The following is a 57,671-nucleotide window of genomic DNA, read 5'->3' on the forward strand; positions in this document are numbered from 1 at the left end:
ATGCCTAGTGCAGCAAGCTGCATACCCATCCGGCAGGCCTCACGTGCAACCCACTTGCCGATAGGAATGATTAATCCGGTTTCTTCGGCAACGCTGATGAACTGGTCCGGGCATATCATGCCCTTTTCCGGATGATTCCAACGCAGGAGTGCCTCTAGCCCCTGCAATCGGCCGGTGCGCAGGCAGAGCTTTGGCTGATAGAACACTTCGAGCTCGTTCTGCACCAGCGCACGGCGCAGGTTGTTCTCCACGAACAGTTTGTAGTTGGCCTCGGCGTGCAGCGCTTCGGTGAAGACCTGGACCTGATTCTTGCCGTTGGCCTTGGCTTTGTGCAGCGCCTGGCCGGCGTGCTTCATCAGCGTCTCCGGGTCGCGGCCGTGTAGTGGTGCGCAGGCCAAGCCCAGGGACCCGCTTACGCTGATCAGCTGCTTATCGACGAACAGCGGTTTGTCGAGGATGCGCAGCACCTGATTCGCCAAACGCAGGCCTTCTTCGAGGTCCATGTCATCAAGCAGTAGGGCGAATTCATTACTGGCGAAGCGGGCCAACACGCTGTCACGGTTCAAACTGTTACGCAGACGTCGTGCGAGGCTGGTCAGCAACTTGTCGCCGGTCTGATGACCCAGGCTGTCGTTGATGCGCTTGAAATTATCAATATCAACCAGCAACAGGCACAGCTGCGGATCCTTGTTGTGGGCGAAACGCTCTTCGATGCTGCGGATGAAGAACGGGCGATTGCCGAGGTTGGTCAGGTTGTCCGTGTAGGCAAGGCGCTCGATATGCTGCTGCGCCAGCTTGCTGTGCGTTACGTCTTCGTAAATGCCGATGTAATGCGTTAGCTCACCGTTTTCGCCGAACACCTTGGATATCGACAGCTGTCCCCAGTACGGCTCCATGTTCTTGCGCCGACTACGAAACTCGCCCTGCCAGCTGTTGTTCTGCGCCAGGTTGGATGACGTATCGAAAAGAAGATCGCTGAGATTCTCCAGCGTCGTCAATTCGGTGAGGCGACGCCCTCGTACTTCGTCGGCGGAATACTGAGTGATGGCGGTGAAGCTCGGATTGACGTAATCGACCACGCCGTTCCTGTCGACCAGAATGAAGGCGCTCGCGCTCTGCTCGACCGCACGCTGGAACAAGTGCAACGTATGTGTGGCGCTGAGTCTCTGCTGGTTGGCCAACACCTGCGCGTACTGGTCGGCGAGTTCGCCCACGAATGCCACTTCGTCGACATGCCAAGTACGTGCGCAACCGGAATGCTCCAGACAGAGTACGCCGATTACCTCACCGCCGACGCGAATGGTCGCATCCAGGATCGAGGTGATTCCGCGCGGCTTGAAGAAACTATCGGCTAGCTCTTGGGTGCGTGGGTCTTCCAGAACGTTCGACGCGTCAATGGCACGGCCGCTGTGCAGCGCGTCCATGTACCGGGGGCAGGTCGATATGTCCAATGCCGACGGGTATTCGTGGCTATCGTTGTCGCGCCGGTACGCAGCAACGGCTTCCAGCTGGTTGCCGTTCAGGTGCCAGATAGCGGCTCGTGAAATTCCGTAGGCTTCGCTGGCGGCCTGGGTGATCAGCTTGGCTGCTTCAAGCTGGGGGTTGGCCGAGCTGTAGCGGTGCCTGGCTAGGCGTACGATCAAGCTCTGCTGAGCTCGTGAACGAATCAAGTGTTCGAGATGTACGTCTTGGGCTTGCTGATATAAATCCGCTGACGGCTTGAGCATTGAGTCCGGTAATTCCGGTGCCGCGGTTGTTCCAATCGAATACGGTTCGACGACCAGGTAGCCGCGGACCAATTCTCGCCCATACTGCTGACACGTTTCCCCAATCTCCAGCAAATCCAGCGGGCCATCGATCGCGTGCAGGCAATAACGGACAGAATAATGGCCCTGAATGGCCAGTTGCGCCTGGATTACATCGTGCATCTGCAGGCGCACCTGCGGTTCCATCAAGCTGGCATAGGGCGAATCGATCAACGAGCAGAGCTCATGAGCCGGTTGGCCCAGGTATCGTTCACAAACGGGGTCCAGGTAAAGCAATGCCCAGCTGGACTCATTCAAACGCTCGAAACGCAGCATCCCGAGCCTTGAAGGCACTGGCAACTGCGTCACAACCTCGGTCGCCAAACGGCTGGCGGCATCGGTATGTATTTTCATCGAGCGGTTTGCTTCCAGTATGCTGCGTGAATCGCTTCGTTAGCCCAGTTTAGGCGCCTTTGATGGCGAAGCGATGGCTAAATAATATTAATCATGGCAAGGGTGCATCATGCAGCAGGGACTGACAAGTCGGCTTTCGAAGTTACTGTTGATCTCGGTTTTTCTAATTGCCAGCTTGCCGCTGCAAGCTGATGAATCGAACACCTTGGGCTCCGACGAACCGGCGAGATATCTGGCCGAACTCAAGGCGCTTTATCTTACCTCGGATGAGCGAAAAGCCCTGCTTGCCCACAGTAACGCTCTGCTTGAATCCTATGGGCTGCGAGCGGCCTACCAAGTCGGTCAGGCCAATCCGCAGGATCTCGATTATCGCCTGAGCGTGGGTGCGCCCGGTGAACTGCGTATCCGCGAAGAACGGCGCGACGCGCACGGCAATATCGCCGTGCGCAACCGCAGTCTTTCGGTTTTCGGTATGGATCCCTATCTTCAATATCAATGTCCGTCTGATGGCGTCGTCTGCGTCTTCACCAGCCCGACAGACGGTGATCCCTGGTTAACTATTCTGCGCGATCCCGAAGGCGCCGAAGCGCTGGCAAAAGCGTTGTCGTTCCTGTTTAGAAATCTGCAGAAAGGGTAGGCAGGTCTCTCATCTGCAAATAAAAGCGAAAAGCCCCAAGCTTTGAGGCTTGAGGCTTGAGGCTTGAGGCTTGAGGCTTGAGGCTTGAGGCTTGAGGCTTGAGGCTTGAGGCTTGAGGCTTGAGGCTTGAGGCTTGAGGCTTGAGGCTTGAGGTAAATAGCCCTGCCGGATGGCAGGGCTATTTAGCATCAAACTACAGCAGCATCGTGCGGATATCTGCCAGCAGCTCAGACAAACGCTTGGTGAAGCGCGCTGCCGCGGCGCCATTGATAACGCGGTGATCGTAGGACAGCGACAGCGGCAGCATCAGGCGAGGCTGGAAGGCCTTGCCATCCCATACCGGCTGCATGGTTGCCTTGGAAACACCCAGAATCGCCACTTCCGGTGCATTGACGATCGGCGTGAACCCAGTACCGCCAATGTGACCGAGGCTGGAGATGGTGAAGCAGGCACCCTGCATGGCATCTGGCGAAAGCTTCTTGGTGCGCGCCTTTTCGGCGAGCTCCGCCGCTTCGCCTGCAAGCTGCAACAAGCTCTTCTGATCGACGTTCTTGATTACCGGTACCAGCAGGCCGTCCGGCGTATCCACCGCAAAGCCGATGTGCACGTATTTCTTGCGGATGACCGCCTTGCCGCTCGGAGCCAGCGAGGCATTGAACTCCGGCAGTTCCTTGAGCAGGTGTGCACAGGCCTTGAGCAATAGCGGCAGCACGGTCAGCTTGACGCCGGCCTTCTCTGCGACAGCCTTTTGCGAAACGCGGAAAGCTTCCAGCTCAGTGATGTCGGAAGACTCAAACTGGGTGACATGCGGAACATTCAGCCAGCTTCGATGCAGGTTGGCGGCGCCGACTTGCATCAGGCGAGTCATCGGGACTTCCTCGACTTCGCCAAACTTGCTGAAGTCCACCTCCGGGATCGATGGGATGCCCGCGCCGCCGGTAGCACCCGCCGCAGCCGGCGATTGCTTGGCTTTGTTCATCATGCTCTTGACGTAGGCCTGGACATCTTCTTTGAGGATGCGCCCCTTCGGGCCGGTGCCTTGAACGTCAGCCAGTTCGACACCGAACTCGCGTGCAGTCATGCGTACCGCCGGGCCGGCGTGTACCTTGGAGCCAGCCTTGCTTGGACCACTCACTGCCGGAGCTGGAGTGGCGGCCGCCTTGGCTTCTGGTACGCCCTGCTTGTTCGGCGCGACCGCTTGCTGCTGCGGTGCGGCTTCCTGAGGCTTTGCCTCGGCTTTCTTTGCCGGGGCCGCGCCTTTCACCTTCAGCGTCAGGATCAGGTCGCCGGTCTTGGCTTCGTCGCCCACCTTGATCGATAGCGACTCCACGACACCAGCCTTCGGCGCAGGAATCTCCATGCTGGCCTTGTCGGACTCGAGGGTAATCAGCGACTGATCCGCTTCTACGGTGTCGCCAGCCTTGACCATTACCTCGATGACGCTGGCGCTGCCGCTGGAGCCGATATCCGGGATGCGAACTTCTTCCACAGACTCGCCAGCGGGTTCTTCAGCCGCCTGCTCGGTCAGCTTTTCCTCAGGGACGCTCTGCGTCTGGCTTGCCGGTGCGCTGCTGGCCTCTGCCGGCTTGCTTGCTGCCGCGCCCTTGAGAATCAGGATCAGATCGCCGGTACCGAGTTCGTCGCCCACTTTGACCGAGATGCTCTCGACTACGCCAGCCGCGGGAGACGGAATCTCCATGCTGGCCTTGTCCGATTCGAGCGTGATCAGCGCTTGTTCGGCCTCGATGGTGTCGCCGGCCTTGACCGAGATCTCGATGACACTGGCTTTACCGGAAGAACCAATATCCGGAACCTTGATCTCTTGCGATTCGCCTTCATCGGCCGAAGCCGAAGGATTTTCATCGCCCAGAGGGGTCGGTGCTTCAGCTTCATCGGCGGGGCCGCCACTGCTCGCGCCGGCCTGCTCGGCGGCGGCTTGCGCCGGCGCCTCGCTGCTTTGTCCGTCTTCGCTTTCCAACTCGAGCAATTCGTCGCCTTCTTTCAGGCGGTCGCCGAGCTTGACCTTCAGGCTCTTCACCACGCCCGCCTTGGGCGCAGGGATTTCCATGCTGGCCTTGTCGGACTCGAGCGTCAGGATGCTCTGGTCGGCTTCGATACGGTCGCCGACCTTGACGAACAACTCGATTACTTCACCCTCACCGCTGCCGATGTCGGGTACGCGTATGGTTTCACTCACAATAGGTTCTCCTGTGCGCACGCAGCATCAGCAATCCAGCGGATTGCGCTTCTCGGGGTCGATACCGAACTCGGTGATGGCCTTGGCCACGACTTTGCGTTCGATGGCGCCGCGATCGGCGAGTGCCTGCAGCGCGGCGACGGCGACCCAGCGACGGTCGACTTCGAAGAAGTCACGCAGCTTGGCGCGCGAGTCGCTGCGGCCGAAGCCGTCGGTGCCCAGTACCTGATACTCACGGGACGGCACCCACTGACGGATCTGATCGGCGAACAGCTTCATGTAGTCAGTGGAAGCAATGACAGGACCTTCGCGGCCTGCCAGGCACTGCTCGACGTAGCTCTTGCGTGGCTCCTCGGTCGGATGCAAGCGGTTCCAGTGGCCTACCGCCAGGCCATCGCGGCGCAGCTCGTTGAAGCTGGTGACGCTCCAGACGTCGGCGCCCACGCCCATCTTGGCGAGAATCTCCACTGCGGCACGTACTTCGCGCAGGATGGTGCCGGAGCCCAACAGCTGCACACGGTGCTTGAAGTCGCCCTTGGCTTCTTCGAGCAGATACATGCCTTTGATGATGCCATCCTCAACGCCCTGCGGCATCGCTGGCTGCTGGTAGTTCTCGTTCATCACGGTGATGTAGTAGTAGACGTTCTTCTGCTGCTCCATCATCTCGTGCATGCCGTGATGCATGATCACCGCCAGCTCGTAGCCGTAGGTGGGGTCATAGCTGCGGCAGTTGGGGATGGTGCTGGCCAGGATGTGGCTGTGACCGTCCTCGTGCTGCAGGCCTTCACCGTTCAGCGTGGTGCGTCCAGCGGTGCCGCCCAGCAGGAAACCGCGAGTCTGGGCATCGCCAGCGGCCCAGGCCAGGTCACCAATGCGCTGGAAGCCGAACATCGAATAGAAGATGTAGACCGGCAGCATCGGCTGGTTGTAGTTGCTGTAGGCGGTACCCGCGGCCATGAAGGACGAGAATGCGCCGGCCTCGTTAAGGCCTTCCTGCAGAATCTGGCCGTCCTTCTCTTCGCGGTAGTACATCACCTGGTCGCGGTCTACCGGCTCGTACAGCTGCCCTACCGGGGAGTAGATACCCAACTGGCGGAACATGCCTTCCATACCGAAAGTACGCGCTTCGTCGGCAAGGATCGGCACGATGCGCTTGCCCAGGTCCTTGTCCTTAACCAGTTGCGAAAGGATCCGGCCGAAGGCCATGGTCGTGGAAATCTCGCGATCGCCGGAGCCGTCGAGTACGGCTTTGAGTGTTTCCAGCGGCGGTGTCGGGATGCTGAAGCTCTTCGGCCGGCGCTGTGGCAGCGAGCCACCGAGCTTTTCACGGCATTTGCGCAGGTACTTCATCTCCGCGCTGTCTTCGGCCGGACGGTAGAACGGCAGCTCTTCGAGCTGCGAATCGTTGACCGGGATATCGAAGCGATCGCGGAATTTCTTCAGGCTGTCGATATCGACTTTCTTGGTGTTGTGGGCGATGTTCTTCGCCTCACCGGCACCGGTGCCGTAGCCCTTGATGGTCTTGGCAAGGATGACCGTCGGCTGGCCCTTGTGATTGACCGCCTGGTGATAGGCCGCATAAACCTTGTACGGGTCGTGGCCGCCGCGGTTGAGCTTCCAGACTTCCTCGTCGGATAGCTTCTCGACGCGCTTGAGCAGCTCAGGATCGGCACCAAAGAAATGCTTGCGCACGTAGGCGCCGTCTTTGGCCTTGTAGTTCTGGTATTCGCCGTCGATCGCCTCATCCATGCGGCGCTGCATGCGGCCGTCATCGTCGACTGCGAACAGCGGGTCCCACATACGGCCCCAGATGACCTTGTTGACATTCCAGTTGGCGCCTTTGAACACGCCTTCCAGTTCTTGGATGATCTTGCTATTGCCGCGAACCGGGCCGTCCAGACGCTGCAGGTTGCAGTTGATGACGAAGACCAGGTTGTCGAGATTCTCGCGACCGGCGAGCGAGATGGCGCCGAGGGTTTCCGGCTCGTCGCACTCGCCGTCGCCGATGAAGCACCAGACGCGCTGCTTGCCTTTGGGGATGAAGCCGCGGTTTTCCAGGTACTTCATGAAGCGTGCCTGGTAGATCGCGGTGATCGGGCCCAGGCCCATGGAAACGGTCGGGAACTGCCAGAAGTCCGGCATCAGGTGCGGGTGCGGGTAGCTCGAGAGTCCCTGGCCATCGACTTCTTGGCGGAAGTTGAGCATCTGGTCTTCGGTCAGGCGACCTTCAAGGAAGGCGCGCGAGTAGATGCCCGGCGAGGCGTGGCCCTGATAGTAGATCAGGTCGCCGCCGTGCTCCTCGGTAGGTGCCTGGAAAAAGTAGTTGAAACCTATGTCGTATAGCGTCGCGCTGGAGGCGAAGGTGGAGATGTGTCCACCTAGATCCGGGTCCTTCATGTTCGCGCGCATCACCATCGCCAGCGCGTTCCAGCGGACCAGAGAGCGAATGCGGCGCTCCATGAACAGATCGCCGGGCATCTTGGCTTCGCGGGTGACAGGAATGGTGTTGCGGTACGGCGTGGTGATGCCGTAAGGAAGTGGCGTGCCGCTACGGGTGGCCAGTTCCCCCATCCGGGTCATCAGATAGTGGGCGCGGTCTTCACCTTCACGGTCGAGTACTGACTCGAGGGCGTCCAGCCATTCCTGGGTTTCGACGGGATCGAGATCTTGCATGGCTTGCTCCAGGGCGGAAAGGCTTCCAGAATCGGTTGCCTGCTTCGCTGCCGGCTTTGTGGGCCGGTGCGTCTATATGTTCTTGGATGTTGCCGGGGGTAGAACCGGGCTCTGTAGTTTTACTACAAAACGACGGCTGATTCAGCCCCCTGTGACATTCTTTCGTAGTAAAACTACAGCCGCAGCGAGTCGGCCTAGCTCGCTGTTTTTTACTTCGTGGGCTCTAGCTCGGGGTCTTCAGCTGTCCCGTAACCACCATCGGCACAAGGAACTTTATATGACTTTGCCATCACTGGTTGCATTACCGATGTCATTATTGCCATTGGTCAGCCGTGCCGAGGAGTCGTTCCTCAGTACGATACGCGACTCGTCGGAGCATGCGGCCAAGTGCTTCGGCGCATGGCCGGCTGAGCGCCGCGATGCGTTCAGCCGTGTCTGTGCATCCAGTGATTTTGTCACTGAGCAGGTTAGCCGAGATCCCGAGATGCTGCTGCAGCTGGCTGAAGTCGGGCTGCTGGAGTGTTCGCTACAGGCTGGCGAAATGCGCTCAATGCTCGCTGAAGCGCTGATCGACTGCAGCGATGAAGACAGCCTGTCGAGCATGCTGAGGCGTTTTCGCAACCGCCAGCAGGTTCGAATCATTTGGCGCGATCTGACCCGCCAGGCAGACCTCGCCGAAACCTGCGGCGACTTGACCGACATGGCCGATGCCTGCATCGATCTTGCCTATCAATGGCTTTATACACGGCACTGCGAGCAGTTCGGCGTCCCGACCGGTCGGCGCAGTGGTCGGGCGCAGCATATGGTCATCCTTGGCATGGGCAAGTTGGGCGCACGCGAGCTCAACCTTTCTTCCGACATCGACCTGATCTTCGGCTACCCGGAGGGTGGCGAAACCGTCGGCGCCAAGCGTTCGCTGGATAATCAGGAATTTTTTGTGCGCCTCGGGCAACGGCTGATCAAGGCGCTCGATGCGCCGACTCTCGACGGCTTCGTCTTCCGCGTGGACATGCGTCTGCGGCCCTATGGCTCATCCGGCTCGCTGGTGCTGAGCTTCAATGCGCTGGAGCAGTATTATCAGGACCAAGGGCGCGACTGGGAGCGCTACGCCATGATCAAGGCGCGCGTGGTCGCCGGCGATCAGGATGCGGGCAAGGAGCTGCTCGACATGCTGCGGCCGTTCGTCTATCGCCGTTATCTGGATTTCTCTGCCATCGATGCGCTGCGGACCATGAAGCAGCTGATCCAGCAGGAGGTGCGGCGCAAGGGCGTGGCGGCGAATATCAAGCTCGGCTCTGGCGGTATTCGCGAAGTGGAATTCATCGCCCAGGCATTTCAGCTGATTCACGGCGGGCGCGATCTGAGTTTGCAGCAGCGACCCCTGCTGAAAGTGCTGGCAACGCTCGCCGCGCAGGGCTACCTGCCGCCTGCTGCAGTTGAGGAGCTACGCGAGGGGTATGAATTTCTGCGTTACACCGAACATGCATTGCAGGCCATCGACGATCGTCAGACGCAAATGTTGCCAGACAACCAGATCGATCGTGACCGCGTCGCCTTCATGCTCGGCTTCGACAATTGGGAAACCTTTCATGCGCGCCTGCTGCATTGGCGCGATCGGGTCGATTGGCATTTTCGGCAGGTCATTGCCGATCCCGATGAAGACGAAAACGCCGAAGGCGAGTCGTTGGTCGGCGGCGAATGGTTACCCTTGTGGGAGCAGGACTGGGACGAAGAATTCGCCAGTCGACAACTGGCTGATGCCGGCTTTAGAGACGGCCAAGCGGCATGTCAGCGTCTCGCTACTCTGCGCAGCGGCAATCAGGTCCGAACCATGCAGCGCCTCGGGCGCGAGCGGCTCGATGCCTTCATCCCTCGGCTTCTGGCGCAGGCTGTCGAACAGGACGATCCCGATCTGGTCCTGGAGCGAGTGCTACCGCTAGTCGAGGCGGTCGCGCGTCGCTCGGCCTATCTGGTGCTGCTGACGGAAAACCCCGGTGCGCTGCAGCGGCTGCTGGAGCTTTGTGCAGGCAGCCCCTGGATTGCCGAGCAGATTGCCCGTTTTCCCTTGTTGCTGGACGAGCTCCTCAACGCCGGGCGACTATTCAGTCCACCACAGGCGCCGGAACTCGCCGCGGAATTGTGTGAGCGGCTGGCGCGCATTCCAGAGGATGACCTGGAGCAGCAGATGGAAGCGCTGCGGCATTTCAAGCTGGCGCATCGGCTGCGTGTGGCTGCCTCGGAAATCGCCGGAACCTTGCCGCTGATGAAAGTCAGCGATTACCTGACCTGGCTCGCTGAAGCGATTCTCGAACAGGTGCTGGCGCTGGCCTGGCGGCATACGGTGGCTCGCCATGGTCAGCCACGGCGGGTTGATGGTGCGCTTTGCGACCCGGCTTTCATCATCCTCGGCTATGGCAAAGTCGGGGGGCTCGAGCTAGGTCACGGCTCAGACCTGGATCTGGTGTTCATTCACGACGGCGATCCGGGTGCCGAAACCGACGGCGCCAAGCCGATCGACGGCGCTCAGTTCTTCACTCGCCTGGGGCAGCGCATTATTCATTTGCTGACGACCCAAACCACTTCCGGCCAGCTCTATGAAGTCGATATGCGTCTACGGCCGTCGGGCGTTTCCGGGTTGCTGGTCAGCTCGCTGAGCGCTTTCGAGCGCTATCAGGGCCAGGAAGCCTGGACTTGGGAACATCAGGCTCTGGTACGAGCGCGGGTGCTGGTTGGCTGCCCACAATTGGCTGCGAACTTCGAGAACGTGCGCGCCGCGGTGCTCGGGCGCTCGCGTGATCTCGAACAGCTGCGCCGCGAAGTTAGCGAGATGCGCACCAAGATGCGCGACAACCTCGGCACCCGCACCACCCAGGCCGGCGCGGCAGACAAGGCCTTCCAGGCCGACGGTGAGTTCAATCTCAAGCAGGATGCCGGTGGTATCGTGGATATCGAATTTATGGTGCAATACGCGGCTTTGGCGTGGTCGCACCAGCATCCGCAACTGCTGCGCTATACCGATAACATCCGCATTCTCGATGGGTTGGAGCAGGCCGGGCTGATGACCGGCGATGAGGTTCGGCTGCTGCAGGATGCCTACAAGGCATACCGCGCCGCAGCCCACCGGCAATCACTGCAGAAACTGCCCGGGGTCGTGAGTGGGGACCAATTTCATGACGAGCGTCGCGCGGTAATGCGCATCTGGCGTGAGCTGGGGCTCAGCTGATCTCGTCTGCAAACACAGCATTTATCGAATTCCGAGGTGGCAACAATGTCGATGGCCGATCGTGATGGTGTGATCTGGTATGACGGTGAGCTGGTTCAGTGGCGCGACGCGACCACCCATGTCCTGACTCACACCCTGCATTACGGCATGGGCGTTTTCGAAGGTGTGCGCGCCTATAACACTCCAGCCGGCACCGCGATCTTCCGCCTGCAGGCGCATACGGATCGTTTGTTCGATTCGGCGCACATCATGAACATGCAGATGCCGTACTCGAAGGAAGAAATCAACGAGGCGACCCGCGCCGCCGTTCGCGAGAACAATCTGGAAAGCGCCTACATTCGCCCGATGGTCTTCTACGGATCCGAAGGCATGGGGCTGCGTGCCAGTGGTCTGAAGGTCCACGTGATCGTAGCCGCCTGGCATTGGGGCGCCTACATGGGGGACGAGGCGCTGGAGATGGGCATCAAGGTGCGCACCAGTTCCTTTACTCGCCACCACGTCAACATCAGCATGACCCGGGCGAAATCCAACGGTGCGTACATCAACTCGATGCTGGCCCTACAGGAAGCCATTTCCGGCGGTGCCGACGAAGCGTTGATGCTGGATCCGGAAGGCTATGTTGCTGAGGGCTCGGGCGAGAACATCTTCATTATCAAAGACGGTGTGATCTACACCCCGGAAGTCACGGCCTGTCTCAATGGCATCACCCGTGGCACCGTACTGACTCTGGCCGATGAGCTGGGTATCAAGGTCGTGGAAAAGCGCATCACGCGCGACGAGGTCTACATCGCCGATGAAGCCTTCTTCACCGGCACTGCCGCTGAAGTCACGCCGATCCGCGAAGTCGATGGTCGCAATATCGGCATCGGGCGCCGCGGCCCGGTCACCGAGCGTGTGCAGAAAGCCTATTTCGATCTGGTGTCGGGCAAAACCGACGCTCATCCCGAGTGGCGTACGCTGGTCAAGTAAGCGCGGGGTCCGCTGCAAGCACGAGCCGCTCGGGCTGCTCGCGCTTGCGGCCTGAGGCCCGAAGCCTGAAGCTGCCTTTATGAATATTCTGATTGTGGGTCCCAGTTGGGTCGGCGACATGGTGATGGCGCAGACGCTGTTCGTCTGCCTGAAACAGCGCCATCCGGATTGCCAGATCGACGTGCTCGCACCTGAGTGGAGTCGCCCAATTCTCCAGCGGATGCCCGAGGTGCGGCAGGCGTTGAGTTTCCCGGTAGGGCACGGCGTGCTTGATATGGCGACCCGGCGCAACATCGCGCAGAGCCTGCGTGGGCGGTATCAGCAGGCCATCTTGTTGCCCAACTCGTTGAAGTCGGCGCTGGTACCGTTTTTTGCCGGCATTCCGAAACGTACCGGTTGGCGCGGCGAGATGCGCTTCGGCTTGCTCAATGACATGCGCAAGTTGGACAAGCAGCGCTATCCGCTGATGATCGAGCGCTTCATGGCGTTGGCCTTCGAGCCGGGCGCCGAGCTGCCCAAGCCGTACCCCAAGCCAGCATTGCGGATCGATTCCGAAACGCGTGACACTGCGTTGACGCGTTTCGGATTGCTGCTGGACCGTCCCGTGCTCGCACTTTGTCCAGGGGCAGAATTCGGTGAGTCCAAACGTTGGCCTGCCGAGCACTTCGCCACGGTGGCGGAAGCAAAGATTCGTCACGGCTGGCAGGTCTGGCTGTTCGGCTCGAAGAACGACCATCCCGTGGGTGAAGAAATTCTGCAGCGTCTGATTCCGGGGCTGCGTGAAGAAGCGACCAATCTTGCGGGCGAAACCAGCCTGGCCGAAGCGATCGACCTGTTGTCATGCGCCGAGGCGGTGGTTTCCAACGATTCGGGCTTGATGCACGTGTCCGCAGCGCTGGGTCGTCCTCTGGTTTCTGTCTACGGTTCGACATCACCGGCGTTCACACCGCCGTTGTCCGAACAGGTCGAGGTGGTGCGTCTAGGGCTGGATTGCAGCCCCTGTTTCGAGCGCACCTGCCGCTTCGGCCATAACAATTGCATGCGCGAACTGCATCCGCCGAAAGTGATCGAAGCGCTTGATCGCCTGGTTCCGCAGCCGGTTGAGGTGCGCTGAGTGAGAGTGTTGCTGGTCAAAACCTCCTCGCTGGGTGACGTGGTGCATACATTGCCGGCGTTGACCGATGCGCAGCGGGCAATGCCCGGTATTCAGTTCGACTGGGTGGTGGAAGAGGGTTTCGCCGAAATTCCCGCCTGGCATCCTGCGGTGGCCCAAGTGATCCCGGTGGCGATACGCCGCTGGCGCAAGCACCCATTGAAAACGTTGCGTTCCGGTGAATGGCAGCGCTTCAAGGTGCGCCTTCTTGAGACGCGCTACGACCTGGTTATCGATGCCCAAGGCTTGCTGAAAAGTGCCTGGCTGACCCGCTACGTCAAGGCACCTGTCGCCGGGCTGGATCGTGATTCCGCGCGCGAGCCGCTTGCGGCGCGTTTCTATGACCGCCGCTACACCGTGCCGCGCGACCAGCATGCGCTCGAACGCGTGCGTCAGCTGTTCGCCCAGGCGTTGGGTTATTCGACCCCCGAGACGGTTGCTGTTTACGGACTGGATCGCGGCCTGCTGGCTACGCCCAACGAGCAACCCTATCTGTTGTTTCTGCACGGTACTACCTGGCCGAGTAAGCATTGGCCTGAGCCGTACTGGCGCGAGCTCGCCCAGCGGATGAGCGAGTTCGGCTGGGCGATTCGCCTGCCATGGGGGAATGCTGAGGAAAAGGCACGTGCCGAACGCATCGCCGACGGGCTGCCCGGCGTCGCGGTATTGCCCAAACTGAATCTTGGCGGAATTGCCAAGGTGGTTGCCGGTGCCCGAGCCTGCGTGGCGGTAGATACGGGGCTCGGTCATCTCGCTGCCGCATTGGACGTACCCAGTATTTCTCTGTATGGCCCCACGTTGCCGGGCCGCGTCGGCGCCTATGGCCGCTCGCAGGTGCATCTGTGCGCGTCCGGCCCGAACGCTGGCAAGGGCGATCGCCACAAACCCTGTTTCGACGAGCTGCAATCCGAGCGCGTCGCCAGTGAACTCAAGGCCCTGTTGCGGTCATCGGAGACAAACTGATGCAACTGGCCTTCATTCTTTACAAGTATTTTCCTTTCGGCGGGCTGCAGCGCGACTTCATGCGCATCGCGCTGGAATGTCAGCGGCGTGGCCACACCATTCGCGTCTACACGATGATCTGGGAAGGTGAAGTACCCGAAGGCTTCGAAGTGCTGATCGCGCCGGTCAAAGCAATCTTCAACCACACCCGTAATGAACGATTCACGGCGTGGGTCGAGGCGGATCTGGCAAAGCGCCCCGTGGACCGTGTAGTCGGCTTCAACAAGATGCCCGGGCTCGACGTCTACTACGCGGCCGATCCCTGTTTCGAAGACAAGGCGCAAACCTTGCGCAATCCGATCTATCGCCGCTGGGGCCGTTACAAACACTTCGCCGAATACGAGCGAGCGGTGTTCGACCCGCGCTCCAGCACGGAAATTCTGATGATCTCCGAGGTGCAGCAGCCGCTGTTCGTCAAGCACTACGCCACGCCGGCCGGACGCTTTCACCTGCTGCCGCCGGGCATCGCCGCGGACCGTCGCGCACCCGCCAATGCGGCTGAGATTCGCGCCGCTTTTCGCGACGAGTTCGAGCTGAGCGAAGACGATCTGTTGCTGGTGCAGATCGGCTCCGGCTTCAAGACCAAGGGGCTGGACCGCACGCTAAAGGCTCTGGCGTCGCTTCCGCGCGCATTGAAAAAGCGTACGCGCCTGTTCGTGATTGGTCAGGACGATCCCAGGCCGTTCCAGCTACAGGCAAAGACCCTGGGCATCTCTGCTCATGTCGAGTACCTCAAGGGGCGTAGCGATGTTCCCCGCTTTCTGCTTGGCGCCGATCTATTGATCCACCCGGCCTACAACGAGAACACGGGTACCGTGCTGCTTGAGGCGTTGGTAGCCGGGTTGCCGGTGCTGGTGACCGAAGTGTGCGGTTACGCTCATTACATTGCCGCCGCCGACTGCGGGAGAGTGGTGCCGAGCCCGTTCGAACAGGACGATCTTGATCGCATGCTGGCCGAAATGCTGGCCGACGACGTAAAGCGCAGCATCTGGGCACGCAACGCGTTGGCCTACGCCGATAGCGCCGATCTGTACAGCATGCCAATGCGGGCGGCCGACGTGATCCTGGCGGAGCGCCCATGAAACTGATTCTTGCTGAGCCGTTCAAGTCGCTCTGGACTGATCGCGATGCCTTCGAGGCTGTCGAGCAGTTACAGGGGCAGGTCTACCGGCAGCTGGAAGGTCGGCGCACATTGCGCACCGAAGTCGATGGGCGCGGCTACTTCGTCAAGATCCATCGCGGCATCGGCTGGGGCGAGATTTTCAAGAACCTGAGCACTGCCAAGGCCCCGGTGCTGGGTGCGGGGCAGGAGTGGCGTGCGATACAGCGCCTGCATGAGGTTGGGGTGCCGACCATGACCGCGGTGGCTTATGGCGAGCGCGGCAGCAATCCTGCCACGCAGCATTCGTTCATCATCACCGAGGAGCTGGCGCCCACGGTCAGCCTCGAAGATTACAGCGCCGATTGGCTACAGAATCCGCCTGAGCCACCGCTCAAGCGCGCGCTGGTTGCCGAGGTGGCGCGCATGACCGGCACCATGCATCGCGCCGGCGTGAACCATCGCGACTGCTATATCTGCCACTTTCTTCTGCACACGGACAAGCCCATCCACGCCGACGATATTCGCCTGTCCTTGATCGATCTCCACCGCGCCCAGGTCCGCAGCCAGACGCCGCAGCGTTGGCGCGATAAGGACTTGGCCGGTTTGTATTTCTCGGCGCTCAACATCGGCCTGACCCGGCGCGACAAGTTGAGGTTTCTGCGAGGGTATTTCCAGAAGCCACTGCGCCAAATTCTGCGGGATGAGTCAGCGCTGCTGGTACGACTCGAGCGTAAGGCTATGCGCCTGCATGCGCGGAAAGAGCGCTACGGAGATGCGCTGTGAGTCAGGAGGTGCTTAATCAAAAAGCCTGTATGAGTTTCGCAGGAAAGCGAGTGGTCATCGTGCCGTGCCCTGCGCTAGGCGATGTGACGGTGTATTTGCGGCTTGCCTGGATATTCCATTGCAACGGGGCACATGTGAGTTTCTTTTCAAGCCTGCTGGCTTCAGCGCAGAATTTTTTCCCTTGGCTGCACCTCGCGCCGGATGCTGGGCTGCGGCTGCAGCAACTCGCCAGCGATCATGACCTAGTCGTCAGCTATGTGAATTGGCTGCATCGGACCGGAGAAGTCGTCGCAGATGTCATCGCTAAACCAAACATTGCCTATGTCACTGCGAAAAAATTGCCCAGCGAACTAGGGCTCGATGGGCGCGAAGTGCGGGTCGCTGATACCTTCTTTCCCGGTGCAAGCCGGCCGATTTGCCTGCAATCACGGTCTGGCTGGAATATGGTGCAATGGGTTGATCAATACGCTCAGACCGTTTTCGGACTCGTCTGCAAAGAGCCTATACATGTGGCTATCAGCAAACCGCCATGCGGTGCCTCGGTTAAGCGAGTTTCGATATTTCCAACGACGCCCGAACCGAAGAAAAACTACTCGCTTTCCGGCTTTGCGCGGCTCGCCATACGGCTGTCGCGCCAAGGTTGGGAGGTCGACTTCATTTGTGTTCCTGGCGAGCACGAGGCGATCCAGGCGAGTGTTGGCTCTTTCCCGGTTCGCTCATTCAGCAGTATCAAGTTGCTGATGGATCACTTGGCAACATGCAAGGCGGTCATCAGTAATGATTCTGGCGGCGGACATCTTGGGTCGCTGATGGGGCTGCATACTTTCACAATTACCCGTAAGCATGCCGAGTTCGTTTGGCGGCCAGGTTTCAATCCGCATAATAAGGTGGTTCGACCCTTGTTTAGCCTCAAGGTCATGGGGCGTTACGTTTGGCGCCCATTCGTGCCGGTGCGGCGCATCCCAGCCGCGCTTGCCATGCTAAAGGTAAGTAGTTAATGGCGGGCTGGATGCTTGATCCGGAATACGCTGCGCTCGCCACCGACTTTGGCAGCCTAGCTAGCGTTTTTGCGCTCAAGGGGGAGCGGCTGACACGCGATCCGCTTTCTGAAGTGATCCGGGTTGAGCGAGGCGGCGTGCGCTTCTACATCAAGCGCTACACCGGAGCGGGAAAGGGGCTGCGCCGCTATATAGGCAGGCCACGCGTAAAGGCTGAATGGCAAAATCTGAAGCTTTTCCAGCGTTGGGGAATTCCTACCGCGCCTATTGTCGCTTATGGTCTGGAACGCAGGGGAGGCGCCTTCGTTCGTGGCGCGCTCATTACCCGCGAACTCAACAATACGCTGAACTTGGCTGAGCTGGCGGCGGCACAAGACGAGCGGCTCAAGGAACCAGAGTGGGTCCGGACGATCAGTGCTCAGTTAGCTTCAGCGACCCGGATGATGCATGAGCAGGGCTTTGCTCATAACGATCTGAAGTGGCGCAATCTGTTGGTTGATCCGCAACGGCGGCTATTTTTCATCGATTGCCCGACAGGAGCGTTCTGGTGGGGAGCGCTACTTACACGGCGTATCATTAAGGACTTGGCCTGCCTCGACAAGGTTGCGAAATATCGGCTGAGTCGGACTCAGCGGTTAAGGTTTTATCTGCAGTACAGTAATCGGGCGCATCTGACAGCAGGCGATAAACGTCGCATCGGCGAAATACTGCGCTTTTTTCAGGGGCGCGAATGAGCGATGGCGTTTCTCAGGCTGAACAACTTTTCTTCGAAAGCGGTTGGTGTGCTGATCTAACTGACAGCGAGCCGAACCGGGCGCCCGGCGGGCCGAGACAATGTTCCCGGCCTAATTTTCGTGGTTTGGTGTTCTGCCTAGGGCGATACTGGCGTCTCCTAACATGGCAGCATTTTTTGTCTCAATGGAACTGGGCGCGTCATGCGTCGCGTGCATCGGAGTGGGGTGAGCCGGAGCACGCTTGTTCTCATACGCCTATCAGGGGCATTAGTCAGTGAGGCACAAGTATCACCCTCTGGCTAAGTGCCGCAATCAGAAGGAAATATGAGAATGACGCTGCGATCGTTGGCTGGCGCGGGCAGAAGCACTGCGCTGCCGCTGGAGCTCGGACTGGAAGATCATTGCCAGTTGCGGGTCGACGCATGGTTGCGCATCCTTCCAGGTCACCGCTATGTCGGGCAGGGCGAGTGCAAGGGGCGTCGTGTACTGGCAAAGCTCTTCGTCGGGGGAAAAGCTGCACGCCATTATCAGCGAGAGAAAGAAGGCGCCGCGCTTCTTGCCAACCAGGGGCTGCCCACGCCAGCGCTGCTTGCGAAGGGTTGGCGCGACGGTGATGGCGGCTGGTTGTTATTTGCCTTTCTCGAAGGTGCGCATAGCCTGTGGGACGCTTGGCGCTTAGTCGAGCACGACAATCCTCTCTCCGAGCGGCAGAAAGCTGTGCTGGGTGGTGCGCTTGGGCTGATCGCTCGTATGCACGCGCGTGGGATCTGGCAGGACGATTTGCATCTAGACAACGTGCTGCGCGCGGAGGGCCAACTGCACATAGTCGATGGGGGCGGGGTGAAAGCCGAGGTGGCCGGGCAACCTTTGTCACGACAGCGTGTGCTAGAAAATCTCGGTGTCTTCTTTGCCCAGCTGCCAGCCGAGATGGATTCCTTTATCGAAGAGTTGCTGGTGCATTACTTGCAGGTAAACAGTGAGCATGCGCTGCCGCTCGAGAGCCTGCTCGGCGAGGTTGCGCGTGTACGCCGGTGGCGCATGGCCGACTACCTGAAAAAGGTCGCCCGCGATTGCAGCCAGTTCAGCGTTCGCCGCGGAGCCAGCGGCGTGCTGGCAATGCGGCGCGATGAACAGGACGTTATGAAGCAGGCATTGGCCGATCCTGACCGGCTGATCGAGCAGGGCCAGTTGTACAAAAATGGCGGTACGGCCACAGTCGCGCGTGTCGTCGTAGGTGATCGAGCGCTGTTGATCAAACGGTACAACATTAAGGGCGTCGGTCATTGGCTCAAACGCTTCTGGCGACCGAGTCGTGCTTGGCACAGCTGGGTGGAGGGCAACCGCCTTGAGTTACTCGGCTTCGCTACCGCTCGGCCGCTGGCTGTGCGCGAGTCGCGCTGGTTCTGGCTGCGCGGTCGTGCCTGGCTAATTACCGAATTTCTTCCGGGGCGGGATATAATCGCTAGCTTTGAGCCGTACGTGGACGGCGCGCCGCCGCAAGAACAGCTTGATGCGCTGGGCAAGCTGTTTGCCGCCTTGCTGCGTGAGCGCATCAGTCACGGCGATCTAAAGGGCCATAACCTTTTCTGGGATAAAGGGCGCTGGGCGTTGATCGATCTCGATGCGATGCATCAGCACCGCAGCGCGAAGCGCTTCGCCCACGCCTATGCCAGGGATCGCGCGAGATTTCTGCGCAACTGGCCGGCCGACAGCGCGCTGTATCAATTGCTCAACCAACGTTTACCTGCGGTGCCCGGCACCAGCATCGAAGATTAAGAGGCAAATACCGTGGCATTGACGATTCTTGGCCTTTCCGGCGCCCTCAGTCATGATCCTTCCGCCGCTCTATACATTGACGGCAAGTTGATCGCGGCGGCAGAAGAGGAGCGCTTCGTGCGCGACAAGCATGCAAAGAACCGCATGCCTTACGAATCGGCGAAGTTCTGCCTGGAGCAGGCTGGTATCAAGCCGTCCGATGTCGACGTGGTGACGATTCCCTTCGCGCCGATCAGCATTTTCGAGAAGGCGCGCTGGCATTACGCTAAACGCTACTGGTACGCGCCGGATCGTGCGCTGGACGCCATTCTGTTCGGCAATCGTCGCTACTACCGGTACAAGAAGCGTATCGAGTGGTGCCTGCAGCAGCTCGGTTTCGATCTGAAAAAGATCAAGATCGAGCCAGTCGAGCATCACCTGGCTCATGCCTCCAGCGCTTACCACTGCTCAGGGTTCAAGGAAAAGACTGCAATCCTCGGTATCGATGGCAAGGGCGAATACGCCACGACCTTTTTCGGTTACGGCGAAAACGGCCGGATTCATAAAATCAAGGAGTTCTACGACCCGGATTCGCTGGGTGGCCTTTACGGCGCCATCACCGAATTCCTTGGGTTCGAGATGCTGGACGGCGAATTCAAAGTCATGGGCATGGCGCCTTATGGCGATGCCGCAAAATATGATTTCTCGCGGCTAGCCAAATTCGAGAACGGTGAGTTGGTCATCAATACCGATTACGCCAACGTGATTGGTTTCCGCCGTTACAAGGAAAAGGGCAAGGGTTACTACTTCTCGCCAAAGCTGATCGAGTGGCTGGGACCCAAGCGCGAAGGCGACATCGCGGACGATCCCTATATTCATTACGCAGCCAGTATGCAGGCGCTATTTGAAAAGCTGGCGCTGGAAATGATGGATTACTATCTCGGCGACATCATTCGTGAGACAGGCAAGATTGCTTTCGCTGGCGGCTGCGCATTGAACGTGAAGCTGAACCAGAAAATCATTGCTCGCCCCGACGTGAAGGAGTTGTTCGTTCAGCCCGCGTCCGGCGATGCCGGCACAGCAGTTGGCGCGGCGGCGTACATCTCTCATCAGCGGGGCGTACCGGTGGAAAAGATGGAGCACGTCTATCTAGGGCCGTCCTACTCCAACGAAGACATCATCGCAGCCTGCGCACGGCATCCCAGCAAGCCAGTTTGGCAGCAGATCGAAGACATGCCGCAGCGCATTGCAAAGATTATGGTCGAAGGCAACCCGGTAGCCTGGTTCCAAGGCCGTATGGAATTCGGCCCACGTGCATTGGGCGGGCGGTCAATCATCGGTTGTCCGAGCGTGCCTGGCGTGGCCAGCCGGATCAATGAGCAGATCAAGTTCCGCGAACGCTGGAGACCTTTCTGCCCGTCGATGCTCGACACCGTGGCGCCACAGATGCTCAAGGTCAACCATCCAAGCCCATTCATGACCTTTACCTTCGAGGTCAACGAGGGCTGGAAAGAGCGTGTCGGCGAAGTGGTTCACGAGGACGGTACGTCCCGCGCGCAAGTGCTCAAACGCGAATACAACCCGCGCTATTACGACATGATGCTGGAGCTGGAAAAGCTTACCGGTAACGGGGTGTCGTTGAACACGTCGCTAAATCGCCGCGGCGAGCCGATGATCTGCTCACCGACTGATGCTCTGAATATGTTCTACGGGTCGGATTTGCAGTATCTGATCATGGAAGATGTGTTGGTTGTGAAGGATAGCAAGGACTGGCATGGCAACATCTGAGCAATGGGTGCTGCAGTTCTGCCACGGCTATGACGGACCGTTCCTTGATTGCGCACGGCAATACGCTGCGCTTTTCGAAGGCACATCCTATAAGGTCTGTACCGTCTATCTCACAGGTGCGCCGAACCGGGAGGTTGAGCAAGGCTCTGCTTCCCATGAGGTGGTGTTTCTTAATTACTCCAGTCCGCAGGTGCGTGGTCTAAAGCTCAAGGCCATCCGAGATATCAGGCGGATTACGGCTTCGCGTCCATTCACGTTCTGTATTGCCCATCGTTTCAAGCCGGTTTATATAGCCTTGCTTGGAAGTAAGCTGCCAGTTATCGGTGTACACCATGCTTTTGGTGACTACGAGCGTCTTTACCGCCGCCTGTTTGCTGGCCTTTACCGCAAGCGCCTAGCATTGCTAGGTGTGTCCAATGCTGTACGCGACGACATTCGTAATGCGTTTCCCTCTTGGCCAGCAGACCGTATCGAGACCCTCTATAACCGCGTAAATCTCGACGCCATTCGTGGGGAGCTAATTACCCGTGACGCGGCGCGGCAATTTCTTTGTCTTCCCGACAATGCTTGGGTAATAGGCAACGTGGGCCGGCTGCACCCAGACAAGGACCAGGCGACTCTGCTTCGCGGGTTCGCTAAGGCCTTGCCAGAGCTGCCGGAAGGGAGCCTGCTGGCAATAATGGGCAGTGGCAGGCTGGAAGACGCGCTCAGGCGCCTGGCAAACGACCTTGGCATCGCGAAGCGTGTGCGGTTTTTAGGGCAGATTTCTAGCGGGAGACGCTATTTCCCGGCTTTCGATATTTTCGTTCTGACCTCGGATCATGAGCCGTTTGGAATGGTGTTACTCGAGGCGATGGCGGCAGGGGTGCCTGTAATTGGGACCGATTGCGGTGGCGGTCGTGAAGTCGTTGCAAGTGATGAGCGGGTATTCAAGCTGGGCGATGACGAGGAGCTGGCAGCAGTCCTGTTACGCCAGTCGGCAGCTGATGGATTGGCAGAATTGCGGCAGCGGATGCTGGACGATCTTCAATTGCGCTTTTCAGACCAGGCGGCCTTTAGATTGTTTTGGTCGTTGCCCTTGACCCGAAATTTTCATTGAGACCGCCATGTCGGAAGAGAATTTGACTGGCTCATGGCGCGACAAGGCCAGCGCACTGGATCGCTACCGCTGGTTGCTCTTGCGTGAGCGGCACGGTGTCTTAAGTAGTGCGTTGCGCTTTATGCGTGACGCCATGAATGACTGGTTGTTTGGTGTACGAGCGAGGCGCAGTGTAGCCGACGTGGTGGTAATTGAATGCTGCGACTTCTTGTTGCTGCAGTCAGCTCCGAAAGTTATCAAGTTTCAGCGAAAGAGGCTTTTCATCGAAAGGCTGCGCGCTCGCGGGCACAGCCTGATCGAAACTGCGATCGAGGAGCGCGATGCGATTGTGCGCCAACGGCAGCTCAGAAAGCCGCCTGAGGCTGTGCCGACGCGTTATTTCGGATATGCGGCCTACGCTGAGTGGGTAGTTGAAAAATTTCAGCCAAGCATTTTACTCAACGACCGTAACGGCAGCCTATATAGCCCGTTTTTGCGGCTTGCGCTTAATCGTCGCAGCCGCCTACTGGTACAGCTGGCACACGCGACGACAGTTGAGTCGTCTCCTCGGCTGAGCATGAACGACTACGACTATTACTTTATTTTCGGGCAAAGTTCGCTGGATGCGCTACGGGCCAGGCCCTTGCGCTTCGGCGGGTCCCGGGCTGTACTTGCCGGTTCGCATATGATCGATATGGCCTACGACCTACCTCCCGCTGAGCCGGTCCAAGGGGCGGTGCTCATTCTGGGTGTCGGTCCGGATAAGGAGAAGGAGGCAGGCTATAACAATACCTACTCTATGCTGCGCGACTGGGTGCAGCAGAACCCTGAGCGTAAGGTCCTGATAAAGGCTCACCCTCGTAGTCAGGTGCCCTTCTGGCAAAGAGCGGCCGGAACCCTTCCGAATCTGACAGTGCTACCTGCCTGCTGCACTCTGTCCGACGCGCTTGCCCAGGCAAACGTTGTGATTAACGTTATGTCCAACGCGGTAATCGAGGCTGCTCTCGCATGCCGCCCGGTGCTTTTCGTCAATCTGTCTAAAGATGCCGACATCTTCCGGCAAGAAAAATTCTTTGGCTCTAGAATCCGTTCTCCTGATGCGCTTGCCAGCGAGTTCTTGCGAGTTCTTCGGGACTATCCGCAATGCTTGGAAGCGTCGGCGCGGTTTGCAAACTTCCATCTTGAACAAGGGGTGCGAGGGCTAGAGCGCAATTTAGAGTTGCTTGAGTGTCTGCTGCAGCGTGAGCCTATCCCTTATTTTTCTCTAGCAGGGCACGCGCCCTGTCAAGCCTGAACGGGCGCTAGTGTTTCATAATTCTAATCTGTTACGAACCCGATCTATGCCTTGGCCCTTTGAACACGCTTGTATTATTAACCTTGATTCCCGACCGGATCGCTGGTTGCGGACCGAGGCCAACCTGAAAAGATTAGGGGTGTCCGCGCAGCGCTTCCCTGCAGTGGCTTTCCCGCAACTAGGCGATGATCAGCCACCGTTAGAATTAAAAAAGTTTCTCCAAGAAGTGGACGGAGAGCGCAAGGATTCCGAACGCAAATTGCTTGCAACCTGGGCGTGTATGCGTAGCCATTTGGCCGTTATCGCAACGGCGAAGACCAACGGGTGGCCCCAGGTTCTGGTATTGGAAGACGACTGTTTGTTCGAGCCCTACAGCGTGAACGTGCTTAATCGGGTGGCGCGGCAGCTACGCGACCAGAACTGGGATATGTTGTATTTGGGCGGCACTATCAAAAAAGGTAGTAGCAAACTGAGGGTTTCTCCGAACTTGCTCCGTGTGACCCGCGTGCGGTTGGCGCACGCATATATCGTAAAGTCCTCAATGTACGACCGCATTCTCTGTGAAGCGCCGCGCTCCGGCCTGCCGATCGATTGGTATTATTCCGAGCGGCTTTCGCCTCAAATAAAGTCCTTGTTCGTAACCCCGCTTTTAGCTCGACAGGCCTTGAACGATATGAGCGATATCGAGCAGGTAGTGCGCAAGCCGAAGCTAAAAACACGGCAGTTCTTGCAGCGCTTATGGGCTGGTCTGCGTTACAAAGGGTGGCCGAGTTGAGTCGTTTTAGCTTTTTGACTACAGCTTGGGCAGACGAATCGATACGTAGACGTTTGTTTGTTTTGTGGCTATGCATCGGTCTGTTGTGGATGCTAATTGGTATGCAGTTGTTGCCGAGCAGCAAGCTTTACCATCAGGGTTTGATTCTCTTCGCCTGGCTTCCAGGCCTCGTGGCGTTTGTTATGTTCCGAGACGTTCGGAATGCCTGGGATCCGCTATTGCTGCTGCTCTTGCTCAGTGTTACTGCATGGGCAGGGGCCTCAATGGGTTGGGGGGGCGAAGAGAGGCGGGTCAAGGTTCTGTTCTACGTGATGCTTGCGGCCAACGCATGGGTTGCCTTGGCCTCCCTCAACGCAAAACTGTTTTGGCGCGTACTCGCATTAGGAGCTTTGGTTGGCGGCGGCCTGGCCTGGGCCGCTCTGTTTGGTCTGTACATTCTCGACGCGAGGCCTTGGCAGTTTCGTGCAGTTGCTACTGGGCATATGGATCACACTATCCTCGCATCGCATGTTATGGGTGCGCTTGGAATCTTGGGTTTGCTCTTGCGCAACGAGCTGCCTCATGCCTTGCGACGTTGGGCGTGGCTTCTGGCCAGTCTGGGATACCTTGCGTTTCTTTTGATGTCGCGAAGTAAGGGGCCGATGTTGGCCTTGGCCTGCGCGATGGTATTCGCAGTCATCTGCCGCCCGTCCAGGCGTGCGCTGTTTTGCCTCTTTATCGCTATGGCGGTATCGGTGCTCCTAACGACTCTCTTGCCCGAAGTGATGTTGCGGGGCGGCTATTCCTATAGGCCGGAGCTGCTAAGCACTGGTTATAGCCAGCTGCTACTGGGGCCATGGATAGGAATAGGGGTTGGCTCCGAATATTTGCTATCAATAGAAGGGCTGCGCGTGTCCTTCGAGCATGCACACAATCTATATCTCCACCTAGCAATCCAATTAGGGATCATTGGATTGCTGCTGTGGCTAGCTCTGCAGCTTTGCGTTCTTTACAAGGCCTTGCAGTGGCGCCATACCGATCGCGGGCTAGCGCTTTGTACTTTGTGCGCCTTTTCTGGCGTGGCGCTGTTTACTGACGGTGTCGGTCCTTGGGTTAAGCCCAGAGAAGAATGGTTTACTGTTTGGCTGCCCGTTTTCCTCTGCCTGGCTATGACTGCTGGTCTTAAAAGCGATAAGTGGCCCGGTAGTGATCGTTCCGGACTGCCTGCCGAGGATTCGGTATGAATGTGGTCTACCCTACCGGGAGCTGCAACGTTGGCGATGAGCTCAACGGTTGGATGTGGAACACCTTATTGGCGGATTTCCATGATCCCGATACTGCCCTCTTAGGAGTGGGCACGCTATTGAACCAAGAGTTTTGCAAACGTTTGGCGGATAAACGCCGTGTGCTAGTTTTCGGTACCGGAGCTGGTTACGGGTCCGTTCCGACTATTGATGCGCGTTGGAAGTTTTATGCGGTTCGGGGAGCTGGTACAGCTCGATGCTTAGGTTTGTCAGCGGATAAGGCTGTTGCGGACGCATCATATTTGCTGGCAACACTTGACTGGCAATCGATGTCGCGTCGCGAGGGGAAGATCGTTGTGGTTCCGCATCATCGATCCTTGAGGTTGCTTGATTGGAGCCGGCTTTGTGCGGAAAGTGGCCTTACGTTTGTCTCACCCCTGCTATCTGCAGATCTCTTTATGAAGCAGTTGTGCAGCGCTGACTTGGTACTTTCTGAGGCGATGCACGGCGCGATTTTGGCCGACATCGCTCGGGTTCCATGGAGAGCTTTCAGTTTCGGTCGGCATTTTAACACGGAGAAATGGCGTGATTGGGGTGACGCATTTGATTTGAAATTGGAATTAACACAATTGCATGGATTCTATGATCCTTCGTTCTATCTATCTGACAGACCTAGGTTGAAACATTTGATGCTGGGCGCTAAAGCCTTTGCTAGCAAAGGTTCTTTGGGGAAGAAGAAATGGAAGACTGTCACACCGCCAGGCTGGCCTTTAGGGAAGGCAATTAACGGAGCAGTACAGGCTCTGCGTTCGCTTGCTGCCATGGAAGGGCAACTTTCGGACATAAATATTTATCGAAGCAGGGTCGCGATGCTTTACGAACGACTCGATTCTTTGAGGCGAGATCATGGATTAGCTATTGGTGGCGTTATGTCCGGAGACCCGCTACCGTATTTAAGCAAAGGCGTAGTTCAATGATTCCACGGCGAATCCATTATTGTTGGTTTGGGAGGCGGCCCTTGCCGCTCCAGGCTAAACGCTGCATGGCTTCGTGGGCCTACCATCTGCCTGATTACGAATTGGTGCGCTGGGATGAGTCAAACTTCGATCCGGCTAGCCATCCCTTCACAGCTGCTGCGTACGCTGCTGGCCGTTATGCCTTTGTTTCGGACTATGTGCGTATGCTCGTGCTCGGTAGTTGTGGCGGTATTTATCTTGATGTTGATGTGGAAGTTCGAGCTCGCTTCGATGAGTTAATGGCGGATGAGTTCTTCATTGGTCTTGAAGACCGACAACGTTTCGCAACATCTATCATTGGTGCTGTGGAAGATTACTGGCTGCCGCAGGCAATGCTTGAATATTATGATCGAATGTCTTTCGATGATCGACACCTCGCGGAAATGGTAAATGTCAACCAAGTCAGTCGTTTGCTATTGGAGTATGGTTTTTCTGGCGAGGATAGTGACCAGATGATAAGCGCCGCGCACGTGCTGCGAATCGGGCGGCTGGCCGATGCTAAAGGAGGGGCTTCCTCTGCGGTTAAGCAGATAACTCGCCACCTTTATGCTGGAACCTGGCGTAAAAGACATGATAAAACTCTTGTCAGTCGCCTCGCGCGAGGCGCTCGTAAGCTGCCCGAGCACATAGCCGCCTGGGCTGTGTTGCAGAGATACCGGTTGGCTATCGCGCTACGGCGCTAATACGTCGTCTTTTTAGCTGGTTTGCCTCTAACTAACAAACCAAGCTTCGGAATGAGATAGCGATCTTTGCGGTCTGCCCGTATGTCTTGAAGCGATCATAAAAAGGCAAGAAACGCAGCTGGTCTATATCATATTCGCGCTCCATTAGATGGTTGGCCACCAGCGCATCGAACTCCTCTTCAGTTATGTATTCATTTAACGCGTACTGGTAGAGGAAGCCGTATTGGAAGCCTAGGGTCTCGCTATGATGAGGCGTGGTCCCGATGAAGCAGTTCTCAAGGTCGATTGCTTTTAATCCATCAAGCCCGTCTGGCCTCAACATGATATTGGCGGCCCATAAGTCAAGGTGGTAGATTCCTTGATGGTTGAGGTTGCTAATAAGGTTAAGCGCCGCTCTTACAAGGTCCGCTACTTTTTCCTTGTGGCGCCTGACCCACTCAAGTCCATGCATATGCCCTTCGAGATGCTCATAGGCCAAGAAAACTTCATCCACTAAACCCAGTCGATGCTTGAATCCATAGCCAATCAGGTTTGGAATCAGATCGGTTCTCAGGCGAGCATTCACGTTGTTGTGTAGTTCAGCCAAGGGCCAGTCATAGATGCCCGAGCGGCGTCTCAGGCCAAGGCTGACCCTGATGCGCGACGGAAGGCTCTCGATCCGCGCGGTCTTGATAAATATTTTTTGGGTGGCATTGTTATCGCAAGCTCTCGCGAGACGATGACGACCCATTTGTTGACGGGAGCTAATTAGTCCTCTAGCCATTTCAAGGACGGCCGGGGATGCTTGGTCGCCGACGGGGTAATAGGTAATGCCTCTGGCGCGTAGAGCCGGATTACTTCGGGCTGTCCATCGTCCCTGTATGTTCATTGCCGCGCGAGCCCTTGAAATACAGCTGGAAAAGTTCTGTAGCAGGAAAGCCTTTCAGCTTTCTGCGATCTAAATGGCTAATTAAATGGCGAAGGTTTCGCCTGATGTGCCACTTTGTAAGCGGGAATGCGTTGCGCTTTAGGTCCAGGAAATCTATCAGACCGAAACGACCTTCCGCCACCAGCAAGATATTGCCGACATGAAGGGAACGGAAATACAGTCGTTTGTCGTGAAGCTGATGAATGAAACTGGCCAATTCGGGTAAAAGGCGATGTATCTCGCTGGGGCTTTGCTCAAACAGTGTTTCTAACGACACGCCTGGGAGCGGTTGATAGAGGCAGCCGCTTAAGCCTTGCGCACGATCTAACCAGAACGAATCGACAACGGTAGGCGCTGCGACCCCGACGCTTTCCAGCAGCGCCGCATTTCGAGCGAAGCGCAGGGCTGCGGGGTGCAGGCGTGCCAATGCTGGATGTCGACGGGTGTGGAAGATTTTCAGGAACAGCTGGTTTTCCAATGCAACGACCTTTGGCCCCCTGCTATCTCTTTCAAGCACGGTGCCGCCAGCTAACCAGCTTTCCAATTCCTGCGCTGTTACAATCCGCATCTTGTTCCTCTAGCCGTCTCATGGTGTTGCCGAATGGCCAATTCTACCCAGCAATCCAGCCTGAAGGTGTATCTGCGGTTGCTGCACTACGTTGTCCCGTACTGGGGCTTGTTCGCCGTTAGCATGCTGGGCTTCGTGATATTTGCCTCCACCCAGCCGATGCTCGGCTATATGCTCAAATTTTTTGTCGATGGACTGAACAATCCGGACGCTAGCTTTTTCGCTTCGGTCCCCTATCTCGCCGGCTACCCTGGGCTGGCAGAGCTCAAGTTGCTCCAGGCGGTACCTTTATTAATCGTGCTGATCGCGCTCTGGCAGGGTATTGGTTCGTTTTTAGGCAATTATTTTCTGGCTAAGGTCTCTCTGGGACTTGTTCAGGATTTGCGGATAGCGCTGTTTAACAATCTGCTGACCTTACCCAATGGCTATTTCGACAACCATAACTCCGGGCATCTGATCTCGCGGATCACTTATAACGTTACCATGGTGACCGGTGCTGCCACCGATGCGATTAAAGTGGTGGTGCGCGAAGGTATGACCGTAATCTTTCTTTTTGCCACGTTGCTATGGATGAATTGGAAGCTGACGCTCGTGATGCTGGCGATCCTGCCAGTGATAGGTCTCATGGTGGTTAGCGCCAGCCGCAAGTTTCGCAAACAGAGCAAAAAAATCCAAGTTGCCATGGGAGACGTTACGCATGTCGCATCAGAAACCATCCAAGGTTACCGAGTGGTGCGTAGTTTCGGTGGTGAGAGCTATGAGAAAAAACGCTTCAAAAACGCTAGTGAAGATAACAGGCTCAAGCAACTACGAATGGTGAAGACTAACGCGGTATATACACCTAGTCTGCAGCTAGTGATTTACAGTGCCATGGCGGTCCTTATGTTTCTCGTTCTGTTATTGCGAGGAGATGCATCGGCTGGCGATCTGATTGCCTATATATCCTTGGCAGGATTGTTGCCCAAGCCAATTCGCCAACTCTCGGAAGTCAGCTCCACAATCCAGAAAGGCGTTGCTGGCGCAGAGAGCGTATTCGAGCAGCTTGATGAAGAGCCCGAGCTCGATGATGGCAAAGAGGAATGCGAGAGGGTCGCAGGTCGCTTGGAAGTGCGCGGGCTTAGCTTTAGTTATCCATCTACAGAAGCATCGGTGCTTAACGATATTTCGTTTACAGCCGAGCCTGGACAAATGGTCGCGCTAGTCGGTCGTTCCGGTAGTGGGAAGTCTACACTGGCTAACTTGATTCCGCGTTTCTATCACCACTGCGAAGGCCAAATTCTTCTTGATGGTATCGATATAAACAAGTACAAGCTTCGTAATCTGCGCCGGCATATTGCGTTGGTAACTCAGCAAGTCACCTTATTCAACGATACGGTGGCGAATAATATTGCTTATGGTGATCTGGCTGGGGCCCCGCTGGATGAGATAAAACACGCCGCAGAGGCCGCATATGCCGATGAGTTCATTGAGCAGATGCCCCAAGGCTATCACACTCAGGTTGGTGAGAACGGTGTGCTGCTTTCCGGTGGGCAGCGCCAGCGTCTGGCCATTGCACGAGCATTGCTGAAGAACGCCCCTGTTCTAATTCTCGATGAAGCAACCTCAGCGCTGGACACCGAGTCCGAACGGCATATTCAGGCGGCGCTGGATCAAGTTATGAGTGGGCGTACAACTTTAGTGATTGCTCACCGGTTGAGTACTATCGAAAAAGCCGATCTTATTCTCGTCATGGATAAGGGGCAGATCGTAGAGCGTGGCACCCATAACGAGCTCCTGACCTTGGATGGATACTATGCACGTCTACATTCCACGCAGTTCGATGATGGACCCGAGGATGCGCCCGTTGGGCAGATTTCATGATGTTTTTAGCCGGCTGCGCGCTCCTTGAGCAGGGCTGCATAGCCTGATCCTTGTGGGAATACCACTATTCACGCCATGTTATGATCGCGTCCGTTTTAGCTTTCGCTCCGGAGCCCTAATGAAACTATCCATGCCCCGATTCGACCAAGCCGCTATCCTGGTGGTTGGCGATGTCATGCTCGATCGTTACTGGCATGGCGGCACCACTCGGATATCGCCGGAAGCGCCGGTGCCGGTGGTCAGGGTCGATCAGGTGGAGGATAGGCCGGGCGGTGCGGCTAACGTCGCTCTGAACATCGCCGCGCTGGGTGCACCCGCGGTGTTGGTCGGGGTTACCGGTGTCGACGAGGCGCGGCAGAGTTTGATCGATAGCCTGTCGGCGGCCGGTGTCGAGGCGCATTTCCAGTCGATCGAGCATCAGCCGACGATCATCAAGCTGCGGGTGATGAGCCGGCATCAGCAGTTGCTGCGCATGGATTTCGAGGAACCCTTCGATACCGATCCGGCGGCGTTACTGAAAGACGTCGAGCAGCTACTGAGCGGTGTCAAGGTGTTAATTCTGTCCGATTACGGCAAGGGCGCGCTGCGCAATCATCAGGCCTTGATCCAGGCGGCAAAAGCACGCGGCATTCCCGTGCTGGCCGATCCTAAGGGCAAGGATTTCGAGATCTATCGTGGTGCCTCGGTGATCACGCCGAATCTCGGCGAATTCGAAGCCATAGTCGGTCATTGCGCCGACGAGGCTGAGCTGGTCGCCAAGGGCGCCGAGCTGATGCACAGCTTGGAGCTTGGGGCGCTGCTGGTAACGCGCGGTGAGCACGGAATGACCTTGCTACGTCCAGAACATTCTCCGTTGCACCTGCCGGCGCGCGCACGCGAGGTGTTCGATGTCACCGGCGCTGGCGATACCGTGATTTCGACCCTGGCGGCGGCCATCGCCGCAGGCGAGGAGCTGCCGCAGGCCGTTGCTCTGGCCAATCTGGCCGCCGGCATCGTAGTTGGCAAGTTGGGCACCGCCTGCATCAGCGCGCCTGAGTTGCGCCGCGCGGTGCAACGCGAAGAGGGTTCCGAGCGCGGCGTGATGACACTCGAACAGCTTCTTACCGCCATTGAGGATGCCCGCGCCGAAGGCGAGAAGATCGTCTTTACCAATGGATGTTTCGACATTCTGCACGCCGGCCATGTGACCTATCTTGAGCAGGCTCGTGCTCAGGGTGATCGTCTTATCGTCGCGGTCAATGATGATGGATCGGTGAGCCGTTTGAAGGGGCCGGGCCGGCCGATCAACTCTGTGGATCGGCGCATGGCTGTGCTGGCGGGCCTCGGCGCGGTGGATTGGGTTGTCTGCTTTGCCGAAAATACACCGGAAAACCTGCTGGCGCAGGTCAAACCGGATGTACTGGTCAAAGGCGGCGATTACGGCGTCGATCAGGTAGTTGGCGCCGACCTGGTCACCGCATATGGCGGCGTCGTCAAGGTGCTGGGATTAGTTGAGAACAGTTCCACCACCGCGATAGTCGAGAAAATCCGTAGTCGCTGATTTTGGCTCCGCGCCTGGCCCAGGACGGTCAGGCGCATCATGTATACGTTTACCGAGATGCAACCACAGTAGTCGTACCGATCCAGTCCCGCCAGCGTATCCGTTCGTCTCTGACGACCCATTCATCTTGGGCGGCAAAACTCTCCGACAACCATAGGCCGCGCGTGCTGGCGGGCACCGGTTGGCCTTTACGCAGGGTCAGCAACGCTGCCATTGGTCGTCCTTGCTGTAGCGGAATCAAATAAAGGTCGGGACGACTGCGATCCAACTGCGCAACCAGCTTGCCGTCATCGAGGCGTTCATCGACGTGGAACAGGCTCAGTTCCCGTGTCTCTTTCGGTAGTTCCAGGCGCATGTCGTAGACCAGCTGCAGCGATGCGGTGGGCAGATGTACATAAGCCCGAGGCCGCTCCATCAGGGTCATCTGTCCGCATTGCACTGGCTTGGCCGATCCGGACAACGAGGTCAGATTGAAATGCACCGCCTCGCGATAGCGCAGGCTGTCCTGGTAGGGCGCGGGTAGCCATATGTCGCCGAAACGCCCAGCGAGCCAGCCTTCCGGTGTTTCCAGAAGACATTCTTCGGCTACTTCCTGGATCGCAGTGAGCAGTGGCAGGCTGAGTTCGTGCGCCGGCACATAACCGGAAATAAGTTTGAGAACAACATCGCCGCGGTCCAGCCTTTGTTGTCTCACCAGCACCCAGTATTCCTGGCCTTGCCAGCAGAGAGTCAGGCGTACCGAAACGCCGAGGTTTGCCAGTTCGATGCTGAAGCGGGCCGGGTCGTCGACATCGGCTGGCCGGCGGCGCTCAAGCATTTCGCTGAAGTTCAGCGGTCTGCCGAGGCTCTGGTAACGCAGTCCTTCCGGGCTGGCATCGACGAGTACCGGCAGGGTCTTGAATACGGTGGGGTTCTTGCGGATCAGCACGCGCGGCATTCGGCTCCTCCTTGCGTCGGGGTCGGCCGTAGGGCCGTCGTTATTGTTGTTGGGATAAAACGGCTGCAGCGGTATGCACGTTTTCTGACAAGTGCTGCGGGTTAATGGTGCCAATAATGGCTGCGGCCACGCCCGGATGCGCGAAGAGTAGTTCGAAGCTGAGCCTGACCGGATCCTCGCGTGCTTTCAGGCAGGCATGGCCGCTAGCAAGGGCTTTTTTAACCAGGACGCCTTTGCTGTGGGTATGAGCATAGTCGAGCACCGGCCTTTCGCTTTGCTCGTTGAGGTTATAGGTCACCATCGCGCAATCACCCTGTTCGAGCGCGAGCAAGCCTCCCTCTACCGTCTTGCCGGATAGCCCATAGCCGAGAATCTTGCCTTCGCGCTTGAGCTCGGCAAGAGTCTGGTAAACACCGCTGTGCTGGAGAATGTCGAGGTCATGTCCGTCCGAGTGCACCAGAACCAGATCGATGCGGTCGGTCTGCAGTCGCTTGAGGCTGCGCTCGACTGAGAGGCGGGTATGCATAGGCGAAAAATCGAAGTGCGACTGGCCGTCGATAAACTCTTCGCCGACCTTGCTGACGATCACCCAATGGTCGCGCTGGCCGTGCAAGAGAGGCCCCAGTCGCTGCTCGCTGACACCGTAAGCTGGCGCAGTATCGATCAGATTGATGCCCAGGTCTTGCGCCAGCCCAAGCAACTGACGTGCTTGCGCGTCATCGGGAATGCTGAAGCCGTTGGGGTATTTCACACCTTGGTCGCGCCCCAACTTGACGGTACCAAGACCCAGTGGTGAAACCATCAAGCCGGTGCTGCCGAGCGGGCGGTGCAGGTCGTGCAGTGTAGCTGTCATGGCAGAAGCCCTTCCCAGAAGGGGCCAGTTACGGCGGGACGTGGCAGCTCTGGAAGAGGCGGATGCTGCTGCGGACTGATGCCGTCTCGAGTCAGTGCGTTTTCGATGCGGTCAGCGAAATCCGGCGACAGCGCAAGCTTGGTCGGCCAGCCGACCAGCAGTCGACCCTGCTCGGCGAGAAAGGCATTGTCTGGCCGTGCTTGCGCTGACTGGGCTGGCTCGGCTCGATCGATACGCAGCGTGGCCCATTGCGCGTCGGACAGGTCGATCCAGGGCACGAGTTCTCCGAGCTCTTTCTTCGCCGCGGCGATCTGCGCCGCTTCGTCGCGCGCAACGCCGCTGGCCTCGGCCAGGTCGCCACCCAAGTACCAAATCCATTCGCCATCGGCTGCAGGATGGCTGGTGACGGTGAGCCGCGGCTTCGAGCCTCCGCCCAGGCAATGTGCATACAGTGGCTTCAGCGTGGCGGCTTTGACGATCACCATATGCAGGGGGCGCTTCTGCATCGCCGGCTGCGCGAGGCCGAGTCCGCTCAGCAATTCGGCATTGCCAGCGCCTGCGGTAAAAATAATGCGCTGCGCTCGCACGGCGCGGCCGTCGACAATCAGCCCCACCAACTCACCGCTTTCTTGAAGTGGCTCGATTTTGTCGGCTACCAACAGGCCGGAACCAGCAAGTTCCACCAAACGATGAATCAGACTGGGCACGTCCAGCACCAATTCACTGAGCCGATAGACCTTGCCCTTGAAATGCGGGTCCTGCAACGCGGGCGGCAACTCGCTGCCCTTGACCTGGCCAACCCGCGAGCGCACCGCCTTACTGGCGAAAAAGCTGGTGAGGTTGCCAGTCAGGGTGCCGGGCGACCATAGATAATGCGCATCAGATAGCAACCGCACGCCGGTTAGATCCAGCTCGCCGCTGCCGGCCAGCGCTTCACTCCAGCGCCGCGGCATGTCGGCGATGGCCTCGGAGGCGCCAGTCAGCGCGCCGCTCAAGGCGTACTTTGTCCCGCCGTGAATGATCCCCTGCGATTTCACACTTTGTCCGCCGCCGAGTACGCCCTTGTCAATCAGCAGCGTTGAGTAGCCTAGCCGGCGCAGGCGCGCATTCAGCCAAAGGCCGGCGACGCCACCGCCTACGATCAGGACATCGGTGCTGAGGGGTTCGGACATGGGCATATCTCGCCTGTAAAACTGTGAATACGGCCGGGAGTATAACCGTACGGAGAGAGCCATAAGCGCCAAGTACAAGCGGAGCGCGTAACGGGAATGCCGTCTGGGTAGATGCTTCAGCCCACCATCATTGCCCGAGCGCCAACGATCACGAGCGGGCACGGCGCTCGTCCAGCCTCCGCCGAGTTTCGCGTAAACTCCCTCCATGAATCGCACCCTCTATACCTTGCTGTTCCATCTCGCCTTGCCCCTCGTTCTGGTGCGGCTGCTTTGGCGCTCCCGCCGAGCTCCTGCCTATTCGAAGCGGGTTGATGAACGTTTTGCCGTCGGATTTCCAACATTCGAGCCGGGCGGTATCTGGGTTCACGCCGTGTCGGTGGGGGAGAGCATTGCCGCAGCGCCGATGATTCGCGAACTGAAGGTGCGTTATCCACAGCTGCCGATCACCGTCACCTGCATGACGCCGACCGGTTCGGAGCGGATCAAGGCACTATTTGGCGACTCGGTGCAGCACTGCTACCTGCCGTATGACCTTCCATGGGCGGCGTCTCGTTTCCTGCAGCGGCTACAGCCTAAACTCGCCGTGGTGATGGAAACCGAGCTATGGCCCAACCATATTCATCAGTGCGCGCGCCGCGGCATTCCCGTGGCGCTGGCTAATGCGCGATTGTCCGAGCGCTCGGCACGGGGCTATGCGCGTTTCGCTCGGCTGACCGCGCCGATGCTCGCGGAGCTCAGTTTGATTGCCGCGCAGACCGACGCCGAGGCTACGCGCTTTCAGCAACTGGGCGCGCGTGAAGACTGCGTAACGGTGACCGGCTCGATCAAGTTCGACCTCAGCGTCGACCCGACGCTGCCCGAGCGGGCCGCGCAGCTCCGCCAGCGCTGGGGTGCGGCAACGCGGCCAATATGGATCGGCGCCAGCACCCACACTGGTGAAGACGAAATTCTGTTGGCTGCGCATCGACAATTGCTCGCCGAACACCCCGACGCCCTACTGATCCTGGTGCCGCGCCATCCTGAGCGATTTGGCTCGGTGTTTGAGCTATGCCGCAAACAGGGCTTCACCACGGTTCGTCGCTCACACGATGAGGCGCCTCAGGCCGGAACTCAAGTGCTGCTCGGCGACACCATGGGCGAGCTGCTGTTTCTGTTCGCGCTGGCGGATGTCGCCTTTGTCGGCGGCAGCCTGGTCCCGACCGGCGGGCACAACCTGCTCGAGCCTGCCGCCTTGGGCAAGCCGGTATTGACGGGGCCGCACCTGTTCAACTTTCTCGACATCGCCGCACAACTGCGAGAAGCCGGTGCGCTTGGCGAAATCACCAGCGCCCCCGAACTGGCGGCTGAGATCACGGCGCTCTGGTGCGACCCGGAGCGAGCCGAGCGGGCCCGGGTTGCGGGGTACGGCGTGTTGAAAAATAATCAGGGCGCGCTGGGGCGGCTGCTGGCGGGGCTGGGGCGGTTGTTGGATTAGCGGCGAGAGTTTGGGCGGGTCAAGTCCGCCGCTGACACGTTCTGCTACTAAAGCCCCAGCTTGATTTCCTGACAGCCGGAGGAAGTTCCACGACCTGACGGCTTTCATCGAGCCATGCCGCCTGGACTTCCTTCTCCTTCTACTCGACGCGCACCGGCTGGCCGAAATTTTCCGACAGGTCCGGTGGGAGGAAATCGCTGTCTGGGTCGTAATCCGACTTGAGGTAGCGCTGCAGGTTCTCCAAATCGCCCGGGTTGAGCGTGCCTGCGGCCTGTTTCAGGCGCAGGTTGTCGAGAATGTAGTCGTAGCGGGCGTTGTTGTAGTCGCGTACCGCCGCGAACAGACGGCGCTGGGCGTCGAGCACATCGACGATGTTGCGCGTCCCCACCTGATAGCCGATGTCGGTGGCTTCCAGCGCGCTCTGGCTGGAGACGATTGACTGCCGCCGTGCCTGGACCTGCTCCACGTCGGTGTTCACCGCACGGTGCAGGTTGCGGGTGGACTCGACCACCTGACGGCGCAGGCTTTCGCGCTGCTGTTCGGTCTGTGTCAGCTGGTAAAAGGCTTCGCGGCCCTGCGAGCTCGTCAGCCCGCCGCTATACAACGGGATATTCAATTGCAGTCCAATGCTGCGCTGCTCGACGTCACCGGTATAGCGGGGGATGCCGGTAACGGCTTCGCTGCCCGTGTTGGTAAAGCCCAGGCTGTCATTGTCGCCCTTGCTGTAGCGCGCCACGGCATCGAGCGTCGGCGCATGACCGGCGCGGCGCTGGCGGAGGGTTTCCTCGGCGGCGTTCACTGCCTGGTTGCTGGCCAACAGGTCGAGGTTCTGCTGGGTGGCGGTATTGACCCAGGCGCTGGCGTCGTTGGGGGCCGGTGGCAGCACCGGCAGGCTGTGCTCGATGCCTTCCAGTGCCAGGTATTCGCGGTTGGTCAAGGTGAATAGCGCTTGGAAAGCATCGTCCACCTGGCGTTGGGCAAGCAGGCGATTGGCGCGCGCGGTGTCGAATCCGGCCTGCGCCTCGAGCACGTCGGTGCGGTCCGACAGGCCCACTTCGAAGCGCTCATCAGCCTGATCGAGTTGGCGCTGGAAGGCCGATTGCTCGGCCTTGGCGGCGGCGAGGTTATCCTGCGCGCGTAGCACGGCGAAATAAGCTTGAGCGCTCAGGCGAATCAGGTCCTGCTCGGCGATCGAGTATTCCAGTGCCGCCTGTTCGCTGATGGCTTCGGCCGCCTGCAACTGGAACCAGCGCTCGGCGCGGAAGATCGGCTGGCTCAGGGTCGCTTGATAGACGGTGCCGCTGCGCGACAGCGAGCGCGAGCCGGCATTGGTGTCGACGTCGGTGCGGGTGTTGCTCAGTTCCGCGCCGCCACTGAGGTTCGGTAGCAGGCCGGCCCGCGCCTGCGGCACGACTTCCTGTATCGCCTTGAACTGCGCACGTGCCGCGGCGAGATCGGCGTTGTTCTCAACCGCCTGCCGGTAGACGCTGACCAGATCGGTACGGGCCGAAAGCGGAGGGGTTGTCTCGGCCCAGCTCAACCCGGAGGAGGCGGCTGTTACGGCGAGTGCCAACGTGAGTCTGCGCAGCATGTGCGTCTTTCCCTGAAGCGAAGTGATGGGCAAGGCTATGCGCCGCCATGCGACCGGTCAAGCGGCTTGGCGGCGCTGTCGAGGTGCTTGACGCAGGCGATCGAACAGACGGGGCGAGACGTATCAAATGTGACCCGGCGGTCGCGTTATTCTAGGTCGGCGTGGCTTTCCCTCGAACTCTTGATTAGACTCGCTCCCGTTCTTGTCGGGGTGCCTTGAAGCGAAGGCTGAGATCGGAAAGTTCCGGATCCCGTTGAACCTGATCAGGTTAAGGCCTGCGTAGGGAACAAGATGTGCTCGCCAGTCCTCCGGCAAGCTCTCTCGGCGCCAGTTCCGGCGCACCCGATGCCCTTCACCCGCCGTGTTTTTCAGGTTCGCTCCGACAACTATCGAGGAGCCAGTCTGATGCGTGTAGAACAACAAAACCTGAGTGAATCGGCCCAGGTCGACCAGCAGTCGATCCAGCCTTTTCCGCGTTCGCAGAAAATCTATGTACAGGGTTCGCGCCCTGATATCCGCGTGCCGATGCGTGAAATCAGTCTTGATGTCACCCCTACCGATTTTGGTGGTGAGATCAACGCGCCGGTGCTGGTCTATGACACCTCCGGTCCCTACACCGACCCGACCGTGACCATCGATGTACGCAAGGGCCTGAACGATGTGCGTTCGGCCTGGATCGACGACCGCGGCGACACCGAAATGCTCGATGGGCTGACCTCGCAATTCGGCCAGCAGCGCCTGGCCGATGCCGAGCTAACCAAGATGCGCTTCGCCCACGTGCGCAACCCGCGCCGCGCCAAGCCGGGCAAGAACGTCAGCCAGATGCATTACGCGCGTCAGGGCATCATCACGCCCGAGATGGAATACATCGCCATCCGCGAAAACATGAAATTGCAGGAGGCACGCGCCGCCGGCCTGCTCACTGAGCAGCATGCAGGGCAGAGTTTCGGCGCCTCGATTCCAAAGGAAATCACCGCCGAATTCGTGCGTGACGAAGTCGCCCGCGGTCGCGCCATCATTCCCGCCAACATCAACCACACCGAGCTGGAGCCGATGATCATCGGCCGCAACTTCCTGGTGAAGATCAACGGCAACATCGGTAACTCGGCGCTGGGTTCCTCCATCGAGGAAGAGGTCGCCAAGCTGACCTGGGGCATTCGCTGGGGCTCGGACACCGTCATGGACCTGTCCACCGGCAAGCACATCCATGAAACCCGCGAGTGGATCATCCGCAACTCGCCGGTGCCGATCGGCACGGTCCCCATCTACCAGGCGCTGGAGAAGGTCAATGGCGTCGCCGAAGACCTGACTTGGGAGCTGTTCCGAGACACGCTGATCGAGCAGGCCGAGCAGGGCGTGGATTACTTCACCATCCATGCTGGCGTGTTGCTGCGTTACGTGCCGCTGACTGCCAAGCGCGTCACCGGAATCGTCAGCCGCGGCGGCTCGATCATGGCCAAGTGGTGCCTAGCGCATCACCAAGAGAATTTCCTCTATACCCATTTCGAGGAGATCTGCGAAATCATGAAGGCCTACGACGTCAGCTTCTCGCTGGGCGACGGCCTGCGTCCGGGCTCGATCGCCGATGCCAACGACGCTGCACAGTTCGGTGAGCTGGAAACCCTCGGCGAGCTGACCAAGATCGCCTGGAAGCACGACGTGCAATGCATGATCGAAGGCCCCGGTCACGTGCCGATGCAGCTGATCAAGGAAAACATGGACAAGCAGCTGGAGTGCTGCGACGAGGCGCCGTTCTACACCCTTGGCCCGCTGACCACCGACATCGCGCCCGGCTACGATCACATCACCAGCGGCATCGGCGCGGCGATGATCGGCTGGTTCGGTTGCGCCATGCTTTGCTACGTCACGCCCAAGGAACACCTCGGCCTGCCGAACAAGGACGACGTCAAGACCGGAATCATCACCTACAAGATCGCCGCTCACGCGGCCGACCTCGCCAAGGGCCATCCGGGCGCGCAGATCCGCGACAACGCCTTGTCCAAGGCGCGCTTCGAGTTCCGCTGGGAAGACCAGTTCAACCTGGGCTTGGATCCGGACACCGCGCGCAGCTACCACGACGAAACCCTGCCGAAGGACTCGGCCAAGGTCGCGCATTTCTGCTCCATGTGCGGACCGAAATTCTGCTCGATGAAGATCACTCAGGAAGTCCGCGAGTACGCTGCGCAGAACGGCCTGACCGATGAGCAGAAGGCGATCGAGGCTGGCTTTGCAGAGCAGTCATCGCGCTTCAAGGACGAAGGGTCGGTGATCTACAAGCAGGTTTAATGGACGTAACAACGCGCTGAAGGTTGGAGTTCGGACGGAAGCGCAGGGTGCGCTGTGCGTGCCTTGCGAACTGCCTCCAACCTGCATGTCGTAGGAACGAGCTTGCTCGCGAACAGCTTGAAAGCTCCGCGCAATCAGGCTTCGCGAGCAAGCTCGCTCCTACGCGGCAAATGATTTTTATCGCTTGCCTGGCTGGGTGAACTACCCGCCGGGCCACCCAACGATTTTTGAGAATCCCACCCGTGAACACGCCTGGCCGTTATTCCCCTCATCAAAGCGTCGCCTATGAACACCGTGTGTTCGGCGGTCGTGACATGTTTTCTTTGTGGTTCTCCCTGGGCATCGGCCTGATGGTGCTGCAGCTCGGTGCCTTGCTGGCACCGGGTCTGGGCATGAGTGGCGCGTTGCTGGCAATCGCTTGCGGAACCGCAGTCGGCGTGTTGCTGTTGGGGGCGGTTGCGGTGATCGGCACCGATACCGGCCTGTCATCGATGGCTGCGCTGAAGCTCTCGCTGGGCAGCCGCGGTGCAGTGCTGCCAGCACTGCTGAATCTGGTTCAGCTGATCGGGTGGGGTGCGTTCGAGATCATCGTCATGCGCGATGCGGCCAGCCTACTGGCGACTCGCGCATTCGGTGAGGACAGCCTGCTGAACAGTCCTGCGTTGTGGACGTTGTTCTTCGGTAGCCTCGCCACGCTGCTGGCGGTTACCGGTCCGCTAACCTTTGTGCGCCGTATCTTGCGCAAATGGGGCATCTGGTTGCTGCTCGGCGCCTGTGCCTGGCTGACTTGGAATCTGTTCGACAAGGCCGATTTGGCCGCGCTCTGGGCGCGTCAGGGCGACGGCTCGCTGCCCTTTGCCTTGGGATTCGATATCGCCATTGCCATGCCGCTGTCCTGGTTGCCCCTGATTGCCGATTACTCGCGCTTTGGCCGGGCTGCGGTACGCGTTTTCGGCGGCACCGCGCTGGGGTTCTTCGTCGGTAACTTTTGGCTGATGAGCCTAGGCGTGGCATATACCCTGGCGTTCGCTGAGGGTGGTGAGGTCAACGCTTTGCTATTGGCGTTGGCGGGCGCGGGACTGGGTATCCCTCTGTTGTTGATACTGCTCGACGAGTCTGAAAACGCCTTCGCCGATATCCATTCGGCAGCGGTGTCGGTCGGCGTCCTGCTGCCGTTCAAGGTCGAACGGCTCGCGCTGGCGATCGGCGCGGTCTGTACGCTTATTGCCTGGTTCGCGCCACTCGCCGAGTACCAGAACTTCCTGCTGTTGATCGGCTCGGTGTTCGCGCCGTTATTCGGCGTCGTACTGGTCGATCATTTCATTCTACGGCGCCGAGGCCGCTTGGCCGCTCCAGCTGGCGCGTTACGCTGGGAAACCCTGTTGGCCTGGGGCTGCGGAGCGGTCACTTATCATGTGCTCGCTAACGCCTGGCCGGAAATCGGTGCCAGCTTGCCGGCGCTGTTCCTGTCCGGCGGACTGCTGCTGGTGCTGAGCCGTTTCGGTCGCGTTACGGCAAGTATTCCGGTTTCAGAATCGCACTGAGTTCGGCGTAGGGGATTTCCAGCTCCGGATGGCCGCTCGAATACGGCGCGATGCTGTATACGTCGTATTTGAGTAGCACCTTGTCTCGCAGCAGGGCGACGTTGGCGGTCTGTTGGAACGGCCATTGCCGGCTGAATGCAGCGTCGTGCTGGTTTGCCAGCAACCAGCGCTGGTGCGCTTCTGCAGCAACACGCCAGAAGCTGCCTTCCTTACCCGGAAGTAGCACATCGGCGAGTTTTAGCTCACGATCCTGCTTTCGGTCATAGTTGATGAAACCGCGGCCTGGCATGCCGTGGGCCCCGCCGGTGTATAGATAGCTCGACAACTCGACCACCACCAGCGATCCATGCTGGTCACGCAGCTTGGCCTGCAAATAACTGCTCCAGCCGCTCTGCGCGCTACTTAGAAAGTCTTCTTGGTAGCTTTCCAATGTTGCTGGAATTCGGGCGTCCGGGCTGTTGACGGTCATCTTGCGCAGCCGCTCGTCGATCAGAGCGTTCAATTCCGGCTCCTCGGCAAACAGTTGGGTATCGATGTTCACAAGCGGGCAGTTATCGTCCTGTTTCGGACAACCGACGGGGCGTTGCTCGCTGAGGATCTGCCGGACCTCGACAGGCGGCTCGCCGCCGAAGTGTTGGCATGCGCCAAGTAGCAGGCTGAACGTCGCCAATGCGAGAGCTTTGTGAAAAGGCATCAAGGGTTTCGTGGCTCTTGTGGTTATTACGGTGCGGATTCGAGTGCGAGCGGGCCATGAAGTTCGTAAACGAGTCGCTGGGTGATTTTTCCCTGTGCGAGTGGTCTGCAAAGGGCTGCGCCTGAAGAAACGGCGCGCTAGGATGACGTAACAGAGACCGCTCACGCCGTGACGGTGTAGCTTTTTCCGGCGCTAGGCAAGCGCGGAACAAACCGATAGTGAGTTATTCATGATTGATACTTTCAAGCCCGGCCCAGGTGATGTCGAGATTATCGAGCGAGAGCAGTGCTTCAGCGGCTTCTATCGCCTGGACCGGCTGCAGCTGCGTCATCGCCTGTTCAGCGGCGGCATGGGCCGGCAATTGGAGCGCGAGCTGTTCGTCCGTCACGATGCGGTCTGCGTGCTGCCTTACGATCCGCGGCGCGATGAAGTCGTGTTGATCGAGCAGTTCCGAGTGGGTGCGATGGGTAAGGTCGATAATCCCTGGTTGATCGAACTGGTCGCTGGCTTGATCGACAAGGATGAGCAGCCCGAAGAAGTCGCACGTCGCGAGTCCGTCGAGGAAGCGGGGCTGGAGGTCGCCGAGCTGTGGCCGGTGACCACGTATTTCCCTTCACCTGGCGGCAGCACCGAGCGAGTACATCTCTACGTGGGGCGTTGCGACAGCTCGGGCGCGGGTGGCGTGTTCGGCCTGGACGAGGAAGGCGAGGACATTCGTGTACACGTATGGTCGCTGCAGCAGGCTCTGCAGGCAGTGCGCGAGGGGAGCATCGACAACGCCGCGAGCATCATCGCCCTGCAGTGGCTGGCCTTGAACCGCGACGAAATCAGGGGGACATGGACATGAGGCGCACGCGTGAACGATACCGTGTCGACCTGCTGGAACTGCAGGCGGCTTGCGAGGCGAACTATCTGCGGCTGATGCGCCTTCTACCTGACATGCGTAACCAGCCGGATACGCGTCGTATTGCCATGAGCCAGGGCGATCGACTGCTTGGCGTACTGGCACTGAAGGTAGTGGAGAGCTGCCCATATACCACGACCGTACAGATCAGCCAGCAGGACTGCTTGCCTTGGCTGCCGGTGCCGCAAATGGACGTGAGGGTTTATCACGACGCTCGCATGGCTGAGGTCATCACTGCAGAGAATGCTCGGCGGTTCCGCGGCATTTATAGCTATCCCAACGCGCAGATGCATCAGCCCGACGAGAAGAATCAGCTGAATCTGTTCCTCGGCGAATGGCTCGGCCATTGCCTGGCATGTGGTCATGAACTGGAGCCGGTGCTCTGACAAGCAGCGGCAAGCCACAAGCTTCAACTAAAGATGCAGGAAAGCGTGACGGCCTTCAGCGCCAGCCCTCACACTGATTCGCTTGCAGCTTGCCGTGTGTTCTGTGATGCATGCCCGCATCGCGCGGTTTACCCCCGCAACCGCCAGCCACCATAATTCCTCTGCGATTTCGCCAAAGGAGACGGGTCTTGGCTGCTGCGCCCCTCAATGCTGAAAAAGATTCGGTGCTGCTCGTACAGCTGACCGACAGCCATCTGTTCGCCGAGGCGGGCGGTAAGTTGTTGGGCTTGGATACGGCCGAGAGCTTGCGGCGCGTGGTCGATCTGGTCCTCCGTGAGCATCCTCGCGTCGACCTGATGCTGGCCACCGGAGATCTTTCGCAGGACGGCTCGCTCGCCTCCTATGAACGCTTCCGCCAGCTTTCCGAGCGAATCGATGCCCCCGTGCGCTGGTGTCCCGGTAACCATGATGAACTCGCGACAATGCAGCAGGCCGCCCGTGACAGCGAATTGATGGTGCCGGTACTCGATATTGGTGCTTGGCGCGTGGTGATGCTCGATACCCTGGTGCCTGGATCGGTCTTCGGTATGCTCAGCGCAGAGCAACTTGAGTTGTTAGAGCAGACCTTACAAAAATCACCGGAGCGGCCTCACCTGATCTGCCTGCATCATCATCCGGTTATCATCGGTAGCCGCTGGATGGACAACATCGGACTGCACAACCGTGAGGCTTTGTTTGAAGTCCTCGATCGATTCAGCTGCGTCAAGGCGCTGCTGTGGGGCCACATCCATCAGGAGTTCGATGGGTGGCGCGGCGGTATTCGATTGTTGGCCGCTCCGTCGACGGGCGTGCAATTCGCACCAGGCAGCGAGGATTTCCAGGTCGATACTCTTGCACCAGGCTATCGCTGGCTGCGGCTGCATGCCAATGGCAAGCTCGAAACCGGCGTGTCGCGAGTCGTCGGGATGGACTTCGAAGTGGATTACAGCATTAAGGGGTATTGAGTCGCCGTCTAAGCGCTTCATCTTATGCAAAGCTTTGCTCGCGAGATGACGCCCCGCCAGGTGTCAAGCGACTTGCAGCTTGCGCTATTCGCCTAGTAGCCTTTTCCGTCCTTTTGCCAGCTCAGCGAACCAGATGATCAGCGACCAACCCGCCATCCTCTATATGCATGGCCTTAACAGCTCTCCACTATCGCAGAAGGCCAGCCAGTTGACCGCAGCGCTGAAGCGCATGGGTATGAGCGAGCGGCTGCGAGTGCCAGCGTTACATCATCACCCGCGTCAGGCCATTGCTCAGCTCGATGCGGCGATCGCCGAGCTGGGGCGTCCCATGCTGGTCGGTAGCTCTCTCGGCGGATACTATGCAACCCACCTTGCGGAGCGCCACGGGCTCAAGGCTCTGCTGATCAATCCAGCAGTGACGCCTCATCGACGCTTCGATGGTTACTTGGGGCCGCAGACCAATCTCTATACTGGTGAGGTCTGGGACCTGACTGAAGACCACGTCGTTGCCCTGACCGAACTGGAAGTGTCCCCGCCGCAGGATGCGGAGCGCTATCAGATATGGTTGCAGACCAGCGACGAAACGCTGGACTACCGCCACGCTGCAGACTTTTACCAAGGTTGCGCATTGCGCATCCAGGCTGGCGGCGACCATGGCTTCCAGGGGTTTGCCGAGCGACTTCCAGCCTTGCTGGCCTTTGCCGGCTTCGATCCGGTTGCCTTTGCAGAGCTCGATTTTTCCGATTTATAAGGACATCAAGAGACGCACATGTCTTACACCGCAGAAGCCATTGAAGTCCTTTCCGGCCTGGATCCGGTGCGCAAGCGTCCGGGCATGTACACCGACACCTCACGGCCCAACCACCTGGCTCAGGAAGTCATCGACAATAGCGTCGACGAGGCACTGGCCGGCCACGCCAGCTCCGTGCAGGTGATCTTGCACCAGGACAATTCGCTGCAGGTGATCGACGACGGCCGCGGCATGCCGGTGGATATCCATCCGGAAGAAGGCGTGTCGGGCGTCGAGCTGATCCTCACCAAGCTGCACGCGGGCGGAAAGTTCTCCAACAAGAACTACCAGTTCTCCGGCGGTCTGCATGGCGTCGGCATTTCGGTGGTCAACGCCCTGTCGACGCGGGTCGAGGTGACGGTCAAGCGTGATGGAAGTGAATATCGCATGGCCTTCAGCGATGGCTTCAAGGCCAGCGAACTGGACATTATCGGCACGGTCGGCAAGCGCAACACCGGCACCAGCGTGCATTTCTGGGCCGATCCGAAATACTTCGATTCGCCGAAATTCTCCATCAGCCGCCTCAAACATGTGCTTAAGGCCAAGGCGGTGCTCTGTCCGGGACTGAATGTCAGCTTCGAGGACAAGAGCACCGGCGAAAAGATCGAGTGGCATTACGAGGACGGCCTGCGTTCCTACCTGGTGGATGCAGTCAGTGAGTTTGCCCGTCTGCCCGACGAACCCTTCTGCGGCAGCCTGGCCGGTAATAAGGAGGCCGTCGACTGGGCCTTGCTGTGGCTACCAGCAGGCGGCGACAGCGTGCAGGAAAGCTACGTCAATCTGATTCCCACCGCGCAGGGCGGCACCCACGTCAATGGCTTGCGTCAGGGGCTGCTGGACGCCATGCGCGAGTTTTGCGAGTTCCGCACGTTGCTGCCGCGCGGCGTCAAGCTGGCGCCTGAGGACGTCTGGGAGCGGATTGCATTCGTGCTCTCGACGAAGATGCAGGAGCCGCAGTTTTCCGGTCAGACCAAGGAGCGCTTGTCCTCCCGCGAGGCAGCAGCATTCGTCTCGGGGGTGGTTAAGGATGCCTTCAGCCTTTGGCTCAACGCGCATCCCGAATTGGGTCTGCAACTGGCTGAGCTGGCTATCAGCAACGCCGGTCGGCGACTTAAGGCGAGTAAGAAGATCGAGCGCAAGCGCATTACTCAAGGCCCTGCGCTGCCCGGCAAACTGGCCGACTGTGCCGGGCAGGACCCGGTGCGCTCCGAGCTGTTCCTGGTCGAGGGTGACTCCGCCGGTGGCTCCGCCAAGCAGGCGCGCGACAAGGAGTTCCAGGCCATCCTGCCACTGCGCGGCAAAATCCTGAACACTTGGGAAGTGGATGGGGGCGAGGTGCTGGCCAGCCAGGAAGTGCACAACATTGCCGTGGCGGTGGGGCTCGATCCAGGTTCGGATGATCTATCGCAGCTGCGCTACGGCAAGATCTGCATCCTCGCTGACGCCGACTCCGACGGTCTGCACATCGCCACGCTGCTGTGCGCGCTGTTCGTCCAGCATTTCCGCCCGCTGGTGGATGCCGGGCATGTGTACGTCGCGATGCCGCCGCTGTACCGCATCGATCTGGGCAAGGATATCTTCTATGCGCTGGACGAGGCTGAGCGCGACGGCATTCTAGATCGTCTTCTCGCCGAGAAGCGTCGCGGCAAACCTCAAGTCACCCGATTCAAGGGCCTCGGTGAAATGAATCCACCGCAGTTGCGCGAAACCACCATGGATCCAAACACGCGCCGCCTGGTGCAGCTGACCCTCGGTGACTTCGACGGTACGCGGGAAATGATGGATATGCTGCTGGCCAAGAAACGTGCGGGCGATCGCAAGAGCTGGCTCGAATCCAAGGGCAATCTCGCCGAGGTACTGATTTGAATCGTCGTTGGATTGCATTGATGTTTGCCCTGTCGGCGCCGGCCTGTGGTGCTGAGATGGTTCCCGAAATGGCGCCCGAGCTGACACTGATCAGCGAGCATCCTGTCGAAGGAATAGCCCAAGGTAACCTGTCCGGGCTGGCCTGGTGCGGCGACGCTCTCTGGGCCGTCTCGGACCGAGAGGACAGCCAGCTGTATCGTCTCGATGCCAGCAAAGCTGTCTGGCAGGCCGAGAGCGAAAGCTTCGATTTACCCCCAGCGCCTAATACCGGATTGTCATGGGGCATGCGCGTGCGCACGGCCATCAGTGGCATGGTGCGCGGTGGCAAGATGGATTTCGAAGGGCTCAGCTGCGACAACCTGGGCAATCGCTATCTGGCCAGCGAGGCGCATGCCGCAGTGCTCCAGATCAGTCCGGCCGGCACCGCCGAATGGTTCAATCTGCCAGATGGCTTGGTTCGCCAGGCGCGCGCGAGTGGCATGCTACTGGAGTTCAACGCCATGTTCGAAGGCGTCGCGGTCGATCCCGAGGCCGGTCGCCTCTGGCTTGCCGCCGAGCGTGATCGGCGTGGCTTGTTGGTCATGCATCGCAATCAGAGCAGCTGGCAATGCACTGGCGGCTGCGTATTACTTGCCGAAGGTGGCCGCGAACTGCCGCCGCCAGCGCTGGGTGAGCAAGCGTTGCCGCGAGCCTTTTCCGGGCTGGCGTTTCACCAGGGCAAACTGTTCACGCTGGAGCCCACTGCGCATCAGGTCTGCCGGCGCGATCCGTCCAGTGGCGACAGGGAGCTGTGCTGGTCATATGCCGCTACGGCATTGGCTGATTCGCGTCGCTACGACACGCCGTTCGGCAACGCCGAGGCGCTCTGGGTTGATGCCGAGGGCGCCTGGATTGGTGTCGATAACAACCGACTTTCCCGTGCCGACGGCGAGAAGCGGCCTATCGTCTGGCGCTTCGCCGCACCCAAGGACGGCTGGGGTGCCAAGCAGTGACCCAGCCTGCCGGCCGCCGGGCTGGCCGCGTCATGCTGGTGCTGGCCTGGGGCGCGGGATTGCTGCTGGCTACGCGATTTTTCGCTGACTGGGAGCAGAGCCGCTTCAATCCCAACCGCGAACCTGTATCCCTGGTGCAGGGAGACCAGATCGAGGTGCGACTGGAAGGCAACGTGCAAGGACACTTCGTTGCCGATGGTTTGATTAACGGCGAGCCGGTGACCTTTTTGTTAGATACCGGAGCCACCGATGTGGCGATACCGGCTGAGCAGGCTGAACGCCTCGAACTCGCCCGGGGCGCTCCTGTGATGTTGCAAACCGCCAACGGCCAGACCACCGGTTATCGCACCGTTCTCAATAGCCTTGCCCTCGGCGACATCGTTCTTCGTGACGTTCGTGCCATCGTCGCGCCCGGCTTTGGTGGCGAACAGATTCTGCTAGGCATGAGCGCCCTGAAACAACTCGAATTCACCCAGCGCGCCGGCACCCTGGTGCTGCGCCAAAACGCCACGGATCGACCATGAGCGAAATTCTTGACCTGAGCCTGGACGGCGTGGAGCGACGCTCTCTCGCCGACTTCACCGAGCAGGCCTATCTCAACTATTCCATGTACGTGATCATGGATCGCGCCCTACCGCATATCGGCGATGGTCTTAAACCCGTCCAGCGACGCATCGTCTACGCCATGAGCGAACTGGGACTGAACGCCGATTCGAAGCACAAGAAGTCGGCACGTACCGTCGGTGACGTGCTCGGCAAATTTCACCCACATGGCGATTCGGCCTGCTACGAAGCCATGGTGTTGATGGCCCAGCCGTTCAGCTATCGCTACACCCTGGTGGACGGTCAGGGTAACTGGGGTGCGCCGGACGACCCGAAATCCTTTGCCGCCATGCGTTACACCGAGGCACGCCTGTCGCGCTATTCCGAGGTGCTGCTGTCCGAACTCGGCCAGGGCACCGTCGACTGGGTGCCCAACTTCGACGGCACCCTAGATGAGCCTGCGACGCTGCCGGCGCGCCTGCCCAATCTGCTGCTCAATGGTACTACCGGCATTGCCGTCGGCATGGCAACGGATGTGCCACCGCACAATCTTCGTGAAGTCGCTGCTGCGTGCGTGCGTCTGCTGGACGAGCCTAACAGCTCGGTCGAGCAGCTTTGTGAGCATGTACAGGGCCCGGATTACCCGACCGAGGCGGAGATCGTCACGCCACGTGCCGATCTACTGAAAATCTACGAAACCGGACGCGGCTCGGTCCGCATGCGGGCGGTATACCGCGTCGAGGACGGCGATGTTGTCGTCACCGCGCTGCCGCATCAGGTGTCCGGCTCCAAGGTGCTGGAGCAGATCGCCACGCAGATGCAGGCGAAAAAACTGCCGATGGTGGCTGATCTGCGCGACGAATCGGATCACGAGAATCCCTGCCGAATCGTCATCATCCCGCGTTCCAACCGGGTCGATGCGGACGAGCTGATGCAGCACCTGTTCGCTACCACTGAGCTCGAATCCAGTTACCGGGTCAATACCAATGTCATCGGTCTCGACGGCCGCCCCCAGGTGAAAAACCTGAAGGTGCTACTCAGCGAATGGCTCACCTACCGCATCGGCACCGTGCGCCGTCGCTTGCAGTTCCGCCTGGACAAGGTCGAAAAGCGGCTGCACCTGTTGGAAGGCCTGTTAGTAGCCTTCCTCAACCTCGACGAGGTGATTCATATCATCCGTACCGAGGACCAGCCCAAGCCGGTGCTGATGGCACGTTTCGAGCTGTCCGAGTTGCAGGCCGACTACATCCTCGACACCCGTCTGCGCCAGCTGGCACGGCTGGAGGAGATGAAGATCCGTGGCGAACAGGACGAACTGGCAAAAGAGCGAGAGAAGCTGCTTGCGCTGCTCGGCAGCGAGGCCAAGCTGAAGAAACTGGTGCGCAAGGAGTTGATCGCCGACGCCGAAACCTACGGCGATGACCGGCGTTCGCCGATCGTTGAGCGTGCTGAGGCGCGGGCACTTTCGGAAAACGAGTTGCTGCCTTCCGAACCGGTCACCGTAGTGATCTCCGAGAAGGGCTGGGCGCGCTGCGCCAAAGGGCACGATATTGATGCCACCGGCCTGTCCTACAAGGCTGGCGATGGCTTCAAGGCCGCCGCGGCAGGTCGTTCCAATCAATATGCAGTCTTTATTGATTCGACGGGGCGCAGCTATTCGTTGGCTGCGCACTCGTTGCCTTCGGCCAGAGGGCAGGGCGAGCCACTTACCGGGCGCCTGGCGCCGCCGCCTGGCGCCAGCTTCGAGTGCGTGCTGCTTCCAGACGACGAAGCGTTGTACGTGATCGCTTCCGATGCCGGTTACGGCTTCGTGGTCAAGGGCGAGGATCTTCAGGCCAAGAACAAGGCGGGCAAGGCGCTGCTGTCGTTGCCGGCAGGTGCGCGCGTGATTTTGCCGCGGCCGCTGAAGAATCGCGATCAGGACTGGCTGGCCGCAGTTACCACCGAGGGGCGCCTGCTGGTATTTCCGATCCGCGACCTGCCGCAGTTGGGCAAGGGCAAAGGCAACAAGATCATCGGTATCCCCGGCGATCGTGTGGCCAGCCGCGAGGAGTATGTGACGGATCTCGCTGTGCTGCCTGAAGGTGCGACACTGATGTTGCAGGCCGGCAAGCGTACGCTGTCGCTCAAGGCTGACGACCTCGAGCACTACAAGGGCGAGCGCGGGCGGCGTGGCAACAAGCTGCCACGCGGCTTCCAGCGTGTGGATGCGCTGCTGGCCGAGACTGCGAACTGAGATGGTGGCGTTAGAGGCTGGCTTCCGACGCCGGTTTCACGGAAGATAGCGGCCTTCCAATTTCATCCCGATTCGCGATGCGGCAGTCAGTCATCAGCCGCATCGGGAACCGAAGATAATCGGCACGGCGACCATTGGTGACCGCCTACAGCGGAGCGGGCAGACATCCGTTGGCGGAGCGTCATCAAGGGTCCGGTGCAAAGGTAGAGATCAACGTGCTGCGCTTCACGACTGTTTTACTGCTGGCTTGTGCCAGCCTCGCTGGCTGTGTCACCCAGCCGGTGCCTATGTATCGCCTCGACAACGGAACTATCGAGGTGCCCGCTCAGGCAGACGGCGCGGCGATACTGCTGGGGCCAGTACTGCTGGCCGACTATCTGCAGCGTGATGAACTGCTGCAACGCCTGCCCGATGGCAGTCTCGCGGCTGAGGGGCAGCAGGCACGCTGGGCCGGCAGTCTGCAGGGCGATATCAACCAGCTGTTGCTGCGCCAACTGGCTTCGCGTTTGAAGACCCAAAGTCTTGAGCTGAGCCCAGGCAGCAAGGGCTTCACCCCCGAGGTGCAGGTCGAGCTTGAAATCACCCGGCTGGATTCCGGTCCCCAGCACCCCGCTGTGCTGGAAGCTCAATGGCGCCTATTGGATAAGCAGGGTAAACGTCAGGTCAGCCGCCTGGTACGGTTGCAGGAAGAACATCAGGGCAGCACGACCGACCAGGTGCGCGCTCAGAGCGTTCTGTTGCAGCGCCTGGGGGAAATGATGGCGACAGCCATCGAGCCGATAGTGATCGCCAAGACACCGGCCAAGCGCAACATCACCAAGGAACGCAAACCTGAAGCCCTTCCGGCAATTCCTGCGGCGGAGCCGATCAGGACCGATCTCGAAGTATTCCGCTTCTGACCAAACGTGTGTGGCGGCTTTGTCGCCATCGACGGATTACGCCTTCGGCTAATCCATCCTACGTCCGGTCAGTCGCTGCGATTACGCAACTCGTGCATGCGTGCCAGCTGGCGTTCGAGCAGTGGCGGATAGGGTTCGAGCAGGCGTTCGACGCAGCAGGCACCCTCCGGGCTGGCGATCGGTCGGATGCGGGCACGTTGCCGGATCAGGTTATCCTCGCCAATACTGCGCTCGACCAACAACAGATTACGGCTGTGCTGGGACAAGGCCAGCGCTGCCTGTGCCGGCTCGCTGAGTAGCAGGTCGCCCTGGCTGAGATCGTAAAGTCCTTCGCCCTGGGTCAGGCCGAGTTGGAGCTGTAGGGTAATACCGCTGTCTGCGACTTCGATTTGCAGTGCATGCCCAAGTGCACGCATCAGCTCGCCGCAGCACAGACCGTGGGTCAGGTAGTTCTGCTCGTCGTCCTGGCTGTGGAACAGCATCAGGCTGCTGCCATCGTTGAGCGTGTGAAGCTCCGCCTGATACAGCGTCGCGGCTTGCTGCAGGCAGTCGGTGTAGCGCTGCAGCAGCTCGGTCAGGCGAGCGCGGGGCAGTCGACGTAACTGCTCCTGAGCGCCAAGCTGTATCGCCAATACACCACTTTTTCCGCTCACAGCAGGTGGCGGGACAGCAATCCCTGGGCGCGGCTGTGGCTGCGGTCTTGGCTCCTCGAATGGCGGGTCGTCGTCGAACGGGTCGAAGTCATCCGCGGCAGCCGGCGCGGCAGGGCGATAGCTGTCCCTGCGGTCTTCTTCGTCTACGGCGTTATCGCTGAGATCAATGGCGGGATGGTCGTCGACGGCATTGGGAGCAGCGGCAGGTACATCGAAGTGCGCCGAGTAAATGTCCTGCATGCTTTCGTCGAGTTCGATCTCCGGCTCAGGCTCTTCTGGCACCAGGCGTGCCTGCAACTGCCGCGCTAGATCGCCGATTTCGTCTTGCCGTCCCGCACCGGGGGCTGGATCGTCCGGGTCACGCAACCACAGGCGCAGTTGCATCAGCGGCAGCGATAGCTGACGGCCCAGGCGCATGCTGAGCGTCAGGGTGAGTGCCAGCAGGATCAGACTCAACAGCCCCATGCTCTGCAAACTGATGGTCATCGGTTGCTGGAACTGCCGCATGTCGAGGTTGATACGCAGATGCCCGGCAATCACATCCTGGAAACTGATGGGTGTGGAGTAGAGGCCTTCTTCTTCGCCTAGCAGATTGCGCTGGGGACGAGCGCCAGATTCCGCCAGCACGCGGTTATCAACGCTATAGATTGCTGCATGAGCCACCAGCGGGTTCTTCACCAGATTGCTCAGTAACACGTTGAGGCTGAGAATATCGTTGGCCACCAACAAATCGGTCGCCGAGGCGGCTGTCTGGGTGATCAGACTCTGGCCGAGGGCATCGGCTTGTTGCTCCATGGCATGCTTGAATTGCATGCCCATGACCCAGGCATAGATGATCAGCGCCAGGGCGACCAGCAGCAGCGTATGACTGGCCACTCGCAGCACCAGCGGAATACGTCGCTGGCGCAGTGCGCGGTAGATCAGCAGAAAGAAGTTGTCGGGCTTGACGGATGCGGGCCGGTTCACAAAGCGCGGCTCTACTCTTAGGGAAAGTGCCGCGCAGTATACGGAAAGCGCACTGGGGGCTGAAGGTCTCACGGTCAAAGCTGACGAATTGCAGGAATATGTCGCCGGAACGGCTAAATGACGCCGATGATCCGGCGCATGCAGCGGCGCTCAGCTGCTGCCCGGCTGTTGTAGAATGCCTGCCTTCTTTGCCATGGGAGCTACGCCTTGCGCGAAATCGTCCTGATCAACATTACCGGGGAAGATCGCCCCGGGCTGACCGCGGCTATCACCGGCGTGCTCGCCCAGGGTGGCGTGAATATTCTGGATATCGGTCAGGCGGTGATCCATGACACGCTGTCGTTCGGCATCCTGGTGGAAATCCCAGATACCGAGCGCGCTTCTTCAGTGCTCAAGGACGTGCTCTTCATGGGCTACAAGCACGACCAGCAGGTGCGCTTCACACCGGTCGCCGAAGAGGACTACCAGCAATGGGTCGCGGGCCAGGGCAAGCCTCGGCATATAGTCACTCTGCTGACACGAAAGGTCACCGCCGAGCAATTGCAGCGGGTCAGCTCGATCACTGCCAAATATGGCCTCAACATCGACCACATCGACCGTCTTTCAGGGCGCCAGCCACTGGATATGCCCGAGGACCTAGGCAAGGGTTGCATTGAGTTCTCGGTGCGAGGTGAGCCAGCCGACACCGCCGCGTTGCGCGCCGAGTTCCTCAGCGTGGCGCAGGAGCTGAATGTCGACATCGCATTCCAGCGCGACTCGGTGTTTCGTCGCAATCGCCGGCTCGCGGTATTCGATATGGATTCGACATTGATCGAGGCTGAAGTCATCGACGAGCTTGCGAAGGCGGCCGGGGTTGGCGATCAGGTGTCGGAAATCACCGAGCGTGCGATGCGCGGCGAGCTAGATTTCCGTGCCAGCTTCAAGGAGCGCCTGGCGCTGCTCGAAGGCCTGGAAGAGCATGCGCTGGTCGAAGTCGGCGCCAGCCTGCGCCTCACAGAGGGCGCTGAACTGTTGTTCGCCGAGCTGAAGCGACTGGGCTACAAGACCGCGATCCTTTCGGGTGGCTTCACCTATTTTGCGCGTCAGCTTCAGGCCAGGCTCGGTATCGATTACGTCTATGCCAACGAACTGGAGATCGTTGACGGCAAACTCACCGGTGTCGCGCAGGAGCCCATCGTCGATGCCCAGCGCAAGGCCGACTTGCTCCGCGAGCTGGCAGAGAGGGAAGGCTTACGTCTGGAGCAGACCATTGCCGTTGGCGACGGCGCCAATGATTTGCCGATGCTCGGGCTGGCCGGGCTGGGCGTGGCTTTTCGGGCCAAACCGCTGGTCAAGCAGTCGGCCAAGCAGGCGATTTCCACCCTGGGGCTGGATGGAATTCTTTATTTGCTTGGCTTCAGGGATCGGGAAGGGAACGAATAGAAGCTGCGTCAGTTTCAAGCCGGGATGCGGTTGGGGCTGAGCATTTTCCACGAATAGCATCTTCCCGCTTCATTGGCGAGTGGGCAGGCCGCAGGCTGATCAGCTTGCAGCTTGGCGCCTATTCGTCGTCCGAGGAGAAGTTGTAATCCATCGACTGGCTCGGGCCCTGCAGATATTGCCCCTGAATGTAGCCGACGCCGGCCTGCCAAAGTGTGGCGAGGACCGTGGCGCTGTCGACGAAAGGCACGATGGTCTGCTTGCCCTGTCCGTGAAGGTCTGCCAGCAGCTGCCTGAGTGCTTCCTGATTTTCCTGACGGCTCAGGTCCTGAGTATAGGAGCCGTCGATTTTCACGAAGTCGGCGCTAAGGTGCTTGAGCGTATTGAACGGGTTCAGCACGCAGCCGAACTGACTCAGGGCGCTGCGGCAGCCTAGCCCGGCCAATCCATTAGTGAGCGCTTTCGCCTGCTTGAGGTACGCGACGGCGTCGTTCTCATCGAACTGGAAGACCAGCGAGTCAGGCGGCAATCGCGACGCCTTGAGCGCAACTCCCAGCCACGGCAGCAGTGAGGCGTCTTGCAGGCTGGCGCTCGAAAGGTGTACGAACAATCGTGTGCTGTGACCCTTGCTGCGATGCTCGGCGAGCAGCTTGATGGAATTGAGCAGTACCCAGCGATCGATCTTGGTGGCCAGCCCCGCTTCTTTCGCTGCGCCGAGAAACTCGCCAGGAGGAACTTCGACGCCTTGCGGATCGAGCAGGCGCAGCAGCACCTCGTAATGCTCGTGGCTGTCGCCGCGCAGACTAATGATCGGTTGGAACAACAGGCGGAAGCTGTTCTTTTCCAGCGCCTGCTGCAGCATAGCGAGGACGTTGCCCCGATTGGCTGCTGCCGCTAATTCGTCGGCGGGGTTGTAGATGCGAAGCGCATTGCCATCAGCGAGTTCTTCGGCGCAGCGATGGGCACGGTCGATTACGTCTCGAGCCTTCGCGGTCCGTTCATCGAGCGTGGCGGCACCGATGCTCAGGCTGGTTTGTACGGTGCGGGCACCGATATCAAACAGGTGGCCTTCAACCTTGCGCAACAGTTCGGTCAAGGGCTGTTCGAGCTGCTGTATTTTGGCCTCTGGCATCAATACTGCGAAAGCGTCGTCACCAAAGCGTGCCAGTTGAGCCTGATCTGTAAAGTGATCGCGCAGCAGTTGGGAGAGCTCGGCCAGTAGGCGATCAGAGTCGCCCAAGCCAAGGTCTGCCTGGAGGCTGGCAAAGCGGTCGACGCGAATATAGGCGAGACTCGCGCCTTGCCCTGCGTTCACCGCGCGCTCGACCGCACTGTCGAGCAGTTCGAGAAAATGGCTGCGGTTGTGCAGGCCCGTTACCAGGTCCTGGCTGCTGATCTCGCGCAGTTTCTCCAGTTCGGCATTGTCGTTCTCTGCGCGAATGACCACCTGGATGCAGGGCTCGCCATCGTAGCTGGCCGGGGAGAAGTTGATGCGCGCCTTAAAGTTGCCACCATCGGCGCGGACGCCGCCACAGATGAGTTCGGCGCTGCCCTGCTGGGTTTGATAGGTCTTCAGGAAGCCCTTGAAATCGCCCTGGTCGCAGGACGCGATCAGGTCGATCATCGGCATGCCTTCGAGCTCGTCGACATCTTCGTAGCCGAATAACTCAAGGTAGGCACGGTTGGCGTAGATATGCATGCCGTCGTGGACATAGGCGATGGCGTCAACTGAGCTCTCCAGCAGCAATTGGCAGCGCTTCTCTGCCTCGCGCAGCGCCAGCTCGGCGGAACGGCGTGCTCGACGCTCTTCAAGGTTCTCCAGCTCCCGATTGGCGACCAGAATCAACCATTCATCCTCGCCTTGCGGTAGTGCGGCCTGCGCTCCCTGTGCGAGGGACTCAGTAATGGCGTCGGAATCGTTGCCATCGATCAACTGAATGACCGGGATGTCCTTGGCTTGCTTGCGGATGGCACCTATGGCTTCGCTAGGGTCGAGGTTGCTGCTGCTCGGCGCATTGATCAGCAGGTCCCAGGTCTGTTGGAGCACATCGGCCAGGTCATCGCTGGAGGTGAGTCGATGCACGCGCGTCGCCTGGCCTGCATTGCGAAACAGGCTGACCAGTCGCTCAGCTTCGTTCTGCGAGTCTTCGAGGATCAGCAGACGGATAGTTTTCTTTTGCGGGGCCATGGCAGCAGCTTTAGAACGCGCCGTATAGGGGCGTGGAGGGCTAAAAAAACGGAGAGCCGCAATCTACAGCGACTTCCAGAGCGAGTCAAAATCTTCAATCCCTGGCGCCGCCTGGGTTCCTCGTGCTGTGATCGGGGTCTCTTGGGAGGCGGCTGCA

At 59.3% G+C, this 57,671-nt stretch carries 45 protein-coding genes and 1 riboswitch (2 of these 46 only partly in view); of the genes, 32 read left to right on the plus strand and 13 right to left on the minus strand.

Annotated elements, in window-relative coordinates; genetic code table 11:
* A protein-coding gene (locus D7241_RS13675; protein ID WP_255977631.1) for a bifunctional diguanylate cyclase/phosphodiesterase crosses the window boundary here: on the minus strand, positions 1-2,159 show its 5' portion. 517 nt of this gene lie to the left of the window's left edge; only the first 2,159 of its 2,676 coding nucleotides appear in the window; its start codon is at positions 2,157-2,159; its stop codon lies off the left edge, out of view.
* Positions 2,160-2,268: 109 nt separating this feature from the next.
* Between D7241_RS13675 and D7241_RS13680 the strand changes: the two genes are divergently transcribed.
* Complete coding sequence (locus tag D7241_RS13680; protein WP_255977629.1) at positions 2,269-2,796, plus strand: hypothetical protein; 528 nt, start codon at positions 2,269-2,271, stop codon at positions 2,794-2,796.
* Positions 2,797-2,989: 193 nt separating this feature from the next.
* Here the strand turns inward: D7241_RS13680 and aceF are convergent, their stop codons facing one another.
* The gene (aceF, locus tag D7241_RS13685) at positions 2,990-4,993 is read right to left on the minus strand and encodes a dihydrolipoyllysine-residue acetyltransferase (protein WP_408101968.1); all 2,004 of its coding nucleotides are present in this window, start codon (positions 4,991-4,993) and stop codon (positions 2,990-2,992) included.
* Between the two features lie 27 nt (positions 4,994-5,020).
* Complete coding sequence (gene aceE / locus D7241_RS13690; protein ID WP_408101969.1) at positions 5,021-7,666, minus strand: pyruvate dehydrogenase (acetyl-transferring), homodimeric type; 2,646 nt, start codon at positions 7,664-7,666, stop codon at positions 5,021-5,023.
* A 277-nt stretch (positions 7,667-7,943) separates the two neighbouring features.
* On the opposite strand from aceE, the gene glnE reads away from it, so the two are divergent.
* The 16 genes from glnE to D7241_RS13770 all read left to right on the plus strand — a co-directional run bounded on the left by glnE (position 7,944) and on the right by D7241_RS13770 (position 27,242).
* On the plus strand, positions 7,944-10,889 hold the full coding sequence (gene glnE, locus D7241_RS13695; RefSeq protein WP_408101970.1) for a bifunctional [glutamate--ammonia ligase]-adenylyl-L-tyrosine phosphorylase/[glutamate--ammonia-ligase] adenylyltransferase: 2,946 nt from the start codon (positions 7,944-7,946) through the stop codon (positions 10,887-10,889).
* Between the two features lie 45 nt (positions 10,890-10,934).
* The gene (gene ilvE, locus D7241_RS13700) at positions 10,935-11,858 is read left to right on the plus strand and encodes a branched-chain-amino-acid transaminase (RefSeq protein ID WP_255977621.1); all 924 of its coding nucleotides are present in this window, start codon (positions 10,935-10,937) and stop codon (positions 11,856-11,858) included.
* A gap of 79 nt (positions 11,859-11,937) precedes the next feature.
* Positions 11,938-12,972 carry a lipopolysaccharide heptosyltransferase II gene (waaF, locus tag D7241_RS13705; protein WP_408101971.1) on the plus strand — a complete coding sequence of 345 codons (1,035 nt, stop codon included), beginning with the start codon at positions 11,938-11,940 and terminating at the stop codon, positions 12,970-12,972.
* Positions 12,973-13,974, plus strand: coding sequence for a lipopolysaccharide heptosyltransferase I (waaC, locus tag D7241_RS13710; protein ID WP_408101972.1), 1,002 nt, complete (start codon positions 12,973-12,975; stop codon positions 13,972-13,974). It abuts the gene before it with no gap.
* Complete coding sequence (locus tag D7241_RS13715; protein WP_408101973.1) at positions 13,974-15,095, plus strand: glycosyltransferase family 4 protein; 1,122 nt, start codon at positions 13,974-13,976, stop codon at positions 15,093-15,095. Before waaC ends, D7241_RS13715 begins: the two co-directional genes overlap by 1 nt.
* Entirely contained in the window at positions 15,092-15,898 is an 807-nt protein-coding gene (rfaP, locus tag D7241_RS13720) for a lipopolysaccharide core heptose(I) kinase RfaP (RefSeq protein ID WP_408101974.1), read from the plus strand. The genes D7241_RS13715 and rfaP overlap by 4 nt, the downstream gene beginning before the upstream one ends.
* Positions 15,895-16,896, plus strand: coding sequence for a glycosyltransferase family 9 protein (locus D7241_RS13725; protein ID WP_408101975.1), 1,002 nt, complete (start codon positions 15,895-15,897; stop codon positions 16,894-16,896). Before rfaP ends, D7241_RS13725 begins: the two co-directional genes overlap by 4 nt.
* Complete coding sequence (locus D7241_RS13730; RefSeq protein WP_408101976.1) at positions 16,896-17,630, plus strand: lipopolysaccharide kinase InaA family protein; 735 nt, start codon at positions 16,896-16,898, stop codon at positions 17,628-17,630. Before D7241_RS13725 ends, D7241_RS13730 begins: the two co-directional genes overlap by 1 nt.
* Positions 17,631-17,960: 330 nt before the next feature.
* Complete coding sequence (locus D7241_RS13735; protein ID WP_408101977.1) at positions 17,961-19,406, plus strand: lipopolysaccharide kinase InaA family protein; 1,446 nt, start codon at positions 17,961-17,963, stop codon at positions 19,404-19,406.
* 12 nt (positions 19,407-19,418) lie between these two features.
* Positions 19,419-21,173: a carbamoyltransferase gene (locus D7241_RS13740; protein WP_408101978.1), complete on the plus strand. Its 1,755-nt coding sequence runs from the start codon at positions 19,419-19,421 to the stop codon at positions 21,171-21,173.
* Positions 21,160-22,272: a glycosyltransferase gene (locus D7241_RS13745; RefSeq protein ID WP_408101979.1), complete on the plus strand. Its 1,113-nt coding sequence runs from the start codon at positions 21,160-21,162 to the stop codon at positions 22,270-22,272. Before D7241_RS13740 ends, D7241_RS13745 begins: the two co-directional genes overlap by 14 nt.
* A gap of 7 nt (positions 22,273-22,279) precedes the next feature.
* Entirely contained in the window at positions 22,280-23,545 is a 1,266-nt protein-coding gene (locus D7241_RS13750; protein ID WP_408101980.1) for a capsule biosynthesis protein, read from the plus strand.
* A 46-nt stretch (positions 23,546-23,591) separates the two neighbouring features.
* Complete coding sequence (locus D7241_RS13755; RefSeq protein ID WP_408101981.1) at positions 23,592-24,320, plus strand: glycosyltransferase family 25 protein; 729 nt, start codon at positions 23,592-23,594, stop codon at positions 24,318-24,320.
* Positions 24,317-25,543: an O-antigen ligase family protein gene (locus D7241_RS13760; protein WP_408101982.1), complete on the plus strand. Its 1,227-nt coding sequence runs from the start codon at positions 24,317-24,319 to the stop codon at positions 25,541-25,543. The genes D7241_RS13755 and D7241_RS13760 overlap by 4 nt, the downstream gene beginning before the upstream one ends.
* Positions 25,540-26,520 carry a polysaccharide pyruvyl transferase family protein gene (locus tag D7241_RS13765; RefSeq protein WP_408101983.1) on the plus strand — a complete coding sequence of 327 codons (981 nt, stop codon included), beginning with the start codon at positions 25,540-25,542 and terminating at the stop codon, positions 26,518-26,520. The genes D7241_RS13760 and D7241_RS13765 overlap by 4 nt, the downstream gene beginning before the upstream one ends.
* Positions 26,517-27,242: a glycosyltransferase family 32 protein gene (locus D7241_RS13770; RefSeq protein WP_408101984.1), complete on the plus strand. Its 726-nt coding sequence runs from the start codon at positions 26,517-26,519 to the stop codon at positions 27,240-27,242. The genes D7241_RS13765 and D7241_RS13770 overlap by 4 nt, the downstream gene beginning before the upstream one ends.
* Positions 27,243-27,273: 31 nt before the next feature.
* On the opposite strand, the gene D7241_RS13775 is transcribed toward D7241_RS13770, so the two are convergent.
* Positions 27,274-27,972, minus strand: coding sequence for a hypothetical protein (locus D7241_RS13775; RefSeq protein ID WP_408101985.1), 699 nt, complete (start codon positions 27,970-27,972; stop codon positions 27,274-27,276).
* Positions 27,973-28,075: 103 nt separating this feature from the next.
* Positions 28,076-28,717 carry a toluene tolerance protein gene (locus tag D7241_RS13780; RefSeq protein WP_408101986.1) on the minus strand — a complete coding sequence of 214 codons (642 nt, stop codon included), beginning with the start codon at positions 28,715-28,717 and terminating at the stop codon, positions 28,076-28,078.
* Between the two features lie 33 nt (positions 28,718-28,750).
* Between D7241_RS13780 and msbA the strand changes: the two genes are divergently transcribed.
* Both msbA and hldE read left to right on the plus strand, forming a co-directional pair.
* Entirely contained in the window at positions 28,751-30,577 is a 1,827-nt protein-coding gene (gene msbA, locus D7241_RS13785) for a lipid A export permease/ATP-binding protein MsbA (RefSeq protein ID WP_408101987.1), read from the plus strand.
* Positions 30,578-30,695: 118 nt separating this feature from the next.
* Positions 30,696-32,117, plus strand: a complete 1,422-nt coding sequence (hldE, locus tag D7241_RS13790; RefSeq protein ID WP_408101988.1) for a bifunctional D-glycero-beta-D-manno-heptose-7-phosphate kinase/D-glycero-beta-D-manno-heptose 1-phosphate adenylyltransferase HldE — start codon at positions 30,696-30,698, stop codon at positions 32,115-32,117.
* Positions 32,118-32,166: 49 nt separating this feature from the next.
* Here the strand turns inward: hldE and D7241_RS13795 are convergent, their stop codons facing one another.
* Genes D7241_RS13795 through D7241_RS13805 form a run of 3 tightly spaced genes read right to left on the minus strand, consistent with a single transcriptional unit; the run spans position 32,167 to position 35,079 of the window.
* Positions 32,167-33,054, minus strand: coding sequence for a metal ABC transporter ATPase (locus tag D7241_RS13795; protein WP_408101989.1), 888 nt, complete (start codon positions 33,052-33,054; stop codon positions 32,167-32,169).
* 40 nt (positions 33,055-33,094) lie between these two features.
* A complete protein-coding gene (locus tag D7241_RS13800; RefSeq protein WP_408101990.1) occupies positions 33,095-33,907 on the minus strand; it encodes an aldo/keto reductase in 813 nt (270 codons plus the stop codon).
* Entirely contained in the window at positions 33,904-35,079 is a 1,176-nt protein-coding gene (locus D7241_RS13805) for an NAD(P)/FAD-dependent oxidoreductase (RefSeq protein ID WP_408101991.1), read from the minus strand. Before D7241_RS13805 ends, D7241_RS13800 begins: the two co-directional genes overlap by 4 nt.
* A 205-nt stretch (positions 35,080-35,284) precedes the next feature.
* Here D7241_RS13805 and waaA point away from each other — a divergent pair, with 205 nt between their 5' ends.
* On the plus strand, positions 35,285-36,553 hold the full coding sequence (gene waaA / locus D7241_RS13810) for a lipid IV(A) 3-deoxy-D-manno-octulosonic acid transferase (RefSeq protein ID WP_408101992.1): 1,269 nt from the start codon (positions 35,285-35,287) through the stop codon (positions 36,551-36,553).
* A 139-nt stretch (positions 36,554-36,692) separates the two neighbouring features.
* On the opposite strand, the gene D7241_RS13815 is transcribed toward waaA, so the two are convergent.
* The gene (locus D7241_RS13815) at positions 36,693-38,144 is read right to left on the minus strand and encodes a TolC family outer membrane protein (protein ID WP_255977586.1); all 1,452 of its coding nucleotides are present in this window, start codon (positions 38,142-38,144) and stop codon (positions 36,693-36,695) included.
* A gap of 196 nt (positions 38,145-38,340) precedes the next feature.
* Positions 38,341-38,447: riboswitch (TPP riboswitch) on the plus strand.
* A 102-nt stretch (positions 38,448-38,549) separates the two neighbouring features.
* On the opposite strand from D7241_RS13815, the gene thiC reads away from it, so the two are divergent.
* Complete coding sequence (gene thiC / locus D7241_RS13820) at positions 38,550-40,430, plus strand: phosphomethylpyrimidine synthase ThiC (protein ID WP_408101993.1); 1,881 nt, start codon at positions 38,550-38,552, stop codon at positions 40,428-40,430.
* Positions 40,431-40,672: 242 nt separating this feature from the next.
* On the plus strand, positions 40,673-41,974 hold the full coding sequence (cytX, locus tag D7241_RS13825; RefSeq protein ID WP_408101994.1) for a putative hydroxymethylpyrimidine transporter CytX: 1,302 nt from the start codon (positions 40,673-40,675) through the stop codon (positions 41,972-41,974).
* Here cytX and D7241_RS13830 read toward each other — a convergent pair.
* Complete coding sequence (locus tag D7241_RS13830; protein WP_408101995.1) at positions 41,940-42,668, minus strand: RsiV family protein; 729 nt, start codon at positions 42,666-42,668, stop codon at positions 41,940-41,942. The genes cytX and D7241_RS13830 overlap by 35 nt on opposite strands.
* Before the next feature lie 229 nt (positions 42,669-42,897).
* On the opposite strand from D7241_RS13830, the gene nudF reads away from it, so the two are divergent.
* The 9 genes from nudF to D7241_RS13875 all read left to right on the plus strand — a co-directional run bounded on the left by nudF (position 42,898) and on the right by D7241_RS13875 (position 52,288).
* On the plus strand, positions 42,898-43,515 hold the full coding sequence (gene nudF, locus D7241_RS13835; RefSeq protein ID WP_255977580.1) for an ADP-ribose diphosphatase: 618 nt from the start codon (positions 42,898-42,900) through the stop codon (positions 43,513-43,515).
* Positions 43,512-43,958, plus strand: coding sequence for a DUF1249 domain-containing protein (locus D7241_RS13840; RefSeq protein WP_255977578.1), 447 nt, complete (start codon positions 43,512-43,514; stop codon positions 43,956-43,958). The genes nudF and D7241_RS13840 overlap by 4 nt, the downstream gene beginning before the upstream one ends.
* A gap of 188 nt (positions 43,959-44,146) precedes the next feature.
* Complete coding sequence (gene cpdA, locus D7241_RS13845) at positions 44,147-44,962, plus strand: 3',5'-cyclic-AMP phosphodiesterase (protein WP_255977575.1); 816 nt, start codon at positions 44,147-44,149, stop codon at positions 44,960-44,962.
* A 133-nt stretch (positions 44,963-45,095) separates the two neighbouring features.
* Positions 45,096-45,713 carry a YqiA/YcfP family alpha/beta fold hydrolase gene (locus D7241_RS13850; protein WP_408101996.1) on the plus strand — a complete coding sequence of 206 codons (618 nt, stop codon included), beginning with the start codon at positions 45,096-45,098 and terminating at the stop codon, positions 45,711-45,713.
* 18 nt (positions 45,714-45,731) lie between these two features.
* Positions 45,732-47,618: a DNA topoisomerase IV subunit B gene (gene parE / locus D7241_RS13855; protein WP_408101997.1), complete on the plus strand. Its 1,887-nt coding sequence runs from the start codon at positions 45,732-45,734 to the stop codon at positions 47,616-47,618.
* Positions 47,615-48,610 (plus strand): esterase-like activity of phytase family protein, encoded by a 996-nt coding sequence (locus D7241_RS13860; protein ID WP_408101998.1) that lies wholly within the window; start codon positions 47,615-47,617, stop codon positions 48,608-48,610. The genes parE and D7241_RS13860 overlap by 4 nt, the downstream gene beginning before the upstream one ends.
* Positions 48,607-49,134, plus strand: coding sequence for a TIGR02281 family clan AA aspartic protease (locus D7241_RS13865; RefSeq protein ID WP_408101999.1), 528 nt, complete (start codon positions 48,607-48,609; stop codon positions 49,132-49,134). Before D7241_RS13860 ends, D7241_RS13865 begins: the two co-directional genes overlap by 4 nt.
* Positions 49,131-51,389 carry a DNA topoisomerase IV subunit A gene (gene parC, locus D7241_RS13870; RefSeq protein WP_408102000.1) on the plus strand — a complete coding sequence of 753 codons (2,259 nt, stop codon included), beginning with the start codon at positions 49,131-49,133 and terminating at the stop codon, positions 51,387-51,389. Before D7241_RS13865 ends, parC begins: the two co-directional genes overlap by 4 nt.
* Positions 51,390-51,598: 209 nt before the next feature.
* Positions 51,599-52,288, plus strand: a complete 690-nt coding sequence (locus D7241_RS13875) for a membrane integrity-associated transporter subunit PqiC (protein ID WP_408102332.1) — start codon at positions 51,599-51,601, stop codon at positions 52,286-52,288.
* Positions 52,289-52,356: 68 nt separating this feature from the next.
* Here D7241_RS13875 and D7241_RS13880 read toward each other — a convergent pair whose 3' ends face one another.
* Positions 52,357-53,907, minus strand: a complete 1,551-nt coding sequence (locus D7241_RS13880) for an AhpA/YtjB family protein (protein ID WP_408102001.1) — start codon at positions 53,905-53,907, stop codon at positions 52,357-52,359.
* Positions 53,908-54,114: 207 nt separating this feature from the next.
* Here D7241_RS13880 and serB point away from each other — a divergent pair, with 207 nt between their 5' ends.
* Positions 54,115-55,329: a phosphoserine phosphatase SerB gene (serB, locus tag D7241_RS13885; RefSeq protein WP_408102002.1), complete on the plus strand. Its 1,215-nt coding sequence runs from the start codon at positions 54,115-54,117 to the stop codon at positions 55,327-55,329.
* Between the two features lie 118 nt (positions 55,330-55,447).
* Here the strand turns inward: serB and D7241_RS13890 are convergent, their stop codons facing one another.
* Positions 55,448-57,514 (minus strand): EAL domain-containing protein, encoded by a 2,067-nt coding sequence (locus D7241_RS13890; protein WP_408102003.1) that lies wholly within the window; start codon positions 57,512-57,514, stop codon positions 55,448-55,450.
* 63 nt (positions 57,515-57,577) lie between these two features.
* Positions 57,578-57,671: the end of a molecular chaperone gene (locus tag D7241_RS13895; protein ID WP_408102004.1), read on the minus strand. The gene runs 1,724 nt beyond the window's last position; 94 of the gene's 1,818 nt are visible here — the last part of the coding sequence; its start codon lies beyond the right edge, outside the window; the stop codon is at positions 57,578-57,580.

This window comes from Stutzerimonas sp. VN223-3 (assembly GCF_045999685.1).
In the GTDB taxonomy this organism is placed as follows: domain Bacteria; phylum Pseudomonadota; class Gammaproteobacteria; order Pseudomonadales; family Pseudomonadaceae; genus Stutzerimonas; species Stutzerimonas stutzeri_AR.

Excerpts from the sequence above, each read along its gene's own strand:
- hldE (WP_408101988.1), top strand. The coding sequence starts at position 30,696 with ATGAAACTATCCATGCCCCGATTCGACCAAGCCGCTATCCTGGTGGTT.
- D7241_RS13780 (WP_408101986.1), bottom strand. The coding sequence starts at position 28,717 with ATGCGGATTGTAACAGCGCAGGAATTGGAAAGCTGGTTAGCTGGCGGC.
- msbA (WP_408101987.1), top strand. The coding sequence starts at position 28,751 with ATGGCCAATTCTACCCAGCAATCCAGCCTGAAGGTGTATCTGCGGTTG.
- nudF (WP_255977580.1), top strand. The coding sequence starts at position 42,898 with ATGATTGATACTTTCAAGCCCGGCCCAGGTGATGTCGAGATTATCGAG.
- parE (WP_408101997.1), top strand. The coding sequence starts at position 45,732 with ATGTCTTACACCGCAGAAGCCATTGAAGTCCTTTCCGGCCTGGATCCG.
- D7241_RS13800 (WP_408101990.1), bottom strand. The coding sequence starts at position 33,907 with ATGACAGCTACACTGCACGACCTGCACCGCCCGCTCGGCAGCACCGGC.
- D7241_RS13815 (WP_255977586.1), bottom strand. The coding sequence starts at position 38,144 with ATGCTGCGCAGACTCACGTTGGCACTCGCCGTAACAGCCGCCTCCTCC.
- D7241_RS13730 (WP_408101976.1), top strand. The coding sequence starts at position 16,896 with ATGGCGGGCTGGATGCTTGATCCGGAATACGCTGCGCTCGCCACCGAC.
- thiC (WP_408101993.1), top strand. The coding sequence starts at position 38,550 with ATGCGTGTAGAACAACAAAACCTGAGTGAATCGGCCCAGGTCGACCAG.
- waaA (WP_408101992.1), top strand. The coding sequence starts at position 35,285 with ATGAATCGCACCCTCTATACCTTGCTGTTCCATCTCGCCTTGCCCCTC.
- waaF (WP_408101971.1), top strand. The coding sequence starts at position 11,938 with ATGAATATTCTGATTGTGGGTCCCAGTTGGGTCGGCGACATGGTGATG.
- D7241_RS13850 (WP_408101996.1), top strand. The coding sequence starts at position 45,096 with ATGATCAGCGACCAACCCGCCATCCTCTATATGCATGGCCTTAACAGC.
- D7241_RS13735 (WP_408101977.1), top strand. The coding sequence starts at position 17,961 with ATGACGCTGCGATCGTTGGCTGGCGCGGGCAGAAGCACTGCGCTGCCG.
- D7241_RS13755 (WP_408101981.1), top strand. The coding sequence starts at position 23,592 with ATGCCTTGGCCCTTTGAACACGCTTGTATTATTAACCTTGATTCCCGA.
- D7241_RS13770 (WP_408101984.1), top strand. The coding sequence starts at position 26,517 with ATGATTCCACGGCGAATCCATTATTGTTGGTTTGGGAGGCGGCCCTTG.
- rfaP (WP_408101974.1), top strand. The coding sequence starts at position 15,092 with ATGAAACTGATTCTTGCTGAGCCGTTCAAGTCGCTCTGGACTGATCGC.
- D7241_RS13680 (WP_255977629.1), top strand. The coding sequence starts at position 2,269 with ATGCAGCAGGGACTGACAAGTCGGCTTTCGAAGTTACTGTTGATCTCG.
- D7241_RS13805 (WP_408101991.1), bottom strand. The coding sequence starts at position 35,079 with ATGTCCGAACCCCTCAGCACCGATGTCCTGATCGTAGGCGGTGGCGTC.
- aceE (WP_408101969.1), bottom strand. The coding sequence starts at position 7,666 with ATGCAAGATCTCGATCCCGTCGAAACCCAGGAATGGCTGGACGCCCTC.
- D7241_RS13775 (WP_408101985.1), bottom strand. The coding sequence starts at position 27,972 with ATGGGTCGTCATCGTCTCGCGAGAGCTTGCGATAACAATGCCACCCAA.
- D7241_RS13715 (WP_408101973.1), top strand. The coding sequence starts at position 13,974 with ATGCAACTGGCCTTCATTCTTTACAAGTATTTTCCTTTCGGCGGGCTG.
- glnE (WP_408101970.1), top strand. The coding sequence starts at position 7,944 with ATGACTTTGCCATCACTGGTTGCATTACCGATGTCATTATTGCCATTG.
- D7241_RS13765 (WP_408101983.1), top strand. The coding sequence starts at position 25,540 with ATGAATGTGGTCTACCCTACCGGGAGCTGCAACGTTGGCGATGAGCTC.
- ilvE (WP_255977621.1), top strand. The coding sequence starts at position 10,935 with ATGTCGATGGCCGATCGTGATGGTGTGATCTGGTATGACGGTGAGCTG.
- D7241_RS13795 (WP_408101989.1), bottom strand. The coding sequence starts at position 33,054 with ATGCCGCGCGTGCTGATCCGCAAGAACCCCACCGTATTCAAGACCCTG.
- parC (WP_408102000.1), top strand. The coding sequence starts at position 49,131 with ATGAGCGAAATTCTTGACCTGAGCCTGGACGGCGTGGAGCGACGCTCT.
- D7241_RS13745 (WP_408101979.1), top strand. The coding sequence starts at position 21,160 with ATGGCAACATCTGAGCAATGGGTGCTGCAGTTCTGCCACGGCTATGAC.
- D7241_RS13840 (WP_255977578.1), top strand. The coding sequence starts at position 43,512 with ATGAGGCGCACGCGTGAACGATACCGTGTCGACCTGCTGGAACTGCAG.
- D7241_RS13750 (WP_408101980.1), top strand. The coding sequence starts at position 22,280 with ATGTCGGAAGAGAATTTGACTGGCTCATGGCGCGACAAGGCCAGCGCA.
- D7241_RS13890 (WP_408102003.1), bottom strand. The coding sequence starts at position 57,514 with ATGGCCCCGCAAAAGAAAACTATCCGTCTGCTGATCCTCGAAGACTCG.
- D7241_RS13830 (WP_408101995.1), bottom strand. The coding sequence starts at position 42,668 with ATGCCTTTTCACAAAGCTCTCGCATTGGCGACGTTCAGCCTGCTACTT.